A 46,233-nucleotide genomic window follows, 5' to 3' on the forward strand; every position below is an offset into this window, starting at 1 on the left:
CTTCATAATATCGATCAATTGGAATGAATAGCCCTACTTTTCCGTATTCTTGTTCATCCAACGTTGCGAAAATGGTGCCGATTACTTCGCCTTTCTCATTAATCACCGGACTTCCGCTGTTGCCACGATAGACAGGGGCTTTGATCATAACGACAGGACTTTCCCAATCGGGTAATTGAATATAGTCGATTGTGTTGCCTTGATTGGCAATTCCTGAAAAACTGAGTGGATTACCGATAAGTGTGATAGGTTCGTGATCATAGAACTGAGTTTTATCTGCTAGCGTTAAATGCGGAAGGTTTTCTCCATTCACTTTTATTACTGCCATATCTATAGATGGAAATACTTTTGTGACGGTGGCAGTGAATCGCTCGCCTTTAGGAAAAGAGACGAGAACGGATTCGTTACCTTCTATTACATGATAATTCGTCAATATCGTTCCATCATCGCTAATGGAATAGCCTGTACCTTTACTTTCTTCTGTAGCGACGATCACAACGGCTTTCTTATACTCTGCGATTTGTGGATTTTGGGAAAGTGAGGATGAAGTTTTTAAAAATTCAATGGCCGGTATTGAATAAATTTGAAATATGACGGAGAAAGTACTGATTGTCAATGTCATTGCCATTATCCAAAAAATCCATTTAGGGTAAGGTCGGTATGTACGGCGTATGTTTTTTTCTGCAGCGGCTTTCTCAAGTGCTTCACGCTGCGCTTCGAGTACTAACTCCTGTAATGCTTCATCATCTAGTTCTTCTTGTAAAGGATCATTCGTCTTCACTCACCACACCTCTTTCTACTAAATAGTCTATCAGAAACAGATTGGAAAAGAAGTATAGTTATCTCTACTTACAATTATCTGAAGAGTCTAATAGTATTAGTAGAAAAGAATTGGATATGTGTTATAATGTGAGTGAAGATAAAGTGCTAGATAGTTGGAGGTGTTATTATGACTAGATCCATAACTGTCCAGGCAGAATCAGTTGAGAAAGCGCTTGAACAAGCGCTTTCAGTGCTAAAACTCACAATAGATGAAGTGCATGTGCGAATAGACCGTCCAGCCAGTACGTCGATGTTTGGATTAAAAAAAGTATTAGCGGAAGTAACTGTGACGCAAGTCCTAGAAGTTCTAGAAGATGTAGAAGTGCAGAAGTCACTGTCATCAGTAGCGCGTATTTACAATGGACAATTAGATGTGCGATTTGAAGAACAATCATATCCGATTATTCTTCCGGCATCAGGAGTTGAACTGCGTATTAATGGTGAAGTGATTCAACAACGCACCATTCTACTCCCGACAGATACAATTGTTTGTCAGGCGATAACGGAAAATATCCCTGCATTGTTCGTTATCCAACTAGACAAAGAGCATATGATTGCAATTGCGACGGTTACTCCTGGTATGCATATTACACGCGCATTAGTTGATACGTCTTGGCAAGAAATTTTAAACATTCAAGTGACAGAAAAGATACAAATGACTAATGATTTATCCACACAAGACTTTGTAGAAGAATTATTAGAGATGGGAATAGAGCATGGACTATCTATGGACGGTATACAGCAGGCTACAGAAACATTGGTAAGAAAAGAATTTATTATTGCTAGAGGTACGCCGATGATTGACAGCCAAGATGCTACACTAAAAATTCCAGAGAGCAATAAAAAAGAGTTAGTAGACGATCATGAACGTGTAGACTTTCGTGAGCATAGTCCGGTTCCTACAGTTAAAGCAGGACAACTGATTGCTACGTATATCCCGCCAGTGAGAGGCGAAATGGGCATTAATCTTTTTGGTGACAGCCTACCTGTTAAACCTCCGAAAGAATTTATTTTACGACCGGGTAGCAAAGTGAATTGTTTCCAAAATAAAATTTATGCCAAAATAGATGGAAGACCGATGATTGAACGGCGTGGGAAGTTAGTGAAAGTAGATGTGAATCCAGAATTTCGCCACATGACCGATGTTGACTTGGAATGTGGGAATATCCATTTTGAAGGGGATGTCTGGATTGGCGGGAGCGTCCATTCGTCGATGTTCGTTGCTGCAGCGGGAAATATAGAAATTATGAAGAATTGCACGAAAGCTTCTATACGAGGAACGAAATCGGTTATAGTGAAAGGGAGTATTTTTTCTTCTACTGTAACTGTAGGAATCCAGGAAAAAATTATTGCATTGTTGGTTGAAGATCTAAAAGAAATTCTTACGTATCTGAAAAATATCGAATCGGCCTTAGGACAGATTTTTACATTGCGGGAAGAAAAAGCAGAGGAAGTTCCTCCGTTTATATTGAAACAGGCGATCCATTTATTATTAGATCAGAAATACGGTGACTTCTTGGACTTGATCAAACAGTTCATTCAAGTGGTGAAAAACCATTCGAGAAGAGTGGAAAAGGAATGGCTGGAACTTTCCGACAGTTTCTATCTTTTATTTGTGGATCCACTTCGGGAAGAGCAGGCAACAGTAGTCAGTTTGCGAAAGTTGATTAACAAAACTGATTTACTATTGGAGGTGTACAGCGAAGAAGTGCGTCCTGAATCGTTACTGCAAGCCGCATTCGCGCTTAACAGTATCCTCTACAGTAACGGTAATATTCAAATCCGCTCTAAAGGTGTTTATAATTGTTCGATTACGGCACTAAACGACATTATCATTAAAGGTGTTTGTCGTGGAGGTGAAGTAATTGCGGGTAGACATATCGAAATGGATGAAACAGGTTCTGCTGCAGGAGTGAAAACAAAAATTCAAACAACTGATGGCGTGATACGTATTGGAAAGGCTTATCCCGGTACAATTATTCAAATTGGTGAACTTCGTCATGAGTTTTTCACAATTACACAAGATGTAATAGCCCGGATAAATGAAAAGGGTATATTAGTGTTTAATTAGTCAGTTATAATCGGTGAATAGTATCGAAAAAACTATAAAATATGTAAACATCGCTAAGTTATTCACTATTTATTAAAAAAATTGTTTTAACAAGACGAAAATACTTTAAACATGTTACGATATACTATAATATCTATAGTAGTCACTTTATGCGCGAAGTGTGGGATAGGGGGATCATAGTAACATGATATATTTCATCATTCCATTAATTATTGTTATTGTCTTAACAGTAGTGGCATTTCTTTCTAGGAAAAAGCATTTAGAAGAGATCAGTAAGATGGAACAAGAGAAATTACAAATTCAAAATAAACCAATATTTGAAGAAATGATGAAGGTAAAGCAGTTGAACATGACAGGCGAAACGGAGGATATGTTCGAGAGATGGCGCAACACTTGGACAGAAGTAATTGACGAACGCTTGCCAAAAGTAGATTTACTTTTACTGGATGCAGAAAGCCAAGTCGATCGTTTTCGTTTTAAAAAAGCTACAGAGACGGAGAAGCAAATTGTAGAGACCTTGGAGCAATGCGAAAGAGAAATGCGTGACCTTCTACAAGAACTAAATGAATTAATTGGAAGCGAAGAGAAAAACCGTGTTGAAATGGAGAAGATTAAAGAAACGCACCGCGCAGCACGTAAAAGAATTTTAGCTCACCAGTACTCATTTGGACCTGCTGTAGAACCGTTAGAGAAAGTATGGGAAGCATTCAATCCGAGATTCGAGCAATATGATGCATTGATTGAAAGTGGAAATTATTTGCAAGCGCGTGAAATCGTGATTGCATTAGCAGAAAAAGAAGAGCATTTTACTTATCTACTCGAAGAAATACCTACTTTACTAACAGAATTACAAACGAAAATCCCAGCTGCTTTACGTGAATTACGTAAAGGTATTATCGAAATGGAAGGGCAAGCCTATTATTTAGGCCATCTGAAGTTACCTGCTCGTTTCGATAAAATTGAGCAGCAACTTGTGAACCTTCGTCAGCTTCTTGCGCGTCTTGATGTAGAAGAAGTTGCGCATGATGTAGAAGAAATTCATGACGAAATCGAGTCATTCTATGATGTGCTTGAAGAAGAAGTAAGTTCTCGTCATTATGTGGAAGAGCATTGGGAGCCTACGCTAGATCTTTTTGAAGAGCTTCAGTATTCGATTTCAGATACGATTGAAGAGTTAAAGTTTGTTCAACAAAGTTATCGTTTAGATGAAGAAGAATCTCAAATTCCTCATTATGGTATGCAAAAGTTAAATACCTTGGCGAAACGTGTAGAAGAATACATCGAACGTCAAGAACGTCATGAATCTGCATACTCGGAACGACAGATTGAGCTTCAGGGAATTGCGGAAGAGTTAGACGCTATTGCAGATGAGCAAACGAAGTTTAGCAATCGTATAAAAAATCTTCGAATTGATGAAAATATGGTGCGTTCTCGATTGATTGCTCTTTCTCAGCAACTTCATATTGCGGATCGTAATTTACACCGTGCCAATATTCCAGGAGTTCCTGACGAAATGGAAATCCAATTGGAAGAAGCGGATGAACAGATCTTTATTGTCAAACAAAGCTTGGAAGAAGTTCCGCTTAATATGGCATTAGTTGAATCATATGTTCAAAAAGCATCTGCGGTTGTTGAAGATGTTTGTGATAAAGCAGACGATATGGTTGAAAATGCGTTGTTAGTAGAACGGATTATCCAGTATGGTAACCGTTACCGCGCGTCTCACCCGCATGTACATGAAAAATTACTACAAGCGGAAGAATCATTCATGCAATATCGCTACTTAAGAGCATTGGAAGAAGCGGCTACTGCGGTAGAAGAAGTAGAGCCGGGTGCTATGAAGAAAATTCAAAGTACGCTTCATCAGAAAGTATAACAATATTCCTACAAAGCCACCGGGTCGACCGGTGGCTTTATTTCGCTCATTCTCATAGAAAAGGAAGGATTACACATGTATTTTGATCACAGTGCCACAACCAAAACAGATGAACGCGTCCTTCGTACCTTTATGGAAGTCTCTACTACATACTTTGCCAATCCTGCATCTTTGCATGCGGCTGGTAAACTGGCTGAAAAACTATTGGAGAAGGCCCGATTGCAAGTGCTCTCTACGCTTGGTCTTGAATTGACAGAAGGTGTTTTTACGTCAGGTGGAACGGAAGCGAATAATCTTGCTATTTTAGGCTATGTCTATGCCAATCAACAGAAAGGTCGCCATTTGATAACGACTGTGATTGAGCACCCGTCTGTTCTCCGCGTGTTTCAGTTTTTGGAAACACAAAACTTTACGGTCGATTATTTAACAGTAGATTGTGAAGGAAGAATTTCATTAGATGAACTGAAAACTTTGTTACGTCGCGATACGCTACTAGTGAGCATCATGCATGTAAACAACGAAATTGGTACCATTCAGCCGATTGCGGAATGCGCTAATATTATTCATAGTCAATCGCGTGCGGTTTTTCATTCGGATTGTGTGCAAAGTTTTGGTAAAATTCATATAGGTGATGCGCAAAATTCTCCAGATTTAGTTACATTATCAGGACATAAAATTTATGGAATAAAAGGTAGTGGATTTTTAGCCTATCGAAAAAAAATGCGCTTACAAGCTATTTCTTATGGTGGCGGACAAGAACGAAATTTACGCAATGGGACAGTATCTGTACCTCATGCAGCGGCATTGGCCAAAGCGGCGCGACTGCAAGTGGAAGAGACGGACATACAGCAATTTCAACAATGGCGGGGTGAGTTAGTGCGTTTTTTCTCAGATATAGAGGATTGTTTAGTATTGGCATCTCATACGAGCGCACCCTATATAGTGTCCGTTGCGTTTCGTCATGTGACAGGTGAAGTAGTCGTCAATTATTTACAGGAGCGAGGCATTTATGTTTCTACGTCCAGTGCGTGTTCTTCGAAAAAAAATGATGTCAGTCATGTTATTGAAGCGATTCGATTACCAAAAGATTTTGAGAAAGGCGTCATCCGTATTAGTTTTGGTAAAGACCAAACAACGGATGAGATTCATCGATTGAAGGAAGCTGTTAATCAATTCATGCAGCTATTGAAAAGGGGAATTCGAAAATGAACTGGAATACCATTTTAATTAGATATGGTGAAATGTCTTTAAAAGGGAAGAATAAAAGTAAATTTGTACGGAAATTGAAAGAAAATATAAAGGTTGCTTTATCTGAACTTACTACGCTAAAGATGCGCGCGGAAAGAGATCGGATGTTTATCTATACAGAGCGATTAGAAGAATTGGATCGTGCGGTTGAAATATTGCCGACAGTTTTCGGCATTCAATCTTTCAGTCCGATCGCGATTTGTGAACCGACGCTTGAAGCGATTAAAGAAACGTCACTCAAAGTACTAAGTAAAACAGAAACAGAGGGTAAAACGTTTAAAGTAGATGTCAAACGAACAAATAAATCCTTCCCACTTGATACTGGTGAACTCCAACAAGAATTGGGCGGTCATGTTTTACGGACGTTTCCAAATTTAATTGTTAAAATGAAAAAACCTGAAATTTTATTGTATGTAGAGATTCAGCGTGAAGCCGCTTATATTTCATCTCATACGTATAGAGGTGCTGGAGGCATGCCAGTAGGATCCAATGGACATTCTCTTCTATTGCTATCTGGAGGGATTGACAGCCCAGTTGCAGGCTATCAAATGATGAAGCGTGGCGTGGCCTTCGATGCGATTCATTTTGCCAGTCCACCATTTACGAGTGATTTGGCATTACAAAAAGTAGAGGATATCGTTAGACAATTAACGAAATTTGGCTCAACAATTCGTTTGCATATCATTCCATTCACAGAACTGCAGCAGGCAATCATCAAACAAGTACCAAGTAATTTAACGATGACTACGACGAGACGCATGATGATGAAAATCGCAGATCGTGTACGGGAAGAAACGGGCGCTCTCGGACTCATCACTGGTGAAAGCATGGGACAAGTAGCTAGCCAAACGTTAGAAAGTTTGACAACTATTAATGAAGTAACGTCGACACCGGTGCTGCGTCCGCTGATTGCGATGGATAAATTGGATATTATTCAAATTGCAGAAAAAATTGAAACGTACGAGATTTCCATTCGTCCTTTTGAGGATTGCTGTACCGTTTTCACACCTCCAAGCTCTAAAACGAAGCCGCAACTAGAGAAAGTTCTCTATTACGAAAGTTTCCAAAGCTTTGACGAGATGGTGGAAGAGGCAGTGAAGAACCGTACGACAGTCATTCCGAGTCAGCGTATAGAAGATGTTTTTGATGATTTGCTCTAAAGAAAATATTTCCTATCACATCTCTTGCATGATTTTTCGAAAAGTGACCATTCTATAGTCACAAGGAGGTGAGAGACATGCCAAACAACAACAGCAACTCAAACCAGCTTCTAGTTCCGGGAGTACAACAAGCGCTCAACCAGATGAAAGAAGAAATTGCTTCTGAATTCGGTGTACAGCTTGGACCAGACTCCACATCGCGTGCCAACGGATCCGTCGGCGGAGAAATTACAAAGCGATTAGTGCGTCAGGCTCAACAACAAATGAACGGTTACACAAAGTAAGTAATAGCGTAAATGGCCGCCTTGCATATGCAGGGCGGTCTTTTTAGTATGTTTAGAATGATGAATGTTATACATCACTCAACAGTATATTTAAAGAAGAGTACATAAAATTTTGAAATTTTCTCTATATATTTGTATACTTATACTAGTATATAAAAGGGGGAATGAAAATGAACCGTGAAGAATTATTAGCTCCAGAGCAATACAACATCGTCTCAGAATTTGAAAAGTTTGCTACAGGTGACAACAGAAAAGCGCTGATCTATGTAGATTCAGAAAATCAACAGAAAGAAGTAACTTACGACGAACTCATCCAAGCGGCGAACCGCACAGCAAATGTATTAACTACCAATGGTTTGAAAAAAGGTGATGTAGTTTTAGTCATGGTGCCGCGTATGATTGAAGCGTATGTTACATATATCGCTGCGCTTAAAGCAGGACTTGTCGTCATACCTAGTTCAGAAATGTTGCGTTCCTCCGATATTGAGTACCGAATTGAACATAGCGATGCAAAAGCAATTATTGCGTTTGACGCATTTACTGATCAGTTGGAACAAGTGAGTAACTTAGATAAAGTGAAAGTCTATATTATTGGTGAAGCGAAAGATGGAGAAGTCTCTCTATCTGAAGAGGAAAAAGCAGCTTCTTCTGTATTTGCTGTTTGCGATACGCTGAGTACCGATATTGCCTTTTTATCGTACACATCCGGAACGACGGGTAAACCAAAAGGTGTTGTTCATACACACGGTTGGGGTTACGCTCACTTACGTACGACTGCGCCTAATTGGCTTGGCATCGAAGAAAGAGATATTGTTTGGGCTACCGCTGCACCTGGATGGCAAAAGTGGATATGGACACCATTTTTATCTGTTCTAGGAAGTGGTGCTACTGGGTTTGTCTATAATGGTAAATTTAAAGTGGATAAATATTTGAAGTTCTTAGATCAATATAAGGTAAATGTGTTGTGTTGTACCCCGACTGAATATCGCTTTATGGCAAAAGCAGAAAATCTTTCGGATTATTCACTTTCCTCCCTAAAAAGTGCTGTATCAGCGGGAGAACCTTTAAACCGTGAAGTCATTGATACTTTTAATGAGCAGTTTTCACTTAATGTTCGGGATGGTTACGGTCAAACCGAAAATACATTGCTTGTAGGAACGATGATTGGGATGAAAGCAAGACCGGGTTCTATGGGTAAACCAACGCCAGGTAATATCGTAGACGTTATTACTGCAGATGGAAAAATAGCTAAGGTCGATGAAGTGGGCGATATTGCGGTTCATAAATCCACACCCGCGTTATTTCAAGAGTATTTAAATGATCCCGAACGTACGAAAATGCAATTTAGAGGCGATTACTATATTACAGGCGACCGTGCGAAAAAAGATGCAGAGGGATATTTCTGGTTTGAAGGTCGAGGAGATGATATTATTGTCAGCTCTGGCTATACAATCGGTCCATTTGAAGTAGAAGATGCACTTATTAAGCATCCAGCTGTTCGGGAGTGTGCGGTAGTTGCAAGTCCAGATCCGGAACGGGGAAATATAGTAAAAGCATTTGTTGTATTGCGTAATCCAGTGCCGGAACAACAAGAACACCTCATTAAAGAGCTCCAAAATCACGTAAAAGAGTTGACAGCGCCTTACAAGTATCCGCGGAAAATCGAGTTTTTAGAAGAGTTACCAAAAACTACATCTGGAAAAATCATGCGCGTGGAATTACGTAAAACAGAACAAAATTTACGGGGCTAATAAAAAAGGACTGACCGAAAGTCGTTTGATTCGACAATAGGACAGTCCTTTTCACTTCATTATCAGAAGAATGTACGTTGAACTTTTTCAAAGAATGAGTTATCCGTTAGTTTAGCTGTACGAATGACTCTTTTGCTTAGGACGGCTTCTACCTTTCTTACTTGGTTGACACCGATTGCTTCATTGTCGGCAGCTGTTGAAGGGAATTCATTACCGTCTGGCTTGATGTTTAGCGTCAGCTTTCGATTGCCACTCAAAATAAAGGATGTACCAAGTGTGCGGTAGCGATTATTATTAACGGATGCTAGTTCTGTTACTTGGAAACAAGGAAGTAGCGGATCGATTACAGCTCCACGCACCGATTTATTGTAGGCAGTACTACCGGTTGGTGTGGAAATAATTAGTCCATCACCTAAAAATGTTTCGAATAGTAAGTCATCAATGTATATGTCCATTACGAATGTACGGATAATAGCAGAACGAATACTAAATTCATTTAAGCAAAAGAAGGGCTTGTGCTGATTGATCGTTACTTCAAGTAATGGATAATGGCGTTCTTCGAGATTGTTTTGTCTCAATGCGAGGATCAATGTACTAATTTCATCATATTTAAAGTCGCAGTATACACCGTGCGCTCCTTTAAGTGAAAGGCCTAAATAGAGACAATCTGGACGAAAATCCGTTTTGCGTACCGCTTGAAGAAATGTACCATCACTTCCAATACTGATGACAAGATTCGCCTTCGTATGATCATTAGTCAGCAAGAAACCTTCTTTTTTTAGTATTTTTTCAACATATTTTTTTTTATGCATCGTGTCTTCATCGAGTCTACTGAATAAAAAAATCGAGTGTTGCGTATTCATAAAAATCATCCCCTTTATAAGTTAATAGATTAATTGTAGCATGAATGAAACGTTTGGACGATTGCAAACGTATAGTACTATGTGGGCAAAGGAGGAATTATATTTATGACAGCAAAAAGATGGATTGCGGTCGCTGTGGCGGCCATATTGATTTTCGTGTCGATTGGAGTCAATTCGATGTCGTGGTTTTTTACAAGGGACTGGAATTTGATGCTCAATGAAATCACGGCTATGAATCAAGAGTTGCAAGAAACAGTAGTAGAGGAAGGGAGTACGAACGAACGCATAGCTGTATTAAAAGTGGACGGTGTCATTCAAGACACAGGCGTAGCTTCGGTTTTCAGTGGTGCGCAATATAACCACCAGCGTTTCATGGCACAATTGGAAGAACTGAAAAATGATGAGACGGTGAAAGGAATCGTACTTTCTGTTAACTCACCGGGTGGCGGTGTGTTAGAGTCGGCTGATATTTATGATGCTATCATTGAGATTCAAGAAACGAAAGAAATTCCGATGTATGTTGCGATGGGCGGAATGGCTGCTTCAGGTGGTTATTATATTTCTGCTCCAGCAGAGAAGATTTTCGTGCATCCTGAAACGCTAACAGGTTCGATTGGTGTAATTATGCAATCAATTAACTTTGGTAAACTAGCGGAAAAATATGGTGTAGATTTTCCAACGATTAAATCAGGACCTTATAAAGATATAATGAGCAGTACGCGTGAGATGAAGCCAGAAGAACGAGCGATGCTTCAGGAAATGATTGATGATTCGTATAAGCGCTTCGTAGACATTATCGTAGATGGGAGACATATGTCGGAAGCAGACGTGCGTAAAGTTGCAGACGGTCGTGTGATGAATGGCCGACAAGCAATTGAAGCAGGACTTGCGGATGACTATGGTAAAACACCTTCAGTTATTGCTGCGATGAAAGAAGATTATCATCTAGAAAAAGCAGAAGTCTTTGAATACGGAGCACCAGAAAGTTTCGCATCTCTTCTATCATTGAAGGTACACAACGCATTTGGTGGAGATATCGAATCACAAATTATGAAAAAGTTGTTAACGGAAAATCAGGCACCTCGCATGATGTATTTATATGGTGAGTGAAAAGGAGGGACTCGATCATGACGAATGAATCGATAAATATGCAGACGTCGCATTTCGAACCGAAATATGCAGGATTCTGGATTAGATTTTGGGCGTTTATAATAGACTTATTTGTTGTTTCTGCGATCAGCGGCATTTTTATCAAACCGATTTTCCGTTTGATGGATGTTGCGATTACTAAACCTTCTTTTTTGTTGTACAGTCCATATAAAGTGGCGGCGCTTGTGCTGTTAATACTTTATTTTTTACTGATGACAAAATTGGTAGGTCAAACAATAGGGAAAATGATTATGGGAATTCGCGTAGTGAAAATGAATGGACAGAAATTAACGTGGAGTTCCGTTGTATTTAGGGAAGGTTTTGGCAGATTCATATCGCAAACGCTATGGATTCCATACGTACTCGTACTATTCATGCCTCAAAAAATGGCGCTTCACGATGTGTTTGCGGATACAGTAGTAGTCCACGAACGGTTATTCGAGCGGAAGGATGTGCAGATGATCACATCTACTGAAGGTCATCAGTTGCATGAAGACCCTACGATTTAGTACACTATATTAAAAGGAGTGATTAGTTATGGTACAAGTAACATTCAAGAACAATCCGATTCATTTACTAGGTACGGAAGTAAAAGTGGGGGATACAGCTCCAGATTTCACAGTTCTATCAAATGAATTGAAGCCGGTCACATTGGACGATTCAAAAGGCAAGGTTCGCTTAATCAGTGTCGTACCTTCTGTTGATACGGGTGTGTGTTCTATCCAAACAAAACGTTTTAACGATGAAGCTTCTTCTCTCGGTGACGATGTAGAAGTGTTGACGATTTCTGCGGATCTACCTTTTGCACAAGCGCGTTGGAAGGCGGAAGAAGGGGTAGAAAACTTACATTTATACTCTGATCACCGCGACCTTTCATTCGGAACAGCATTCGGAACAGCTATTGAAGAATTACGCTTGTTGACACGTTCAATTTTCGTAGTCGATCGTAATGACCAAGTGACGTATGTGGAATATGTTAGTGAAGCAACGGACCATCCTGACTACGATGCAGCGATAAAAGCAGTTAAAGAATTAAATTAAACGACAACCCACCCGACAAGAGGTGGGTTTCTTCTTGGAGGATTAGCGAAATGAACAATATAGAGAAAGTATTTACATATTATGATGATTACGCTGAATCAGTGGATGGTTTATATGTAGATTCGATACTTGAAGCAAGTGAGAAATGGCTTGATCAACCATCCTTAGTCGAATTAGAAGAGCCGGTGCAACCGGAAGAAATTCGTAAAGGGATCCAGCTGGCGTTATTAAAAGGGTTGAAACAATCCGCACAAGCCCATCACCAAATGACACCTGATTCAATCGGCTACTTAATCGGTTATTTGATCAATAAATTAGTAGAGTCAAAAGAAACAGCTACTTTTTTAGATCCGGCAGTGGGGACAGGGAATTTACTCTTTACTGTTCTCAATCAATTTAAAGGAGAAGCGACTGCGAGTGCAGTAGAGATTGATGATATGCTCATTCAAATTGCTGCAGCTACAGCCAATCTGTTAGAACTACCTGTGTCATTCTACTTACAAGATGCTCTTCGTCCGCTGCCTATCGATTTAGTGGACGCGGTCGTAAGTGATTTGCCGGTTGGATACTATCCTGACGACGAAGTAGCAATGGATTATGAACTCATGTCTAAAGAAGGTCACGCATTCTCTCATTATCTCTATATTGAACAATCTATGAGATACGTTAAACCAGGTGGCTATGGACTTTTCGTCGTTCCGTCCAGATTATTAACTGCAGACGGAGCAGAGCCGATTTTGACATACGTCAAAGAGCATCGGTTACTAAGGGGGTTATTTGAACTTCCTAATACTTTATTTACTGACCAACGCTTTGCAAAGAGTATCCTGCTATTACAACAGCCGCCAACCGAACAATTCGTACTACCGGACGTCTTACTAGCGAAAATTCCGGAACTAGGAAACGCAGTAGCGATGCAAAGCTTCTTTGACAAAGTTAGTGATTGGGTAACGAATAAAGAGGCATAACGTGTAAGCTGTTTTCTCGCACCGCAAACAAACTCTTGTGATGTAGAGTTTGTTTGCGGTTTTTTATTGAGATGCAAACCATTTAATGTAACTAGGTATTGGTACATCATCCCTTCTCATTCATCTTGCAAAAAAAGGAGATAATTACAGAAAAATAGCGAAACTTCAATAATTCAATTGCCTTTCATAAGAATAGCTATTATAATAATTTGAAACGTTCATAAAACATAATCATTTAAGGGGTGGAGTACGTGCCGAAAATTTTAGCAATTAATGCTGGAAGTTCGTCATTGAAGTTTCAGTTAATTGAAATGACAACTGAAGAAGAGATAACAAAGGGGTTATTCGAAAGAATAGGTTTGGAGAATTCTGTTTTTACTATGTCTACAAATGAAAAGAAAATTGAAAAAGTATTGGATATTGCGGACCATTTAGTAGCTGTAAATATGCTTCTTGAGCATTTGTTAAGCGAAGGAGTCGTAACATCTTATGATGAGATCGATGGAATTGGTCACCGTGTAGTTCATGGGGGAGAATTATTTAGTGATTCCGTACTTATTAATGATGAAATAGTTGGAAAACTCGAAGAGATTTCTACCTTTGCACCATTGCATAATCCAGCTAATATAACTGGAATTAGAGCCTTCAAAAAAGCGCTGCCAAACACACCTGCAGTTGCTATTTTCGATACGGCATTCCATCAAACGATGCCTGAAAAAGCATTCTTGTATGCGTTACCATTTGAATATTATGAAAAGTACGGTATCCGCAAATATGGTTTCCATGGCACTAGTCATAAATATGTTACAGAGCGGGCTGCCAAGATTTTGAACAAACCACTTGAAGACACGCGCTTGATTTCATGCCACTTAGGTAATGGGGCTAGTATCGCAGCTGTTAAGGGCGGTAAGTCAGTAGATACATCTATGGGCTTTACGCCGTTAGCTGGAGTTATTATGGGTACACGTTCAGGGAATATCGACCCAGCGTTAATTCCTTATATAATGGAACGAACAAACCAATCGGCAGATGAAGTAGTTGATGTACTGAATAAAAAATCTGGATTACTAGGTCTTAGTGGATTTTCAAGCGACTTACGAGATATCACAGAAGCTGCGGAGCAGGGGAATGAACGTGCTCAACTAGCTCTTGATGTCTTCACAGATCGTATTCACCAACATATCGGGCAATATGCAGCGGGCATGGGTGGAGTTGATGCTATCATTTTCACGGCAGGAATCGGAGAAAATAGTACGATTGTGCGTGAAAAGGTAATGAATGGTCTTGAATTCATGGGTGTCTATTTTGATCCAAGTCTAAACAATGTTAGAGGACAAGAAGCGTATATTAGTTTCCCACACTCACCGGTAAAAGTTTTAATTATACCAACGAACGAAGAAATCATGCTTGCGCGAGATACTGTTCGAATTGCAGATATTTCAATAGAGCCACTACAAACAGTAGAATAAGATCGTAAACTGCCCCGAATGTCTACAAACGTTCGGGGCAGTTTTTTGGTTAGTCAACCAAAAAAGTGATGAAAACCAATTGGTTTTCATCACTTGACTATTGGAATTATTCTTCTGGTGTACGTACAACTAGTACATCGCATTTTGCGGAGCGAACGATATTCTCGGAAACACTACCGATTAGGAAACGTTCTACTCTGTTCAATCCAGTAGCACCACAGATGATTAAATCAGCGTTTAGTTTTTTTGCGAGATCACGTGGAATCAACGTCTTGGGAGAACCGTATTCTACGTGAATTTGCACGTTGCTCAAACCAGCTTGTGCAGCTTCTGTACGGTAATCAGTTAATAACTCTTCCGCGTATTTTTGTGCACGCTCTGCAATTGAACGATCGTATGCTTCAACAGCTGCGTAAGAACGCGTGTCAATGATATTTATTAAGTGAAGAGTTGCTTCATTACGATCTGCAATCGCGATTGCTTTTTTGAAAGCCCATTTTGCCTCATCCGAACCATCTACAGCTACAATAATATCTTTGTACTTAAGTGCCATAATAGTACCACTCCATCCTTTAAGGTTAAATTGTTTCTACACAATACTATATTCTACATAGACTTACGGAATCCTTCTTTATTTTCAAAATAAATTTATAAAACTGTATAAATTTAAAAAGTCTATTGAAAGACAAGAAAAAGAGGAAAAATCATTTATTTTCTGATAAGATTAAATTATAATTAATCGGCAAGTGTTATGAGCGATTAACGTAACTTTCATTTTAGGAGGATTTTGCATGCGTATTGGTGTTCCGAAAGAAATTAAAAACAATGAAAACCGAGTGGCAATTGCCCCCGCTAGTGTACTAACTCTAAAAACAGCTGGACATGAAGTGCTTATTGAAACAGGTGCTGGGATCGGTTCAAGTTTTCAAGATGAAGAGTATATAGAAGCAGGAGCTACGATTGTAGCTACGGCTGCTGAAGCTTGGAATGCAGATATGGTGCTGAAGGTTAAAGAACCTGCAGCTTCAGAATTTAAATTTTTCCGTGAAGGACTAATTTTATTCACTTATTTACACTTAGCTCCGGAAGAGAAGTTGACTAAGGCCTTGCTTGAAAATAAAGTGACGGCGCTTGCATATGAAACAGTTCAGTTACCAAATGGCTCTTTACCATTACTAGCGCCTATGAGTGAAGTAGCTGGTCGTATGGCAACTCAAATCGGTGCACAGTATTTAGAAAAGACTAGAGGCGGAAAGGGAATCTTGTTAGCAGGAGTTCCAGGTGTTTCACGCGGTAAGATCGTAATCATAGGTGGGGGACAAGCAGGCACGAACGCGGCACGTGTTGCAATTGGTATCGGTGCGCATGTTACGATTCTTGATTTATCTGTAGAAAGAGTGCGTCAGTTAGATGAAATGTTCGGTAAAGACATTCAAACGCTTGTATCAAATCCTTATAATATCGCGCATGCGGTGAAGGACGCAGACTTAGTAATTGGCTGTGTGCTAATTCCAGGCGCTAAAGCACCGAAGTTAGTTACTGAAGAAATGATTAAATCTATGAGCCCAGGCTCGGTCTTGATTGATATCGCGATTGACCAAGGCGGTATTTTTGAAACGTCCGATCGTGTAACGACCCATGATGATCCGACATATGTAAAACATGGTATTATTCATTATGCAGTAGCAAATATGCCAGGGGCGGTTCCACAGACTTCTACGATGGCATTGACGAATGTAACAATTCCTTACGCGCTTCAAATTGCGAATAAAGGTGTTAAGAAAGCATGCTTAGAAAACGAAGCGTTGCTTAAAGGAATTAATACGTTAGCGGGACATGTAACATATAAAGCAGTCGCAGAAGCACAAGAACTTGAATCTACTGACGCTGCACAATTACTAGGTAATTTATAAAATAAAAAGGCAGTCCGTGGAAAACATGGGCTGCCTTTTTATGCTTTATCAGACGATTTTTAGATCTTTAGGAAACTTTGTCAGCACTTCGACGCCGTCTTTTGTAACGACTACATCATCTTCAATTCGCACACCTGTAATGTTTGGATCGTATATTCCTGGTTCTATTGTAAAGACCATACCTTCTTTTAAAGGCAGTGTGTTTGTTGCTGTTAGGGAAGGGTATTCATGTACTGAAATACCTAAACCATGGCCGATTCGGTGAGGGAATAATTCTCCGTACCCTGCTTCTTCAATTACGGTCCGAGCGGCAAGATCTACTTCTTTCGCCAATACGCCTGGGCGTACGACATCGATTGCAGCTTGTTGTGCGCGTTGCACCGTTTCATAAATTTTTCGTTTTTCTTCTGTTGGTTCTCCGAATGCAATGGTACGCGTGATATCTGAACAATAGCCTTTATACACTACGCCAAGGTCGAATAGAATAAAATCACCTTTTTCAATTGCTCGATTACTAGGAATGCCGTGTGGTGAAGCTGTCTTTTTACCTGAAATGATAATCGTGTCAAATGACATTTTTTCGGCACCTTTTTGTTTTACAGCTTGTTCTACAGCTTGTACGATTTCGAGCTCGGTTTTGCCTTCTGCGATTTCACTACACCCGATCTCGATCTAATTTAGCCGCTTTACGTAAACAGTCAAGTTCCGTCTCGTCTTTTAGTAAACGATGAGTAGCTAGTTCATCATCTAGTTTAGCAAATAATAAAGCGGGGAAACGTTCTTGTAGAATTTCAAAACGATCAACGGTCAAATGTTCTTTTTCAATCGCCAGCAAGGAGAATGTTGGAACTCGCCCTGTAATCGCTTGATCTAGAAATTCAAACGCATTATCTGTATCTTTATAGCCGATAATATCGTCTGTCCAACCGATGGCTTTAACATCCGCCACTTCCATAGATGGGCAGATGATGAAAGGGGGATGGTCTTTAAAGATGACTACGCCTAATAGCCGTTCGTGGGGATCACTTCTGAATTTGGTTAAATAAAATATATTGTCGGGATTTGTAACAAGCGCTGCATCAATTTCATGAGCACGTAAGAAATCTTGCACTTTTTTAATGGTAGACATGATGAAACCTCCTCTGTTTTAGTTAGTATAGCAAAAAAAGAGGGATTTACGCTGTTCTGTAGAAAGTTATAGATGTAGAATGAAAAAAATAGAGGAGAGTGTCATTTTATGAAAATTTCATACCACGGCCATTCAATAGTAAAAATAGAAACGCAAGGAAAAATAATTTTAATCGATCCTTTTATTACAGGAAACGACTTGACGGATTTAAATGCAGCGGATGAAAAACCTGATGTAATTTTATTGACGCATGGTCATAACGACCATGTAGGAGATACGATGGAAATTGCAAAAAGAGAAAATATTCTTGTCGTTGCACCTAATGAGTTAGCTGTATATTTAGGCTTTCAAGGTTTGCAGACGCACGGCATGAATATCGGTGGCTCCAAAGAGTTTGATTTTGGAACCGTGAAATATACGCAAGCGTTCCACAGTTCATCTTATACGACGGAAGATAATGAAATCATCTATACAGGAATGCCGGCAGGGTTATTGTTGACGATTGAAGGGAAGATTATTTACCATGCAGGAGACACTTCCCTATTTAGTGATATGAAGTTATATGCCGAGGATGGAATTGATGTAGCTTTCTTGCCGATTGGTGATAACTTTACAATGGGCCCGCGTGATGCTGCGAAGGCTGTAGAAATCTTGCAACCTAAACTGACAGTACCGATTCACTATAATACGTTTCCGCCGATTAAGCAGGATCCTGAAGACTTCAAGTCCTTAGTAAAGTCTCATGAAGTAAAAATCATGCGAGCAGGAGATAAGATAGAGTTGTAAAAAATGAAAAGTACATACGGTCTAGACGCTTTGTTAGCGTCTAGACCGTCTTTTTGCATGATTTATGGTATGATTAGCAAAAAGCATAACCCGTTTATAACAGGTCGAAGAAAAAGGTGAAATCATGTCAACTAAACACGAACAGATTTTGCGTTATATTGAAAGTTTGGCAGTGGGAGAAAAGATATCTGTCCGCCAAGTAGCGAAAGCATTAGAGGTTAGTGATGGTACTGCTTATCGCGCAATTAAAGAAGCGGAAAATCAGAAACTTGTCAACACGATTGAACGTGTCGGCACGATTCGAATTGAAAAAAAGAAAAAGGAAAATATTGAACGTCTTACATTTGCGGAAGTGATAAATATTGTCGATGGTGTTGTGTTAGGTGGACGGGATGGGTTACATAAAACACTGACGAAGTTTGTCGTAGGAGCTATGCAACTTGAGGATATGATTCGATATATCGATGCAGGTAGTTTGCTGATTGTGGGCAATCGCTTAAAAGCACATGAAATTGCTATAAAGGCAGGGGCGGCGGTACTCGTCACGGGTGGTTTTGATGCAACCGATGAAGTCAAGAAATTAGCCGATGATATGAACTTACCTGTCATTTCCACAAGTTATGACACGTTTACTGTTGCAACGATGCTAAATCGAGCGATCTATGATCAGTTAATCGAAAAAGAAATATTATTAGTAGAAGATATTCTAACGCCTATTGCGCGTACAGTCACATTATCTCCGGAAGATTCAGTAGATCAGTTTTTTGAGGTGAATCATCAGACATCACACTCCGCTTATCCAGTAGTTGAGTCGAATGGTAAATTGGTGGGGATTATTACTTCTCGCGACGTGGTCAGTAAACCTGACATAAATATTGTCAGAAAAGTCATGACACCTGATCCGATTACGGTTAATGGTAAAATGAGTGTAGCTTCCGCTGGTCATAGTATGATTTGGGAAGGTATTGATTTAATGCCGGTTGTAACAGAGGCGGGTATTCTTGAAGGCATAATTAGCCGTCAAGACGTACTGAAAGCCTTACAAATGACACAGCGTCAACCGCAACAAGGTGAAACGATCGACGATATTGTGATTCCAAATGCGCCCGAAAAAATTGAATTCTCTGTTGTACCACAAATGACCAATCAATTTGGATCGTTGTCCTACGGGGCTATGCTGACGATATTGACTGAAGCAGGAAGTCGTGCAATCAAAATTCAAAAACGTGGAGAAAGTGTTCCCGAAAATATTACGATTTATTTCATTAAACATGTGCAATTAGGAGCTTCTGTTACAGTAGAGCCTAAAATCATTCATTTAAGCCGCCGATTTATCAAGTTAGAATTTGAATTGTTATCAAATGATGGAATTGTAGCTAAAGCAATGGGGACATTCCAACTTTTTGAGAAATGATATAAAAAAACTGATGCCAGTAGGACATCAGTTTTCGTTCAGTTTACGCTCTTCAGCTATGAACTGCTTATAATGCTTTGTCGCATTGAAATTGAAAATCGCGACATAACCGCCGAACAATATGAAAATTGCGGTTATAACATATGTTAAAATACCATCAAATAACATTAACTGGTTAATTCCGAAGAAAATCAATAGCGTACCGAGAGCAGCTCCGGCCATGCTTGCATACATCTTTTTACGGATGGGAAACATATGGCTTGTACGGAATTGACGCGTTTTAAAAACAAAATAAAGAACGCCGGAAGCGATGATACCAAAAATAAAAAGAAAATTAATCGTCTCCATTAAAAAGCCTCCATTACATAAAAATAACCTAATGCACTTTAGTGCTCCTTGGGTTACTCTATATTGTAGCGGCTTTTAACTAGAAATGCGAATACTAGAACAAGAATTTGGGGGAATCCACATGAAGCGACAAATCATTGACACAATTGAAAAATACGACAAAATCATTATCCACCGTCACGTCCGTCCGGATCCAGATGCGTATGGATCACAGATGGGATTGAAAGCATTAATCGAAAAAAACTATCCAACTAAAGAAGTTCTGACTGCAGGGGAACATGATGAACTCCTATCTTATTTAGGGCAACCTACTAATGTTTCGGAAGCGGATTATGAAGGGGCACTCGTCATTGTGACGGATACTGCAAATACAGCTCGCATTGATGGATCATTTTATACTAAAGGGGCATTCGTATTAAAAATAGATCACCATCCAAATGAAGACCCATATGGCGATGCGCGTTGGATCAATACCGATGCAAGTTCTTGCTCTGAGATGATTTATACTATTTACGAAGAAGGAAAAGCTTCATATGGTTGGGAAATGTCACCTGAAGCCGCGCGTTTTCTATTTGCTGGAATCGTAGGAGATACAGGACGTTTCATGTTCCAAAGCACAACGGATAAAACATTTGAAATTGCAAGTACATTAATCAAACAACCTTTTGATCGAACAGAGCTATTTGCTGGAATGTATGAAGTGGATCGTAAAATCTTACATCTACAAGGCTATATATATCAAAACTTCATCATTGACGAAAATGGTGCAGCTTATATTAAACTGACTAAAGAAATACTTGAGCAATTTGACGTCACAGTTTCCGAAACATCCCAGCTAGTAAGTTCATTAGGTAACGTCAAAGGAATTTGTGCTTGGATTATCTTTATTGAAGAAGATCATCAAATTCGTGTTCGTTTACGCTCGAAAGGTCCTATCATCAATACATTAGCGATGCAATACAATGGCGGCGGTCATCCGCTTGCTTCAGGTGCTTCCGCTTATTCTTGGACCGAAGTAGACGAAATCATTGGAAAGCTGCAGGAACTTTGCAGAAATTATTAAGCAGAGCTGAGGGATTGAAATGAACCTGATGTATCCGCAAATTATAACTGGTGCAGATTTGTTGCGCGGTATAGTGAAACTAGATGAACTAGCTCCTCTTTTACAAAAAAGAGGAGCTAGTTCCGCTGCTATCGTCAATAGTAAGTTATTTGGCGTGCGTTCATTTAGCACGATGCTATCGAAATATGGTATTCGTCCAGTAATTGGACTATCCGTCATGGTGTCGATTGCTGACGAAGACTTACTTATCTATGTCTATGCGCAAAATCAAGCAGGTTTCTCTAATTTAATGAAAATGAGCAGTGCGATCTCTACGCGTGAAGAGGGGAATTTACCACTCCCGTGGCTACAAGTATATCGGCAAGATTGTTTTGTCGTTTGTGCGCTTACGCATACCACTTGGACCAATCACCGAAACGTAGAAATTCTTCAGCAGCTGGCAGAAGACGCGAAAATATCGACGTTCATTGGCATTAGTCGTCCTGGTGGAGCACGACATACTGAAGAAGAGCGTATGATCCATCTAAGTGAAGAATGCGAACTTTCCATTGTTGCTTGCCATGAAACGCGCTTTCTACACGCAGAAGATTTTCCAGCGTATGAAGTAGCGACGGCTATCCGCAAAGGGTATAAACTAAACGATTCAAAAAAACCGAAAAATCGTCACCGGCAGGCCTATTTACCGACACAAAAGACCTTTAGCGAATGGTTTGCAGATCATCCTGAATGGTTACAGACGATGGATAATGTATTGGATTCTTGTGAAGTGAAATTCGGGAAAGAACCGTTTCAACTACCGAAGTTCCCTGTGCAAGAAGGACAGACGCCGATTCGTTTATTGACTGAGAAATGTCAAAATGGTCTTGCGAAGCGTTTTCAATCATTGCCAATCGAATATGCTGAACGTTTACGCTATGAATTAACAATTATTGAGCAGATGGGATTTACTGATTATTTTTTGATTGTTGAAGATTATGTACGCTATGCAAAAAGTCAGCAGATTTTAGTTGGTCCTGGGCGTGGGTCTTCAGCAGGTTCGTTAGTAGCGTTTGCGCTTGGTATTACGGAAGTAGATCCGATCCAATATGGCCTATTATTTGAGCGTTTTTTAAACCCAGAACGTGTGACCATGCCGGATATAGATATCGATTTTGCTGATAATCGACGGACGGAAGTAGTAAACTACGTAGCTGATACATACGGTAAACAATATGTAGCACAAATTATTACGTTCGGGACATTATCCACGAAGGCAGTGGCTAGAAACGTAGCAAGGGTACTTGATTTTACTCCAGAAGAAGTACGTTTTATGTCTTCTGAATTAAATAGCGGCCTATCATTTAGTGAAACTGTCCGCCAATCAAAAAAACTTCAGGATTGGATAGCGGTGGATCCACGTAGAACGCATTGGAAAGAGGCGGCAGAACGTTTGGAAGATTTGCCGAGAAACGTATCTACTCACGCAGCGGGGGTTGTTCTCTCAGCGAATCCACTAGTCAACTATGTGCCATTGCAAATTGGTACCGATGAAGTGTTTTTAACGCAATGGGCAATGAAAGATGTCGAAGAAGTAGGCTTGCTGAAAATGGACTTTTTAGGATTGCGCAATTTGACATTGCTCGATAGAATTCGCTCCATGATTGAATACAACACCAAGCAACCTATTGATTTTGAAGCAATCCCACTGAATGACCAGCCGACCTATCGATTATTTAAAGCGGGTGACATGTCGGGAATCTTCCAATTTGAATCACCGGGTATGCGACGCGCATTACAAACTATTCAACCAGATAACTTCAAGGACTTATACTCAGTAAACGCTTTATATAGACCTGGACCAATGGAGTTTATTCCATTGTATAGCCGTCGTAAAAATGGACAAGAACAGACAGATTACGATATTCCGGAGTTGCAGCCGATATTGGAAGAAACATATGGAATCATCATTTATCAAGAACAAATTATGAAAATCGCCGTCGAAATTGCCGGTTTTACGATGGCGGAGGCAGATTTGCTACGTCGTGCGATTAGTAAGAAGAATCAGCAGGTGTTGGAACAAGAACGTCAACATTTTATTGCGGGTGCAATGAAAAAAGGATTTGACCATATCAAAGCGAATAATGTCTATAACTTAATAGTCAAATTTGCAGATTATGGTTTTCCGAAGAGTCACGCAGTAGCTTATACATTGATTTCTTATCGTCTCGCCTTTTTTAAAGCGAATGAACCAAATGTTTTTTATGCGGCCTATTTATCCTCACTTACAGGTAACAAAGAGAAAACGATGGAGTTGATTCGGGAAATTAAAGCAAGAGGTATAGACGTTTATCCTCCTTCTGTGAAGAGTAGTCGTTATTCACACACTGTAGAAGGAAATGCAATCCGCTTAGGATTAGCTGCGATTAAAGGTGTAACATTCACTTTCTATCAACAATTAGCTGCAGTAAGAGGTAACTGGTCCTCGATGTTTGATATGGCCATTTCGCTAGGCGCCAATCATTTCAATGAAAAATCGATAATTCCGTTGATTAAAGCAGGAGCATTAGACGAGTTCGGGGAAAAACGTTCTGTTCTTTTAGCTTCAGTAGATGCTGCTCATTCCCATGCGCTATATATTGGCGATGATGCGTTCAGTGATCAATTTCAATTTAATTCCCGACCGAAATATACACCTGGTGGCGAGATGGATCAGATGACTCTACTTAGTTTCGAGCGAGATGTACTAGGTTTTTATCTATCCGAACATCCTGTGGAACAACTAAAACGTAATGTAACGGAACATATTCAACCGATTGCATCATTAGTTGATTTACGCCAAGGTACTAAAGTAAAATGTATTGGATTAATTTTATCGGTTAAACGAATACGAACGAAAAAAGGCGAAGCGATGGCGTTCTTTACACTTCAGGATGAGACGGAAGAGGTTTCGTGTACGGTGTTTCCTAAACAATATGCACAATTTAGCAATTTGAATGAAAATGAATTCATTCAAGTGACAGGTAGTATTGAGGTTCGCAATCAATCACTGCAACTAATTGTTGATAAGATTGTGACCATAGCTTGCTAACATAAACATATATCCCAAAATATATTATAGTCAGTCACGGCGCAAATCGCGTAATGACTGACTTTGTGTCACTTGATGAAAAAGCGAGCGTTCAGTCAGTTGAATAACGTTAAGAAATAAATAACTTGAATTTGTATGATTATGCTTTACGGAGTGGATTCTTTTTTGTATGCTAGTAACAAGGTGGTCTGACCACTTTGTTGAACGAATGGAAAAGGAGTTCTCCAATGCAAAATTCACAATCGTCGTCCAAGAGATTTTTGGATATTATCGTAGAACTGCAATCGCTTATTAAAGAACAAAGGATTCAATACGGCGATAAACTGCCTTCCGAACGCCATTTAGCGGAGAAACTGCAGGTAAGCAGAACAGCAGTCCGTGAAGCATTGCGTAGTATGGAACTACTCGGCTTGATTGAAACAAAGCGCGGAGAAGGTACGTTTCTGTCCGATTTCAAAAAGCATCAATTAGTTGAAGTTCTCTCTACGTTCATCATGCAACAAGCACGATCTGTTCAGGACGTTGTAGAAACTAGAATGATCCACGAAAGAGCAGCCATTACAGCAGTGACGGAACAACCGGAACTGCTACTGTTGCCAGTGTGGAAGGGTATGAAAAGCAAATTAACTGAAGAGGATGCAGTTTTTTTACGTGAAGATATGGTACGCGAAACAATCATCGCTACGGAAAATCGGCTATCTTTAAAAATTTGGTTTTTACTGAAACAATACAGTGGGGTTTCTTTCGATGTCGCTATTACAGAAAAAGAAGAAATAGCAATTGTAAGCGAGTTGCTGGATGAAATGATGAAAGGTAATACAAAGCAGGCTTTAGCTTGCTATGAACAATGGATGAACCGAGTTGAGGGAGAAAGAAGGGAAATTGAATGAGTATCCGACAATTATTTAAAAAGAAATCTAAAGAAGAAATTCATACAATGACATCTAAAAAAAGTAAAAATGATGTACCTGAAGGAATTATGACTAAATGTCCGGAGTGTAAACATGTTATTTTAACAAAGGAACTTCAGAAAAATGGAAAAGTCTGTCCTTCTTGCCAACACCATTATAAAATGACAGCACAAGAACGTGTAGAACATTTATTTGATGAGGATAGTTTTGAATCGATGGACGACCATTTGAAAACGGAAAACCCACTCGATTTTCCAGGGTATACAGAAAAAGTTCAAGCAGATGCCAAAGCAACTGGTTTAAATGAAGCGGTACTGACAGGTGTCGGTCGCATTCAAGGAAGACAAGTAGCCGTCGCTATTATGGATGCGCATTTCCGCATGGGGTCAATGGGATCTGTAGTTGGTGAGAAAATTACTAGAGCTGTAGAAAAAGCAACCCAATTAGGAATACCTATGATAATTTTCTCCGCAAGCGGTGGAGCGCGGATGCAAGAAGGCGTTCTCAGTTTGATGCAAATGGCGAAAGTAAGCGTCGCTTTAGAACGTCATGCTGAAAAAGGTCTGTTATATATTTCTATAATGACCTATCCAACGACTGGTGGCGTCTCGGCTAGTTTTGCTTCTGTTGGTGATATTAATTTAGCAGAACCAAAAGCGCTTATCGGTTTCGCTGGTCGTCGTGTAATTGAACAGACTGTACGAGAAAAGCTGCCTGAAGATTTCCAAACAGCGGAGTTTTTGCTTAGCCACGGACAAGTAGATGCAGTCGTACACCGTAATGATTTGCCTAATATGCTGAGTACAGTCGTTAAGCTTCACGCAGGAAAGGAGATCAATCCAGTATGAGTAAAACACTAGCATTTGAGGAACCTATCGTGAAGTTACGTGAAAAGATTAATGAATTAGAAGAATATACGGCAATGAATGACGTAGATTTATCTTCTGAAATTATTAATTTGAAAAATCGTTTGGCCAAGTTAGAAAAAGATATTTATGAAAGCATGGAGCCGTGGGACCGCGTGCAAGTCGCTCGGCACCCTGCAAGACCGACTACGACAGATTATATTCAACGTCTGTTTGAAGACTTCATCGAGTTCCATGGTGACCGCAACTTTGGTGATGATGAAGCAATCATTGGAGGAATTGCCTCTTTCGAAGAAACACCGATTACAATTATTGGTCATCAGCGTGGTAGAGATACTAAAGAAAACGTCAGACGGAATTTTGGTATGCCCCATCCAGAAGGGTATCGCAAAGCACTTCGTTTAATGAAACAAGCGGAAAAGTTCCGCCGTCCAATTATTTGTTTTATTGATACAAAAGGTGCTTACCCTGGTAAAGCTGCAGAAGAGCGAGGACAAAGTGAAGCAATTGCACGAAACTTAGTGGAGATGGCGGGATTAAAGGTTCCTGTAATTTCTATCGTGATTGGTGAAGGCGGAAGTGGTGGTGCGCTTGCATTAGGAGTGGCAAACCATATTCATATGCTTGAAAACTCTACGTACTCCGTTATTTCTCCAGAAGGTGCCGCGTCTATTTTATGGAAAGACCCGAAGCTTGCTAAGGAGGCTGCGGAAGCGATGAAAATCACGGCACCTGATTTGAAGGGAATGAACATCATAGATGAAATCATACCAGAAGTAATGGGTGGTGCACATCGTGATCCTGGCCAGCAGGCAATGGAAATCCGTGATACATTACGAAGATCATTAAAAGTATTAGGCGAATTGACAACAGAGGAATTACTGGACAATCGCTACGAAAAGTTCCGAACAATCGGTGTGTTTTCAGAATAAAAGATGCGGGAAACCGCATCTTTTCATCCATACATATGACGTTTAACTGAAAGGAGTGGGTATCATGAAGAAAATTGCAGTATTAACTAGTGGTGGTGATGCACCCGGCATGAATGCAGCAATCCGTTCAGTTGTCAGAAAAGCAATTTTTGAAGGATTAGAAATTTCGGGTGTGTTTAATGGTTATCAAGGGTTGATTGATGGAAAGATTGAACAATTCCAGTTAGGATCAGTTGGTGATATTATTCAGCGTGGTGGAACAATTTTGCGTTCGGCTAGATGTCCTGAGTTTACTACAGAAGAAGGTCGTGACAAAGCGCTGAAACAAATTAAACTCCATGGAATAGATGGCGTTGTCGTCATAGGTGGGGACGGTTCATTCCGTGGGGCTTATGAGTTAGTCAAACTTGGTGTGCCGTGTGCATGTGTGCCTGCGACGATTGATAATGATATAAATGGCACAGAGTTTACTATCGGTTTTGATACGGCTCTTAATACAGTAGTAGAAGCGATAGATAAAATCCGTGACACGGCCACTTCACACGAACGTTCATTTATTATTGAAGTAATGGGACGCGATGCAGGCGACTTGGCATTGTGGTCAGGCCTGGGTGGCGGTGCAGAGTCGATTTTACTACCGGAGAAAGCGTTCGATGTGACATCTGTTATAGATCGTATAAAACAAAGTACCGGACGTGGAAAAAAACATAGTATTATCGTGTTGGCAGAAGGTATGATGTCCGCGCATGAACTAGCTGATATCCTTAAAAAAGAAGCTGGTGTGGATACGCGCGTGTCCATCTTAGGCCATATGCAAAGAGGGGGATCTCCTTCTGCTCGTGATCGTGTAATTGCAAGCCAATATGGTGCGCGTGCTGTGGATTCATTAATTGAAGGAAAACGAAGTGTTGCCATTGGTATGAGAAATCATAAAGTGGTAGACTATAACTTAGAAGAAGTCTTTATGAAAAGAGAAAAGTTGGACTTGTCATTACTGGATTTGGCTCAAACTTTATCCATTTAATTTGTCACAGTCTACATGACGCAGAGGAGCGATACGTAGTGAGAAAGACGAAAATAGTGTGTACAATCGGACCAGCGAGTGAATCATATGAAACGCTAGGGAAATTGATTGACGCAGGGATGAATGTGGCTCGACTAAACTTCTCCCATGGCAACCAAGATGAACATAAAGTACGGATTGAAAGAATTCGTGAAGTAGCAAAAGAAAAAGGCAAAGTCATTGGGATTTTACTTGATACGAAAGGTCCTGAAATTCGTACGCATAAAATGACAGACGGCCAAATTGAGTTAGTTAGAGGACAATCTATTGATATTTCGATGGAGGAAGTTCTAGGAACAGAAAAAGTCTTTTCAGTCACTTATGAAGAATTGATTAAGGATGTGGATCGCGGTTCATTCGTATTATTGGATGACGGATTGATTGAACTTGAAGTTACCGGAAAAGATCAAGAAAATGGTTTGATCCATACAAAAGTTATTAATGCAGGACCGTTAAAAGACAATAAAGGAGTCAACGTACCGAATGTTTCGGTTCAATTACCTGGAATTACTGATAAAGATAAGGAAGATATTTTATTTGGAATTGAACAAGGCGTAGATTTCATCGCAGCCTCCTTCGTCCGTCGTGCATCAGATGTTATGGAGATCCGTGAATTATTGGAGAAAAACAATGGCAGCAAAATCCATATCGTACCGAAGATCGAAAACCAAGAAGGTGTTGATAACTTGGATGAAATTCTTCAATTATCAGATGGATTAATGGTTGCACGTGGTGATTTAGGCGTAGAAATTCCGGCTGAAGAAGTACCTCTAGTACAAAAAATGATGATAAGAAAATGTAATCAATTTGGTAAGCCAGTTATTACCGCAACACAAATGCTGGATTCTATGCAAAGAAACCCACGACCGACACGTGCGGAATCGAGTGATGTGGCAAACGCTATTTTAGATGGTTCAGATGCAATCATGCTTTCGGGAGAAACAGCTGCAGGGTTATATCCGGTAGAATCCGTGGAAGTTATGTGTAAAATTGCATTATCTACAGAAGAGTCAATGGATTTCAAATCTGTAGTATCTACTCGTTCTAGAGAAAAAGAAGGTAACTTAACAGAGGCCATAGGACAAGCGGCTGCTTATACAGCATTAAATCTTAATGTGAAAGCAATTTTAGCACCAACAGAAAGTGGTCAAACTGCTGGTATGATCGCAAAATATAGACCTGGTGTTCCAATCATTGCAGTTACACGTTCTGAAGAGATTTGTAGTAAGTTAACATTGATTTGGGGCGTTTATCCAATAGTTGGTAAAAAGGCACTGGACATTGATGGGATTCTTCAAGAATCTGTTGAAGAAAGTGTTAAACATCAATATGTTACACATGGTGATGTTGTAATTATTACAGCAGGTGTTCCAGTAGGAAAAGCAGGGACGACTAACTTGATGAAGCTGCACGTAATAGGTGACTTAATTGGACGTGGACAAGGGATTGGTAAAAACATTGCGTTCGGCAAAGCCAAAATCATTAATTCGGCTAGAGAAGCACTATCTCTAGTAAACGAAGGTGATATTATCGTAACTCATGCGACGGATCGTGATATGTACGCAGCTCTTGAAAAGTGTGGAGGTATTATTACAGAAACTGACGGATTAACTAGTCATGCGGCAATCGTTGGACTAAGTTTAGGTATTCCTGTGATTGTAGGTGTTGAAAATATTACTTCCGTTATTAAAAATGGCAGTGATATTACGATGGATGCAGCAACTGGCGTTATTTATAACGGTCATGCAAAAGTATTGTAAAACACACGGACCGCTATTCTCATAAAGAGAGGGCGGTCTTTTTGGGGGTTTTTATATGAAATGGTTAGCAGCTCTTTTCATTATGGTTCCGACTGCTGAATTAGCACTTCTAATGGTGTCGGGTAAAACACTCGGGATCCTTCCGACAATCTTAATCATTATCGCGACGGGGATAGGTGGAGCTTATTTAGCAAAAAAGCAAGGGCTTCGAGCGTGGCGTGATCTTCAATATCGTATGGCAAATAAAGAGACACCAGGAAAAGCGCTTGTCGATAGTGTATGCATCTTATTTGGTGGGTTACTTCTATTAATGCCAGGGTTTTTGACAGATCTAGTCGGCTTTTTATTGTTGTTTAGTGGCCCGCGCAAACTACTCTATCCATTTATTGTGAAATGGCTGTATAATAAGATGAGAGGTGGTCAAATACGCGTCATGTAAAAGTTGGATGTTCTTTTACTTTCAATGCAAGAAATAGAAAGAATGGTAAGAACAACACGCCATATAGACCGAACAAGTAAACAGCGCAGGCAGTGATTAGAAACGAATGGACCGTACGTAATTTAAAAGTGTGCGCCCATAAATATGATTCGACCAATTGTCGTATAATAAGTAAAATAATGTATAAAATTAACAGTCCGATAGCTAACTGTAAGTGCTCGATGTAAAATGTAAACGCAATCATCGGTAAAAAAACAAGTCCGATGCCTAAAAAAGGTATACTATCGATTAAAGAAATTAAAAATGCTTTTGTGAGGTAAGACTCAAAATTCAATAACCAGAATCCAAAGCTCATAAGAATAAAGGTAATAAAAAATAACCGAATTTGGACCGAGAAGAAATGCCCCATCAAGCGACTTGCCTTTGAAAATATACGCTTAGCGGCTGGTCTGAAGCTTTTAGGGAAATATACTAAAAACCAAAAACGATTCATTGCGCTTTCGCGTAAGGCGAAAAAAAACGCGATGATAAACATGAAGGTACTAAATAATTGTTGGAAGATTTTTTGGAAGAAACTGATGAAACCTTCTACTGCATCATGACTTGATTGGATGAAACTTTCGGCTACATCATTTACATTCCAGCCCTTCACATCTACTATCTCTAAAATTAAAACGAGCTGATCTTCTATCGTCCAAATAACGGAAATAAATCCGTTGATCAGTAAGAATATAAACGCATATAACAAAAATAACAGCATGGCCATGACGACTAAAGTCGCTAAAAATGCAGGTAGTCTAGTAAGTGAAATTAAAGAATTTACTAGAGGAGCCGCAAAAAAAGCTAAAATTATTGCGAATCCGACAGGTGGAATTATGAATATGAAAAGTATAATGAATAACGCGGGTAACCATTGACGTGAGTAGGTTTGTAAACGTTTTGAGTCGATGGGGAACATATATGTTTGTCCATTCCTTTCGAATAAATATAAATAAAAAACACCTTTACCATTCACAAAACCGTAAAAGTTGCTTATAATGAATTTTGTAAGCGTTTTTAGATAAAAATATAATAAGCAGATGGCCGTCATTCTCACCTAGCTTCTGTGGGATGGCCAGACTGGGAAGAAGGAGAGAATATCATGACAGCAACAAAAGGATTGGAAGGTATCGTTGCAGCACAAACTCAAATCAGCTCTATTATCGATGACACACTTGCATATGTAGGTTATGGCATCGACGATTTGACTGATAATGCTAGTTTTGAAGAGGTTGTTTATCTTCTGTGGCATAAGCGTCTACCAAACAAAAGCGAACTTGCTGAACTTAAGCAGCAGCTAGAAGATAATGCAGAAATTCCACAAGGGGTAATTGATCACTTCAAAACATATCCAATCGACAAAGTGCATCCAATGGCAGCACTTCGTTCAGCGGTATCACTTCTAGGATTATATGATGATAAAGCTGAGGATATGTCACCAGAAGAGAACTATAATAAAGCGATTAAGCTTCAAGCTAAAGTTGCTACAGTTGTAACTGCTTTCGCGCGTATCAGAAAAGGTCAAGAGCCAGTAGCACCTAAAAAAGGTCTAAGCTATGCGGCGAATTTCCTTTACATGCTTTCTGGGGAAGAGCCTGCTGATATCGCTGAAGAAGCATTCAACAAAGCACTTGTTTTACACGCAGACCACGAGTTAAATGCATCTACGTTCACTGCACGTGTTTGTGTAGCTACGCTTTCTGACATGTATTCAGGTGTAACTGCTGCAATTGGAGCTCTTAAAGGGCCACTTCACGGTGGTGCGAACGAAGCAGTTATGAATATGCTCATCGAAATCGGCGACGAAGATAATGTTGAGCCGTATATTCGCGAAAAACTCGATAACAAAGAAAAAATCATGGGCTTTGGTCATCGTGTATACCGCTCTGGCGATCCACGTGCAAAGCATTTACGCGAAATGTCTAAAAAGTTAACTGCTCTTCGTGGTGAAGAAAAGTACTACAATATGTCTGAAAAAATCGAAGCAATTGTAACAGGCGAAAAGAAATTGCCGCCAAATGTTGATTTCTACTCCGCTTCGGTATATCATTCATTAGACATCGATCATGATATTTTCACACCTATTTTTGCAGTTTCTCGTTTCTCAGGATGGATTGCACATATTCTTGAGCAATACGAAAACAACCGCTTGATCCGTCCACGTGCTGAGTACGTAGGGCCAGGCATGCAGAAGTATGTCCCAATCAATGAACGATAAAAACTAGTAAATTCGTGGGGCGGTATCTCGTATACCGGCCCACTGATTTTGAAATCAGGAGGATATCAATAATGGCTAATGATGGAAAGATTACAGTAACTAACGGTGTTTTAAACGTCCCAGATCACGCAACGATTCCTTTCATTATAGGCGATGGAACAGGCCCAGATATTTGGAACGCAGCTTCACGAGTAATTGAAGCAGCTGTAGAAAAGGCTTATAACGGAGAAAAGAAAATTAATTGGCTTGAAGTTCTTGCGGGAGAAAAGGCATTCAACGAAACAGGTGATTGGCTTCCGAAAGAAACTCTTGAAAAAATTGATGAGTATCTAATTGCGATTAAAGGACCTCTTACAACACCTATCGGTGGAGGATTCCGTTCATTGAACGTAGCATTACGTCAAGAACTTGATCTATACACTTGCTTACGTCCGGTTCGCTATTTCGAAGGAGTACCTTCACCTGTGAAACGTCCTGAGGATTGTGACATGGTTATTTTCCGTGAAAATACAGAAGATATCTATGCTGGAATCGAGTACCAAAAAGGTACTGACGAAGCGAAAAAATTAGTTAACTTCCTTCAAACAGAGCTTGGAGTTAAAAATATTCGTTTCCCTGAAACTTCAGGTCTTGGTATCAAACCTATTTCAGAAGAAGGTACAAAGCGTATTGTACGTGCTGCTTTGAAGTATGCAATCGATGAAGGTCGTAAATCTTTAACGATCGTACACAAAGGTAACATCATGAAGTTCACAGAAGGCGCATTCGCAAACTGGGGATATGAGTTGGCTGAAGAAGAGTTCGGCGACAAAGTATTCACATGGAAAGAATACGACCGTATTAAAGATGCTGAAGGTTCAGATGCTGCAAATAAAGCGCAGTCTGATGCAGAAGCTGCTGGCAAAGTCATCGTTAAAGATGCAATTGCAGACATCTTCTTGCAACAAATTTTGACACGTCCAAAAGAGTTCGATGTAGTAGTTACAATGAACTTAAATGGTGACTATATTTCAGATGCACTAGCTGCACAAGTTGGTGGAATTGGAATCGCACCAGGAGCGAACATTAACTACGAAACTGGACATGCAATTTTTGAAGCAACACACGGTACTGCACCAAAATACGCTGGATTGGATAAAGTTAACCCTTCATCTGTACTTCTTTCAGGCGTTATGATGCTTGAGCATCTAGGGTGGAAAGAAGCTGCTAATCTAATCACTGCTTCTATTGAGAAAACTATTGCGTCTAAAGTTGTAACGTATGACTTTGCACGTTTAATGGACAATGCAACAGAAGTTAAAGCATCTGGATTCGCTGATGCGTTAATCGAAAATCTATAAGATTTAAGTTGGAGGGGGAATATTCCTCCTCTTTCTATTATACTGTTTTGGAAAAGGAGAGTTTTACATGTCATTGAAGCGCAAAAAAGTATCGGTTATCGGATCTGGTTTTACTGGAGCAACAACTGCATTTCTTTTAGCTCAAAAAGAACTTTGTGATGTCGTTATTGTTGATATTCCACCAATGGAAAATCCGACAAAAGGCAAAGCTTTGGACATGTTGGAAGCTGGGCCAGTTCAGGGGTTCGATGCGAACATTATAGGTACTTCTAACTATGAGGATACAAAAGATTCAGATGTAGTCGTTATTACAGCGGGCATTGCACGTAAACCAGGAATGAGCCGTGATGACTTAGTTCAAACGAATCAAAAAGTAATGAAATCGGTAACAGCTGAAATCGTCAAGTATTCTCCAGACACAAAAATCATCGTATTAACAAATCCAGTAGATGCGATGACGTACACAGTATATAAAGAGTCAGGTTTTCCGAAAGAGCGCGTCATTGGTCAGTCGGGCGTACTTGATACAGCGCGTTTCCGTACGTTTGTAGCGCAAGAGTTGAACCTATCAGTGAAAGACGTAACAGGGTTCGTTCTAGGCGGTCACGGTGATGATATGGTGCCTTTAGTGCGCTATTCAACAGCAGGTGGAGTTCCATTAGAGAACTTGATTTCTGCAGGTCGTATAGAAGAAATCGTCGACCGTACACGTAAAGGTGGAGCTGAAATCGTCAATCTACTAGGAAATGGTTCTGCTTACTATGCTCCTGCTGCTGCATTGGTAGAAATGACTGAAGCAATCCTAAAAGATCAAAAACGTGTATTGCCATCTATCGCTTACCTTGAAGGCGAATATGGCATGGAAGGTATTTATTTAGGTGTGCCTACAGTTTTAGGCGCGGGCGGTATTGAGAAAATCATAGAACTTGAGTTAACTGATGATGAAAAAATAGATTTAGAGAAGTCTGCGGATTCCGTGCGTGCAGTAATGAATGTTCTTGCATAAAGAATGAAAACTAAGACGAGTAGCCTTGTGCTGCTCGTTTTTTATCGTTGCTCGATTTTTCGTGAATTGATTGCTATAATTCATGTAATAAATAAACATTTTGCATGTATTAGATTGTCAAACAGATATAGGGAGGGATTTTTTTGTTGAAGAGTAAACGAAAGCAGATGGGTAAAGATATTTCGAAGCTAGTAGTAGGAGAGAAAATTAACCTTACGGAGAAAATAGAAGACAAGGACTTGATGCTTTACCTCGGACTTACAAACGATGCGAATCCGCTGTATCTCCAGCATGACTATGCAGCTGAAACGATTTACGGACAACCAATTGTGCCACCTATTATGCTCACGGGTATCGTGACTGCAGCGATTTCCAAGCATTTACCTGGACCGGGTGCGCACATTATTAACCAACAACTACACTTTCCAAAGCCAGTGTATCATTATGCAATTGTTGATTTCACATTGGAAATTACGAAGTTAGATTACTCTACTAATCAAGTGACAATCCAAGTGAATGCGATAGATGAAGAAGGCGAGCGCGTAATGAGTGGGGAACTGGTTGTCAATGCGCCTCAAAAGCCAGTCACTGAAAAATCGAATCAAAAGGAAGATACTAATGGAGAATAAGCAAAAAATTTTAATTGTTGAAGATGAACAATCTATTCAAAAACTATTGAAATTTACGCTAGAGCAAGCAAATTATCTTACTGTGCTTGCAAGTGATGGTGAACAGGCAATTCAACTCGTTTTAGACGAGACACCGGATTTGATCATTTTGGACTTAATGTTGCCGAAAATCGATGGCATTGAAGTATGCAAAATGCTGCGTAAACAAGATATCGAAACACCGATTATTATGCTGACCGCTAAAGGCGAAGAAATGGATAAAATCATCGGCCTGGAGATGGGTGCAGATGATTACATGACAAAGCCTTTTAGTCCACGTGAAGTTACGGCTCGTGTGAAAGCAGTCCTAAGACGTTCTGGTGAAAAAACTTCTCAAACAGAAAGTGTATTAAAGACTGGACAACTGGTCGTATATCCTGAGCGATTTGAAGTTTATTTAAACGAAAGGCAATTAGAATTTACCCGCAAAGAGTTTGATTTGCTCGTGTATTTTATGAGACATCTTAATCGGGTGCTTACACGCGATCAACTACTTCAAGCGGTCTGGAATTATGATTTTGCAGGGGATACAAGAATCGTTGATGTTCATGTTAGTCATTTGCGGGACAAGATTGAAGAAAATACGAGAAAACCTCGGTATATCAAAACAATGAGAGGGGTCGGCTATAAGTTTGAGGGACAAATCTAAATGAAAAATTACTATTCAAGTTTACTAACTACTTCAGGAATAATCCTATCTATATTATTAATTGTATTAGGAATCATTTTAGGGCAATTTTTCCACTTATTTGCTGAGGATGTGGACCCAATTATTCAACAGACATATTGGGTGTTTCTTTTATTTACACTAGTTTTAGTATTTATTGTCATGATGTTTGTTATGTCGAAACTACTTCAGCAGTACGTTCAACCGATTGATCATTTTATGGGAGTTACCTACCAATTGGCTCAAGGTAACTACTTAGCGCGAGCGCAAATTGATGACGGACGTATGAATCAGCAATTAACGATAGCAATCAATCAAATCGCACGGAACCTTCAAGAGAATTCGATTTTACGTGAAATGGAAGCAGAGCGTCTGAAGACGTTGGTCAGTAGTATCGGTAGTAGTCTTCTAATGTTTGGACGTTCAGGTGCTGTCAATCTTGTAAATAAAGTGTTTGAGGAAACTTTTCATCGAAAAGGTGAAGACTTGATGGGGAGAACATATAAAGATATTGGGCTTCCAGAAGATATTGAAATAGAAATTGAGCAGATTTTCTTAACAGAAGAAGTGCGCTCGTTTCAATCCAAGGTCTATTTAGAGAATGATATTTGCCATCTTGAAGTATACGGAGCGCCAGTTATCGGAGAAAATGGCAATTGGCTAGGGATTGTAATTATCATGCATGATATAACAAAAATGATCCGGCTGGAACAAGTACGTAAAGATTTCGTGGCGAATGTTTCACATGAACTAAAAACACCTATCACATCTATCAAAGGATTTTCTGAAATGTTATTGGATGGCGCGGTGGAAGATCCTGTGATACAGCGTGAATTCTATGAAATTATGTATAAAGAGAGTAATCGTTTACAGTTATTGATTGAAGACTTACTACGTTTATCCAGTATGGAACGAGGAAGTTTTGAAATCATTAGGACGCGAGTAGATTTAATAGATATCGTGCAGCAATCACTACAAATTGTCAGAACAAAGCTTCAAGAGAAAAACATGGAAGTAGTACAAAATATGCCAGAATGCTTGATGATTTCTGCAGACCATGACCGATTGGTGCAAGTGATGGTGAACTTATTACACAATGCTATTGCGTATTCCCAAGAAGAAACCGTCATAACTGTCGCTGTTGAGAAAGTGAAAGATTTTGTTCATATTACTGTCAGCGATCAAGGGATTGGTATGACGTCAGATGAGTTACCAAGGTTATTTGAACGTTTTTATCGCATTGATCGTGCCAGAAGTAGAGAGTCTGGTGGGACAGGTCTTGGTTTAGCTATTGTTAAACATATTGTAGAAGCGCATCATGGTACAGTTTCAGTTGAAAGTGAGTTAGGGGTTGGAACAGTCTTTCATGTTCACCTACCAAGAGATGAGGAATAAATGATTGAAACTTATTCCCCTCCTGCTCCGTATAGTAACTATACATAAGAAAAGGGAGGAACAACTATGGGAACAAAACGGATCCTGGTGACGCTAGGACTAGCGATTGCGGGATTATTACTTTTATTGATTGCTTTCACGACTTGGTACACTGTGGATGAATCCGAACAAGCGGTTGTGATTTCATTCGGGCAAGCGGGGGCACCAGTTACTGATTCGGGTCTACATTTTAAATTGCCTTGGCCTATTCAAAAGGCGGAAATCTTATCGAAGGAAACGTACAGTATTCATTTCGGTTATAAACAAGATAAAACCGGAGAGGTTGTCGATAAGGAAACAAAAATGATCACAGGGGACGAATACATCGTGCTCACCGATCTAACCGTCCAATGGCGAATTGTAGATCCGAAAAAATATTTATTTAACGCGGAAGAGCCAATTGAAATTTTACGTGACGCGGCTTCTGCTTCTATCCGCTCTGTTATCGGAAGCTCAACGATTGATGCTGCTTTGACAGATGGAAAAGCCGAAATTGAAGCGAAAACACGAGATTTATTAACTAGCTTAGTAGAGAAGTATGATGTAGGGATCGCTGTCCAAGGCGTTAAACTACAAGACGTAGAATTGCCAAATTCTGAAGTACGTGCGGCATTTACAGCAGTAACGGATGCGCGTGAAACAAAAAACACGAAAATTAACGAAGCAAAAAAGTATGAAAATCAAAAGAAAAATGAGGCGATCGGTGAACGTGATGCGATCAAATCACAAGCACAAGGTAGAAAAACTGCTCGTATTGAACAAGCGCGAGGTGATGTAGCGTTATTCAGTGATTTATATACGGAATACGCGAAAAATAAAGAAATTACAAGAGAGCGTTTAATCTTGGAGACGCTAGAACAAGTTCTTCCTAAAGCTAATCTCTACATCATGAATGATAGTGGAGAAACGATGAAATATTTACCAATCCAACAACTACAGAAAACACAAAATCAAGATTCAACAGGATCGGAAAAGTCTACTGAGAAAGGAGAGAAAGCGTCATGAGTAATGAACAGAATCCTTTCAAAAAGATAGAAGAAGCATTGAAGAAGATGGGTGAAACGGAACAAGAGAAACAAAAGAGATCTTCGGAGAAAGAACCTGGACCGGAATCGAAAGTGTATCCTATCAAACCTAAGAGAACAATTGATGTGAAACGCTATACAAAGTTAATCATTATGTTGACGGTAGCATTCGCAATCATTGTAATTCTGTTGTCTAACTTATACATCGTTAAAGAGAACGAATACCGTGTCGTTCGTCAATTTGGAGAAATTAAGCGGATTGTTCAGGAACCAGGAATTAATATAAAAATTCCATTCATCCAAAGTATTTCAACGCTACCTAAAAATCAAATGACGTATAACGTATCAGAAGCGGAAATTACTACGAAAGACAAAAAACGAATTACTATTGATAATTATGCAGTGTGGCGGATTGCAGATCCATCGAAAATGATTTCCAATGCTCGAAATATTGTCAATGCAGAAGCACGTATGGAAGAATTCATCTATTCAGTAGTACGTAATGAAATGGGTAAGTTGAACTACGTCGATGTTGTAAATGATGAAGATTCTTCTCGCGGTAGCTTGAATGATCGTGTAACGGAAAAAGTCAATAAGTTCTTAGATGATGGAAATTATGGAATTGAAGTAGTAGATGTTCGTATGAAACGTATCGATTTACCAGAAGAAAACGAGCAATCTATTTACACACGAATGATTTCCGAACGTCAATCGACGGCGCAATCCTATTTGTCAGAAGGGGATGCCGAAAAGCGTAAGATCGAAGCGGAAACAGATCGTGAAGTACAAGAGATGCTAGCTAAAGCAAAAAAGGAAGCCGCTCTCGTCACAGCACAAGGTGAGGCTGAAGCCGCTAAAATTTATAACAATGCATTTGCTAAAGACCCAGAGTTCTATAAGTTGTACAGAACGCTACAGTCATATTCTAAAGTAGTGGATGATGAAACGATGATCATACTTCCAGCAGATTCACCATATGCCAAGCTATTAACTGGCTCGATACAATAATCAAAAGTGCGCCATTTTCACTTATAGTTGCCTACATGGTAAACTATTAGTGAAAATGGTTTTTTTATTTATATAAAAGTGGAAAGCGCCGTTCAGACTGAAGATGTACAATAAAGGGGTTCTATGCTTGTACTGGACGTCTGAAATGATCTGCAAGTGCGCTTGTAGCTTAGAAATACAAGAGTTTGTTAGTAGTATAAAGGAGTGGAATGGATTGTGACGAAGAAGAAAATTGTTTTACTTGACGGTAATAGCTTAGCGTATCGAGCATTCTTTGCTTTGCCCTTATTGACAAATGATAAAGGGATTCACACGAATGCAGTCTATGGATTTACGATGATGCTTGAAAATATTTTGATAAATGAAAAACCGACGCATGTATTAGTTGCGTGGGATGCGGGGAAGACGACATTTCGTCATAGTACGTTTACTGAATACAAAGGTGGACGCCAAAAAACGCCACCTGAACTATCGGAACAATTCCCATATATTCGTAAACTGGTTGAAGCTTTCGGCATTACACAATACGAACTTGATCAGTATGAAGCGGATGATATCATTGGCACATTGAGCAGGGAATCTAGTGAAGAAAACGCGCAAGTTGTTGTAATTTCTGGAGATAAGGACTTGACTCAACTTGCGAACGAACAAACGACAGTGTGCATTACAAGAAAAGGAATTACGGATCTTGAACTATACACACCGGAACATATAGAGGAAAAATACGGTATCACGCCATTACAAATTATTGACATGAAAGGGTTAATGGGGGATGCGTCCGACAACATTCCAGGCGTTCCCGGGATTGGCGAGAAGACCGCGCTTAAGCTATTGAAGGAATATGGGTCAGTAGAAAATGTGTATGAATCGATTGATCAGATTACAGCTAAGAAAATGAAAGAAAACTTAGTGACGAATAAGGAACAGGCATTTATGAGTAAGAAGTTAGCAACGATTGAAGTGAATGCGCCAGTAGAAGTTGCTGTCCAAGACATTGAGTATGCAGGGAAAAATGAAGAAGAAGTTATTCAACTGTACAAAGACTTACAGTTTAACTCGCTTTTAGAAAAATTAGATGTAAAAGTGGAAGTACAACCACTTGAAGAAATTGAAATTCAAGTGGTTGAAGAAGTGACGGAAGATTTATTAACAGACACGATGTCACTTCATATAGAAATAGATGGCGATAATTATTTATCCGCAGATATTTTAGGGCTTGGCTTATCAAATGAACGCCACACGTATTTTATTTCTACAGAAACGGCAAAGTCTTCTACTGTGCTGAAAGAGTGGCTAGCCAATCATGCGACATTGAAGTATGCATCTGATTCGAAATCCGCTTACGCAGCGATTGCGAGACTTGGTATGGAACTTAATGGGGCGGATTTCGACTTGATGCTGGCAGCGTATATTGTCAACCCGTCGTTCTCTACAGGCGAAGTATCGGAAATTGCACGTTCATTTGGCTATCATGGCGTGAAAAGTGATGAAGAGATTTACGGCAAAGGAGCGAAACGTGCACTTCCTGCGTCAGACCTATTGGCAGATCATGTGGCGCGTAAAGCACATGCCATATGGGAGTTACATCCGATCGTTTCCAAACGGCTAGAAGAGAATGAGCAGCGAGAGTTATTTCATGAACTAGAATTACCGTTAGCGAAAATCTTGGGCAAGATGGAAGTGGCCGGGGTCAAAACAGACTTAGATGTGCTTCAAACGATTGGTAAGCAATTGACGGAACGACTGGAATTAATTGAAAAAGATATTTACGAAATGGCCGGTGAGAAATTTAATATAAATTCACCTAAACAACTAGGAGTCATTTTGTTTGAGAAAATCGGCTTAACTCCAATTAAAAAAACAAAAACGGGCTATTCGACGGCTGCGGATGTTTTAGAAAAGCTTGAAAGCGAACATGAAATCATTCGATATATTTTATTGTATCGTCAACTTGGTAAGCTGAATTCTACGTATATCGAAGGGTTATCAAAAGAAATTCATGAAGATGGTAAAATTCATACTCGATTCCAGCAAGCGTTGACGCAAACAGGTCGCTTAAGCTCGATTAATCCGAACTTGCAAAACATCCCGATTCGCTTAGAAGAAGGACGTAAAATACGTGCAGCCTTCGTCCCGTCCGAGCCGGAATGGATTATGTTTGCTGCGGACTACTCTCAGATTGAATTACGTGTGCTGGCACATATTTCTCAAGATGAAAAACTAATAGAGGCATTCCGTCAAGGGGCAGATATCCACACGAAGACGGCAATGGATGTCTTTGGTGTCACAGAAGATGAAGTGGATAGCGATATGCGTCGTGCAGCTAAAGCTGTAAACTTTGGAATTGTCTACGGTATTAGTGATTATGGTTTATCACAAAGCTTGAATATTACCCGAAAAGAAGCGGGTGAATTCATCGATACGTATTTGGCTAGTTTCCCGGGTGTTAAACAATATATGGATGACAGCATTATGGTTGCTAAGCAAAAGGGCTATGTCACGACATTGCTTAATCGTCGCCGGTACTTACCTGATATTACGAGTTCAAACTTTAATTTGCGTAGCTTCGCGGAACGAACAGCGATGAATACGCCTATTCAAGGGACGGCTGCAGATATCATTAAACAAGCGATGATTGATATGGATGCACGGCTTGCGAAAGAAAACTTGCGCGCGCGTATGCTATTGCAAGTGCATGATGAATTGATTTTCGAAGCACCTATAGAAGAATTAGAAAAATTAAAAGAAATCGTACCGGAAGTCATGGAACAAACGATTCAATTAGACGTGCCGTTAAAAGTCGATTGGAATTACGGCAAATCATGGTACGAAACGAAGTGAGTGATGATACATGCCAGAACTACCTGAAGTAGAAGGGGTGGTGCGAGATCTTGCACCACTTGTAGAAGGACGTACGATTAAACAACTATCTGTCTCAGATACCGTTGTGACTTCAAAGTTAGCAGGAAAAGAAACGATTATAAAAGGAAAAACGGTGGATGACTTTCTTCGAGGTTTGGAGAAAATGCAAATTTCGAAGATTGTTCGTCGCAGTAAATATATTTATTTTCATTTGCAAAAAGGAGATCAACCACATTTGCTTGTCAGCCATTTAGGCATGACAGGCGCGTGGTTTGTCGTAGATTCTCCCGATGATATCACAGAAGAGAAGTTTCGTAAGCACGCGCATGTGTTTTTGGAGATGGAAGATGGCGGATTACTCGTTTATTCGGATATTCGCAGATTCGGGGAGATGCGTTTATTACAGTCCGAAGAAGATTTTCCACCGTTACTTGAGATGGCGCCGGAACCATTTTCAGATCAAGCGCTGAATCATTTTCTTGAAATGGCGCAATCTCCGAAGTATAAAGGCAAAGCGATTAAAGAGGTAATTATGGATGGCAAAGTCATTTCTGGTTGCGGTAATATTTATGCAACTGAAGCTTTGTTTCATATGAAAATCCATCCAGCGCGTACCGCTGAACGAATTAGCAGGAAACGAAAAGTTTTATTATTTCAAGAAATCGTCCGTGTATTGCAGGAAAGTATTGACGCAGGTGGTAGTACCATTTCAGATTATCGTTCGGTTAACGGGAACGCGGGAACGATGCAAGACCGTTTACATATGTACGGTAAAAAAGTTTGTACATCTTGCGGAAAACTAACAAAAAGTAAGCAAATTGCAGGTAGAACATCTGTCTATTGCTCTACTTGCCAAAAATGAGGAGGGAAAACATGATCATTGGATTGACCGGCAGTATTGCAAGTGGCAAAAGTACAGTAGCTACTATGTTGCGTGAAATGGGGTACCCAATTGTTGATGCGGATGTCATCGCGCGCCAAGTAGTGGAGCCCGGTAGCCCTTTGCTTTTGGAGATTGAAAAAGTGTTTGGAGCATCTGTCATACAAGAAGATGGATCACTTCATCGTGAAAACTTGGGCGCAATCATCTTCAACGACGAAACAAAACGTCGCCAATTAAATGAACTAATGCATCCTGCTATAAGAAGTCAGATGGTAAGCCAAAAAGATCAGTATTTGGAGCAAGAATTTGAAACTGTTATTTTGGACATCCCTCTGCTATTTGAAAGTCAGTTACACTCTTATGTTGAAAAAATACTCGTTGTTTCCGTCACGAAAGAAGTGCAAAAGCAACGATTGATCGCTAGAAATAAATTAACTGAACAAGAAGCGGATGCGCGGATCGCTTCGCAGCTAGACATGAGTAGTAAAGAACAAGGTGCAGACGCGGTTATCTATAATAATGGAACGATAGAAGAAACGGAAAAACAATTAGTAGAAATCCTTGAGAAATGGCAAGCATCTCCTCGCTAATCATTTTTCTGGTGACCGATTTCGACAATTATAGCTAAGTTATGTCTTTCAAAGGATGAAAACACAAAAAAAATTAGTAATAGTGTTGGCTTAACCGAAAAATGTGTTATACTAATCAACGATTAAACATAAAAAGTATAACCTACATGCAGGAGGATCCCTTACATGACTACTACAATTGCGATTAACGGACTCGGCCGTATTGGACGGATGGTATTCCGTCAGATTATTAAAGAAGACGATGTTAATTTAGTTGCGGTAAACGCGACATATCCAGCAGAAACTATTGCACACCTATTAAAATACGACTCAACCCACGGTGTTTTTGATGGTGATATTCAAACAGAAGAAGATGCGATTATCGTAGACGGTAAACGTGTTCAACTTATTACACAACGTGATCCATCTAAACTACCATGGAAAGAACTTGGCGTTGATATTGTAATTGAATCAACAGGAGTATTCAATTCACGAGAAAAAGCAGCACTTCACTTAGAGTCAGGAGCTAAGAAAGTTATCTTAACTGCTCCAGGTAAAAATGAAGATGTTACAGTCGTTCTAGGTGTAAACGATGATACACTAGACATCGACAAACATAGTGTTATTTCTAATGCTAGCTGCACAACGAACTGCTTAGCACCAGTAGCAAAAATATTGAACGATGAGTTCGGTATTGTTAATGGTCTAATGACGACAGTACATGCTTACACGAATGACCAGAAAAACTTGGATAATCCGCATAAAGATTTGCGTCGTGCGCGTTCGTGCGGCGAATCGATTATTCCAACTTCAACTGGTGCTGCAAAAGCGTTAGCATTAGTACTTCCAGAACTAGAAGGAAAGATTCACGGTTTGGCATTACGTATTCCAACACCGAACGTTTCTCTTGTCGATCTAGTTGTCGACGTAGAAAAAGACGTTACTGTAGAAGAAGTAAACAATGCATTCAAAAAAGCAGCAGAAGGCTCTTTAAAAGGAATCGTTCGTTTCACTATGGAGCCACTTGTTTCTATCGACTTCAACACGACAACTGAATCTGCAACAGTTGACGGTCTATCTACTATTGTAATGGGTAATCGCAAAATCAAAGTACTTGCTTGGTATGACAATGAATGGGGCTATTCAGCACGTGTTGTTGAGTTGACTAAAAAAGTTGCTGTAGCTTTAAATAATAAAGTAACTTCGTAATGTAAAAAACACTTCACTCTAACAGGTGAAGTGTTTTTCGTTGTCGTGAAGTTGTTGTATAGCTAGATTCTGTTATAATGAAAGGTACCAATGAAAATGCGGAGGAACAGACTATGTTATGTCCAGCTTGTCACTACAATGGAACACGTGTTATTGATTCACGTCCGGCGGAAGAAAATCGCTCAATTCGAAGAAGACGTGAATGTGAAAAATGTAGCTATCGTTTTACGACGTTTGAAAAAGTTGAACATTCTCCATTAATCGTCGTTAAGAAAGATACGACACGCGAGGAGTTCAGCAGTGAAAAGTTACTTCGGGGCTTGATTCGCGCTTGTGAAAAGCGGGCAGTTCCTATTGAAAAATTGAAAGATATTGTCATATCTATCGAAAAAGAACTTAGAAGTTCAGGGGTTGTCGAAATAGACTCTGATCAAGTCGGTGAAATGGTGATGGAGAGATTAGTTGATGTAGATGAAGTCGCTTACGTTCGTTTTGCATCAGTTTATCGCCAGTATAAAGATATTACGGTATTTATAGATGAATTAAAACAGTTACAAAATAGAAAAGATCGACAAGAGTAAGGCGTTTTGCCAGAAAGGAAGGCATTTATCATGCTATATACAGAATTGCAGCCGGTCGATTCCTTTCGAGTGAAATTAACGCATCCATTTTCATCATATGATCGGCAAATGCTCACATTGTTTTACCAACCTCTGATTGGTTCAGAAGCCGTAAGTCTGTTTTTGACTTTATGGACGGATGCTGAAAATACAGAACCTCAAGAGCACTCACACTACTATTTGATGAATATTTTATCTTTTTCCCTACAGCCGATTTTCCAAGCACGAATCACATTAGAGGCGATTGGACTGTTGCGTACATATAAATTGAAAGACGTCGGGGAGAAGCGAT

40 protein-coding genes and 2 pseudogenes are annotated in these 46,233 nt (G+C 39.8%); 36 read left to right on the forward strand and 6 right to left on the reverse strand.

All coding sequences use genetic code 11. The features are described 5' to 3' along the window. A partial coding sequence (locus ORD22_RS04550; protein WP_317644705.1) for a S1C family serine protease occupies nt 1-781 on the reverse strand: 781 nt, incomplete at its 3' end. 168 nt (nt 782-949) lie between these two features. Between ORD22_RS04550 and ORD22_RS04555 the strand changes: the two genes are divergently transcribed. The 6 genes from ORD22_RS04555 to mbcS all read left to right on the forward strand — a co-directional run bounded on the left by ORD22_RS04555 (nt 950) and on the right by mbcS (nt 9,212). Continuing rightward, nucleotides 950-2,893 (forward strand): flagellar assembly protein A, encoded by a 1,944-nt coding sequence (locus tag ORD22_RS04555; RefSeq protein ID WP_317644706.1) that lies wholly within the window; start codon nt 950-952, stop codon nt 2,891-2,893. Nucleotides 2,894-3,077: 184 nt separating this feature from the next. Further along, nucleotides 3,078-4,769, forward strand: coding sequence for a septation ring formation regulator EzrA (gene ezrA, locus ORD22_RS04560; RefSeq protein WP_317644707.1), 1,692 nt, complete (start codon nt 3,078-3,080; stop codon nt 4,767-4,769). Nucleotides 4,770-4,844: 75 nt separating this feature from the next. Then, nucleotides 4,845-5,978, forward strand: coding sequence for a cysteine desulfurase family protein (locus ORD22_RS04565; protein WP_317644708.1), 1,134 nt, complete (start codon nt 4,845-4,847; stop codon nt 5,976-5,978). Beyond that, nucleotides 5,975-7,177 carry a tRNA uracil 4-sulfurtransferase ThiI gene (gene thiI, locus ORD22_RS04570; RefSeq protein WP_317644709.1) on the forward strand — a complete coding sequence of 401 codons (1,203 nt, stop codon included), beginning with the start codon at nt 5,975-5,977 and terminating at the stop codon, nt 7,175-7,177. The genes ORD22_RS04565 and thiI overlap by 4 nt, the downstream gene beginning before the upstream one ends. Nucleotides 7,178-7,254: 77 nt before the next feature. After that, a complete protein-coding gene (locus ORD22_RS04575) occupies nt 7,255-7,461 on the forward strand; it encodes an alpha/beta-type small acid-soluble spore protein (protein WP_099687543.1) in 207 nt (68 codons plus the stop codon). 170 nt (nt 7,462-7,631) lie between these two features. Beyond that, nucleotides 7,632-9,212 carry an acyl-CoA synthetase MbcS gene (gene mbcS / locus ORD22_RS04580; RefSeq protein ID WP_317644710.1) on the forward strand — a complete coding sequence of 527 codons (1,581 nt, stop codon included), beginning with the start codon at nt 7,632-7,634 and terminating at the stop codon, nt 9,210-9,212. A gap of 62 nt (nt 9,213-9,274) precedes the next feature. On the opposite strand, the gene ORD22_RS04585 is transcribed toward mbcS, so the two are convergent. Then, complete coding sequence (locus ORD22_RS04585) at nt 9,275-10,075, reverse strand: NAD kinase (RefSeq protein WP_317644711.1); 801 nt, start codon at nt 10,073-10,075, stop codon at nt 9,275-9,277. A 105-nt stretch (nt 10,076-10,180) separates the two neighbouring features. On the opposite strand from ORD22_RS04585, the gene sppA reads away from it, so the two are divergent. The 5 genes from sppA to ORD22_RS04610 all read left to right on the forward strand — a co-directional run bounded on the left by sppA (nt 10,181) and on the right by ORD22_RS04610 (nt 14,702). Then, nucleotides 10,181-11,185 carry a signal peptide peptidase SppA gene (sppA, locus tag ORD22_RS04590; protein ID WP_317644712.1) on the forward strand — a complete coding sequence of 335 codons (1,005 nt, stop codon included), beginning with the start codon at nt 10,181-10,183 and terminating at the stop codon, nt 11,183-11,185. Nucleotides 11,186-11,202: 17 nt separating this feature from the next. Beyond that, nucleotides 11,203-11,733 (forward strand): RDD family protein, encoded by a 531-nt coding sequence (locus ORD22_RS04595; protein ID WP_317644713.1) that lies wholly within the window; start codon nt 11,203-11,205, stop codon nt 11,731-11,733. Nucleotides 11,734-11,761: 28 nt separating this feature from the next. Continuing rightward, nucleotides 11,762-12,265, forward strand: a complete 504-nt coding sequence (tpx, locus tag ORD22_RS04600) for a thiol peroxidase (RefSeq protein ID WP_317644714.1) — start codon at nt 11,762-11,764, stop codon at nt 12,263-12,265. Between the two features lie 50 nt (nt 12,266-12,315). Continuing rightward, complete coding sequence (locus ORD22_RS04605) at nt 12,316-13,233, forward strand: class I SAM-dependent methyltransferase (protein ID WP_317644715.1); 918 nt, start codon at nt 12,316-12,318, stop codon at nt 13,231-13,233. Between the two features lie 251 nt (nt 13,234-13,484). Beyond that, nucleotides 13,485-14,702, forward strand: coding sequence for an acetate kinase (locus tag ORD22_RS04610; protein WP_317644717.1), 1,218 nt, complete (start codon nt 13,485-13,487; stop codon nt 14,700-14,702). A gap of 106 nt (nt 14,703-14,808) precedes the next feature. Here ORD22_RS04610 and ORD22_RS04615 read toward each other — a convergent pair whose 3' ends face one another. Then, nucleotides 14,809-15,255 carry a universal stress protein gene (locus ORD22_RS04615; protein ID WP_317644719.1) on the reverse strand — a complete coding sequence of 149 codons (447 nt, stop codon included), beginning with the start codon at nt 15,253-15,255 and terminating at the stop codon, nt 14,809-14,811. Between the two features lie 238 nt (nt 15,256-15,493). On the opposite strand from ORD22_RS04615, the gene ald reads away from it, so the two are divergent. Next, nucleotides 15,494-16,615, forward strand: coding sequence for an alanine dehydrogenase (ald, locus tag ORD22_RS04620; RefSeq protein WP_317644720.1), 1,122 nt, complete (start codon nt 15,494-15,496; stop codon nt 16,613-16,615). 48 nt (nt 16,616-16,663) lie between these two features. On the opposite strand, the pseudogene ORD22_RS04625 reads toward ald, so the two are convergent. Continuing rightward, nucleotides 16,664-17,744 (reverse strand): annotated as a pseudogene (locus tag ORD22_RS04625) (M24 family metallopeptidase). A 108-nt stretch (nt 17,745-17,852) separates the two neighbouring features. On the opposite strand from ORD22_RS04625, the gene ORD22_RS04630 reads away from it, so the two are divergent. Next, nucleotides 17,853-18,530 (forward strand): metal-dependent hydrolase, encoded by a 678-nt coding sequence (locus ORD22_RS04630; protein ID WP_317644722.1) that lies wholly within the window; start codon nt 17,853-17,855, stop codon nt 18,528-18,530. A gap of 124 nt (nt 18,531-18,654) precedes the next feature. Beyond that, on the forward strand, nt 18,655-19,944 hold the full coding sequence (locus ORD22_RS04635; RefSeq protein WP_317644724.1) for a DRTGG domain-containing protein: 1,290 nt from the start codon (nt 18,655-18,657) through the stop codon (nt 19,942-19,944). A gap of 27 nt (nt 19,945-19,971) precedes the next feature. Here the strand turns inward: ORD22_RS04635 and ORD22_RS04640 are convergent, their stop codons facing one another. Beyond that, nucleotides 19,972-20,292, reverse strand: a complete 321-nt coding sequence (locus ORD22_RS04640; protein ID WP_317644725.1) for a YtpI family protein — start codon at nt 20,290-20,292, stop codon at nt 19,972-19,974. A gap of 121 nt (nt 20,293-20,413) precedes the next feature. Here ORD22_RS04640 and ORD22_RS04645 point away from each other — a divergent pair, with 121 nt between their 5' ends. From ORD22_RS04645 to ORD22_RS04680, 8 genes are all read left to right on the forward strand, one after another. After that, a complete protein-coding gene (locus ORD22_RS04645; protein ID WP_317644726.1) occupies nt 20,414-21,355 on the forward strand; it encodes a DHH family phosphoesterase in 942 nt (313 codons plus the stop codon). Between the two features lie 28 nt (nt 21,356-21,383). Further along, the gene (locus tag ORD22_RS04650; protein ID WP_317644727.1) at nt 21,384-24,422 is read left to right on the forward strand and encodes a DNA polymerase III subunit alpha; all 3,039 of its coding nucleotides are present in this window, start codon (nt 21,384-21,386) and stop codon (nt 24,420-24,422) included. 227 nt (nt 24,423-24,649) lie between these two features. Continuing rightward, complete coding sequence (locus tag ORD22_RS04655; RefSeq protein WP_317644728.1) at nt 24,650-25,312, forward strand: FadR/GntR family transcriptional regulator; 663 nt, start codon at nt 24,650-24,652, stop codon at nt 25,310-25,312. Then, nucleotides 25,309-26,181 (forward strand): acetyl-CoA carboxylase, carboxyltransferase subunit beta, encoded by an 873-nt coding sequence (gene accD / locus ORD22_RS04660; RefSeq protein WP_317644729.1) that lies wholly within the window; start codon nt 25,309-25,311, stop codon nt 26,179-26,181. Before ORD22_RS04655 ends, accD begins: the two co-directional genes overlap by 4 nt. Continuing rightward, complete coding sequence (locus ORD22_RS04665) at nt 26,178-27,131, forward strand: acetyl-CoA carboxylase carboxyltransferase subunit alpha (RefSeq protein WP_317644730.1); 954 nt, start codon at nt 26,178-26,180, stop codon at nt 27,129-27,131. The genes accD and ORD22_RS04665 overlap by 4 nt, the downstream gene beginning before the upstream one ends. A 64-nt stretch (nt 27,132-27,195) precedes the next feature. Beyond that, nucleotides 27,196-28,155, forward strand: coding sequence for a 6-phosphofructokinase (pfkA, locus tag ORD22_RS04670; RefSeq protein ID WP_317644732.1), 960 nt, complete (start codon nt 27,196-27,198; stop codon nt 28,153-28,155). A 38-nt stretch (nt 28,156-28,193) separates the two neighbouring features. Beyond that, nucleotides 28,194-29,954, forward strand: coding sequence for a pyruvate kinase (gene pyk / locus ORD22_RS04675; protein WP_317644733.1), 1,761 nt, complete (start codon nt 28,194-28,196; stop codon nt 29,952-29,954). Nucleotides 29,955-30,009: 55 nt separating this feature from the next. Continuing rightward, a complete protein-coding gene (locus ORD22_RS04680; protein WP_317644735.1) occupies nt 30,010-30,393 on the forward strand; it encodes an FxsA family protein in 384 nt (127 codons plus the stop codon). Here ORD22_RS04680 and ORD22_RS04685 read toward each other — a convergent pair. Continuing rightward, nucleotides 30,386-31,483: an AI-2E family transporter gene (locus ORD22_RS04685; RefSeq protein WP_317644736.1), complete on the reverse strand. Its 1,098-nt coding sequence runs from the start codon at nt 31,481-31,483 to the stop codon at nt 30,386-30,388. The two genes, ORD22_RS04680 and ORD22_RS04685, sit on opposite strands and share 8 nt — an antisense overlap. A 51-nt stretch (nt 31,484-31,534) precedes the next feature. Here ORD22_RS04685 and citZ point away from each other — a divergent pair, with 51 nt between their 5' ends. From citZ to ORD22_RS04755, 14 genes and pseudogenes are all read left to right on the forward strand, one after another. Continuing rightward, the gene (citZ, locus tag ORD22_RS04690; protein WP_317644737.1) at nt 31,535-32,650 is read left to right on the forward strand and encodes a citrate synthase; all 1,116 of its coding nucleotides are present in this window, start codon (nt 31,535-31,537) and stop codon (nt 32,648-32,650) included. A gap of 68 nt (nt 32,651-32,718) precedes the next feature. Further along, nucleotides 32,719-33,990, forward strand: a complete 1,272-nt coding sequence (gene icd / locus ORD22_RS04695; RefSeq protein ID WP_317644759.1) for an NADP-dependent isocitrate dehydrogenase — start codon at nt 32,719-32,721, stop codon at nt 33,988-33,990. A 67-nt stretch (nt 33,991-34,057) separates the two neighbouring features. Beyond that, nucleotides 34,058-34,996: a malate dehydrogenase gene (gene mdh, locus ORD22_RS04700; protein WP_317644738.1), complete on the forward strand. Its 939-nt coding sequence runs from the start codon at nt 34,058-34,060 to the stop codon at nt 34,994-34,996. Between the two features lie 143 nt (nt 34,997-35,139). Further along, on the forward strand, nt 35,140-35,625 hold the full coding sequence (locus tag ORD22_RS04705; protein WP_317644739.1) for a MaoC/PaaZ C-terminal domain-containing protein: 486 nt from the start codon (nt 35,140-35,142) through the stop codon (nt 35,623-35,625). Beyond that, on the forward strand, nt 35,615-36,313 hold the full coding sequence (locus ORD22_RS04710; RefSeq protein ID WP_317644740.1) for a response regulator transcription factor: 699 nt from the start codon (nt 35,615-35,617) through the stop codon (nt 36,311-36,313). Before ORD22_RS04705 ends, ORD22_RS04710 begins: the two co-directional genes overlap by 11 nt. Then, the gene (gene pnpS, locus ORD22_RS04715; RefSeq protein ID WP_317644742.1) at nt 36,314-37,726 is read left to right on the forward strand and encodes a two-component system histidine kinase PnpS; all 1,413 of its coding nucleotides are present in this window, start codon (nt 36,314-36,316) and stop codon (nt 37,724-37,726) included. A 66-nt stretch (nt 37,727-37,792) separates the two neighbouring features. Further along, nucleotides 37,793-38,770 (forward strand): FtsH protease activity modulator HflK, encoded by a 978-nt coding sequence (hflK, locus tag ORD22_RS04720; RefSeq protein ID WP_317644744.1) that lies wholly within the window; start codon nt 37,793-37,795, stop codon nt 38,768-38,770. Further along, the gene (gene hflC, locus ORD22_RS04725) at nt 38,767-39,798 is read left to right on the forward strand and encodes a protease modulator HflC (protein ID WP_317644745.1); all 1,032 of its coding nucleotides are present in this window, start codon (nt 38,767-38,769) and stop codon (nt 39,796-39,798) included. The genes hflK and hflC overlap by 4 nt, the downstream gene beginning before the upstream one ends. A 216-nt stretch (nt 39,799-40,014) precedes the next feature. Further along, on the forward strand, nt 40,015-42,639 hold the full coding sequence (gene polA / locus ORD22_RS04730) for a DNA polymerase I (protein WP_317644746.1): 2,625 nt from the start codon (nt 40,015-40,017) through the stop codon (nt 42,637-42,639). 10 nt (nt 42,640-42,649) lie between these two features. Continuing rightward, a complete protein-coding gene (gene mutM, locus ORD22_RS04735) occupies nt 42,650-43,522 on the forward strand; it encodes a bifunctional DNA-formamidopyrimidine glycosylase/DNA-(apurinic or apyrimidinic site) lyase (RefSeq protein WP_317644747.1) in 873 nt (290 codons plus the stop codon). A gap of 11 nt (nt 43,523-43,533) precedes the next feature. Beyond that, complete coding sequence (gene coaE, locus ORD22_RS04740) at nt 43,534-44,133, forward strand: dephospho-CoA kinase (protein WP_317644748.1); 600 nt, start codon at nt 43,534-43,536, stop codon at nt 44,131-44,133. A gap of 165 nt (nt 44,134-44,298) precedes the next feature. Next, nucleotides 44,299-45,321 carry a glyceraldehyde-3-phosphate dehydrogenase gene (locus ORD22_RS04745; protein ID WP_317644749.1) on the forward strand — a complete coding sequence of 341 codons (1,023 nt, stop codon included), beginning with the start codon at nt 44,299-44,301 and terminating at the stop codon, nt 45,319-45,321. Nucleotides 45,322-45,434: 113 nt separating this feature from the next. Then, nucleotides 45,435-45,902, forward strand: coding sequence for a transcriptional regulator NrdR (gene nrdR, locus ORD22_RS04750; protein ID WP_317644750.1), 468 nt, complete (start codon nt 45,435-45,437; stop codon nt 45,900-45,902). Between the two features lie 30 nt (nt 45,903-45,932). Beyond that, a pseudogene (locus tag ORD22_RS04755) lies at nt 45,933-46,233 on the forward strand (replication initiation and membrane attachment family protein); the annotation flags it as partial.

It is taken from the genome of Sporosarcina sp. GW1-11 (assembly GCF_033088395.1).
Lineage (GTDB): Bacteria > Bacillota > Bacilli > Bacillales_A > Planococcaceae > Sporosarcina.

Excerpts from the sequence above, each read along its gene's own strand:
- ORD22_RS04555 (WP_317644706.1), top strand. The coding sequence starts at position 950 with ATGACTAGATCCATAACTGTCCAGGCAGAATCAGTTGAGAAAGCGCTT.
- ezrA (WP_317644707.1), top strand. The coding sequence starts at position 3,078 with ATGATATATTTCATCATTCCATTAATTATTGTTATTGTCTTAACAGTA.
- ORD22_RS04565 (WP_317644708.1), top strand. The coding sequence starts at position 4,845 with ATGTATTTTGATCACAGTGCCACAACCAAAACAGATGAACGCGTCCTT.
- thiI (WP_317644709.1), top strand. The coding sequence starts at position 5,975 with ATGAACTGGAATACCATTTTAATTAGATATGGTGAAATGTCTTTAAAA.
- ORD22_RS04575 (WP_099687543.1), top strand. The coding sequence starts at position 7,255 with ATGCCAAACAACAACAGCAACTCAAACCAGCTTCTAGTTCCGGGAGTA.
- mbcS (WP_317644710.1), top strand. The coding sequence starts at position 7,632 with ATGAACCGTGAAGAATTATTAGCTCCAGAGCAATACAACATCGTCTCA.
- ORD22_RS04585 (WP_317644711.1), bottom strand. The coding sequence starts at position 10,075 with ATGAATACGCAACACTCGATTTTTTTATTCAGTAGACTCGATGAAGAC.
- sppA (WP_317644712.1), top strand. The coding sequence starts at position 10,181 with ATGACAGCAAAAAGATGGATTGCGGTCGCTGTGGCGGCCATATTGATT.
- ORD22_RS04595 (WP_317644713.1), top strand. The coding sequence starts at position 11,203 with ATGACGAATGAATCGATAAATATGCAGACGTCGCATTTCGAACCGAAA.
- tpx (WP_317644714.1), top strand. The coding sequence starts at position 11,762 with ATGGTACAAGTAACATTCAAGAACAATCCGATTCATTTACTAGGTACG.
- ORD22_RS04605 (WP_317644715.1), top strand. The coding sequence starts at position 12,316 with ATGAACAATATAGAGAAAGTATTTACATATTATGATGATTACGCTGAA.
- ORD22_RS04615 (WP_317644719.1), bottom strand. The coding sequence starts at position 15,255 with ATGGCACTTAAGTACAAAGATATTATTGTAGCTGTAGATGGTTCGGAT.
- ald (WP_317644720.1), top strand. The coding sequence starts at position 15,494 with ATGCGTATTGGTGTTCCGAAAGAAATTAAAAACAATGAAAACCGAGTG.
- ORD22_RS04630 (WP_317644722.1), top strand. The coding sequence starts at position 17,853 with ATGAAAATTTCATACCACGGCCATTCAATAGTAAAAATAGAAACGCAA.
- ORD22_RS04635 (WP_317644724.1), top strand. The coding sequence starts at position 18,655 with ATGTCAACTAAACACGAACAGATTTTGCGTTATATTGAAAGTTTGGCA.
- ORD22_RS04640 (WP_317644725.1), bottom strand. The coding sequence starts at position 20,292 with ATGGAGACGATTAATTTTCTTTTTATTTTTGGTATCATCGCTTCCGGC.
- ORD22_RS04645 (WP_317644726.1), top strand. The coding sequence starts at position 20,414 with ATGAAGCGACAAATCATTGACACAATTGAAAAATACGACAAAATCATT.
- ORD22_RS04650 (WP_317644727.1), top strand. The coding sequence starts at position 21,384 with ATGTATCCGCAAATTATAACTGGTGCAGATTTGTTGCGCGGTATAGTG.
- ORD22_RS04655 (WP_317644728.1), top strand. The coding sequence starts at position 24,650 with ATGCAAAATTCACAATCGTCGTCCAAGAGATTTTTGGATATTATCGTA.
- accD (WP_317644729.1), top strand. The coding sequence starts at position 25,309 with ATGAGTATCCGACAATTATTTAAAAAGAAATCTAAAGAAGAAATTCAT.
- ORD22_RS04665 (WP_317644730.1), top strand. The coding sequence starts at position 26,178 with ATGAGTAAAACACTAGCATTTGAGGAACCTATCGTGAAGTTACGTGAA.
- pfkA (WP_317644732.1), top strand. The coding sequence starts at position 27,196 with ATGAAGAAAATTGCAGTATTAACTAGTGGTGGTGATGCACCCGGCATG.
- ORD22_RS04680 (WP_317644735.1), top strand. The coding sequence starts at position 30,010 with ATGAAATGGTTAGCAGCTCTTTTCATTATGGTTCCGACTGCTGAATTA.
- ORD22_RS04685 (WP_317644736.1), bottom strand. The coding sequence starts at position 31,483 with ATGACGGCCATCTGCTTATTATATTTTTATCTAAAAACGCTTACAAAA.
- citZ (WP_317644737.1), top strand. The coding sequence starts at position 31,535 with ATGACAGCAACAAAAGGATTGGAAGGTATCGTTGCAGCACAAACTCAA.
- mdh (WP_317644738.1), top strand. The coding sequence starts at position 34,058 with ATGTCATTGAAGCGCAAAAAAGTATCGGTTATCGGATCTGGTTTTACT.
- ORD22_RS04710 (WP_317644740.1), top strand. The coding sequence starts at position 35,615 with ATGGAGAATAAGCAAAAAATTTTAATTGTTGAAGATGAACAATCTATT.
- pnpS (WP_317644742.1), top strand. The coding sequence starts at position 36,314 with ATGAAAAATTACTATTCAAGTTTACTAACTACTTCAGGAATAATCCTA.
- hflK (WP_317644744.1), top strand. The coding sequence starts at position 37,793 with ATGGGAACAAAACGGATCCTGGTGACGCTAGGACTAGCGATTGCGGGA.
- hflC (WP_317644745.1), top strand. The coding sequence starts at position 38,767 with ATGAGTAATGAACAGAATCCTTTCAAAAAGATAGAAGAAGCATTGAAG.
- mutM (WP_317644747.1), top strand. The coding sequence starts at position 42,650 with ATGCCAGAACTACCTGAAGTAGAAGGGGTGGTGCGAGATCTTGCACCA.
- coaE (WP_317644748.1), top strand. The coding sequence starts at position 43,534 with ATGATCATTGGATTGACCGGCAGTATTGCAAGTGGCAAAAGTACAGTA.
- ORD22_RS04745 (WP_317644749.1), top strand. The coding sequence starts at position 44,299 with ATGACTACTACAATTGCGATTAACGGACTCGGCCGTATTGGACGGATG.
- nrdR (WP_317644750.1), top strand. The coding sequence starts at position 45,435 with ATGTTATGTCCAGCTTGTCACTACAATGGAACACGTGTTATTGATTCA.